The following is a 55,077-nucleotide window of genomic DNA, read 5'->3' on the forward strand; positions in this document are numbered from 1 at the left end:
TGACGCCCTTCTTGGATTTCGAGCCACGGTCTGCCGTCGCCGAGAACTGGCCCTTGGTCAGGCCATAGACGCCGTTGTTCTCGACGATATAGGTCATGTTGACGCCGCGCCGGATCGAATGCGCGAACTGGCCGAAGCCGATCGAGGCGGAATCGCCGTCGCCGGAGACGCCGAGATAGATCAAATCGCGGTTGGCGAGGTTGGCGCCGGTCAGCACGCTGGGCATGCGGCCGTGCACGGAGTTAAAGCCGTGCGAGTTGCCGAGGAAATAGTCCGGCGTCTTCGATGAGCAGCCGATGCCGGAGATTTTTGCGACCCGATGCGGCTCGATCGAGAGCTCATAGCAGGCCTCGATGATCGATGCGGTGATCGAATCGTGGCCGCAGCCGGCGCACAGCGTCGAAATCTTGCCTTCGTAATCGCGGCGGGTGTAGCCGAGCTCGTTCTGCTTCAATCCGGGATGATGGAATTTCGGCTTAGCAATGTAGGTCATGACACGGCCTTGCGGAGCGGGGTCACCTTGAGGTGATCCTGATGGTCGCCAATGGCTTTTGCGATAAAGCGGGCGGTGATCGGGGTGCCGTCGTAATGCACGATCGGCACGAGCCGGACCGGGTCGATGCCGTTCTCGTTGACGATGAGCTGGCGCAGCTGGCTGTCGCGGTTCTGCTCGACCACGTAGACGAAGTCGTGCTCGGCGAGGAAGCTGGCGACGCTGGAGTGGAACGGGAAGGCGCGGATGCGCAGGCGGTCGAGCTGATGCCCGCGCGCTTCCAACAGCCCGATGGCTTCGTCCATCGCCGGCGAGGTCGAGCCGAAATAGATCACGCCGTATTTGGTCGGCCGTTCCGCATTGGCCTGCAGTGGCCGTGGGACCAGGTCTTGCGCGGTCTCGAACTTGCGGACCAGGCGCTGCATGTTGTCGGCATAAACCGTGCCTTCCTCGGAATAGCGCGCATAACGGTCACGCGAGGTGCCGCGGGTGAAGTAGGAGCCCTTGGTCGGATGTGTGCCGGGATAGGTGCGGTAGGGGATGCCATCGCCGTCGACGTCGAGATAGCGGCCGAAATCGCGGCCTTCCTCCAGCATTTCCGCGGTCATCACCTTGCCGCGGTCGTATTGCCTTGAATCGTCCCACTTCAGCGGACGGCAGAGGCGGTGGTTCATGCCGATGTCGAGATCGAGCATCAGGAAGATCGTGGTCTGGAGCCGCTCGGCGAGGTCGAACGCGGCAGCCGCGAACTCGAACGCTTCCGCCGGATCTTCCGGGAATAGCAGCACATGCTTGGTGTCACCATGCGAAGCATAGGCACAAGCGATGATGTCGCATTGCTGGGTCCGGGTCGGCATGCCCGTGGAGGGGCCGGCGCGCTGGATGTTCATGATCACGGCCGGAATCTCGGCGAAATATGAGAGGCCGATGAACTCGGTCATCAAGGAGATGCCGGGGCCCGAGGTCGCGGTGAAGGCGCGCGCGCCGTTCCAGGAGGCGCCAATGACGATACCGATCGAAGCCAGCTCGTCCTCGCCCTGCACGATCGCGTATTTCGCCTTGCCGGTTTCAGGATCATGCCGGTACTTCTTGCAATGGGCGGTGAAGGCCTCCGCCACCGATGACGACGGCGTGATCGGATACCAGGCGCACACCGTGGCGCCACCATAGACGGCGCCGAGCGCGGCGGCGCTGTTGCCCTCTATGAAGATGCGATCGCCGACCTTGTCCGATTTCTTCACGCGCAGCCCGATCGGGCATTTCAGGTTCTGGAGTGCCCAGTCGCGGCCGAGATGCAGCGCGTGGACGTTGGAGGACAAGAGCTTCTCCTTGCCCTTGTACTGTTCGCCGATCAGCTGCTCGATCAGCTTCGGATCCATGTCGAGCAGCGCGCTGAGTGCGCCGAGATAGATGATGTTCTTGAACAGCTGGCGCTGGCGCGGATCGGTGTAGGTCGAGTTGGTGATCGCGGTGAGCGGCACGCCGATCACGGTGATGTCGTCGCGGAATTTGGTCGACGGCATCGGCTTGGTGGAATCATAGAACAGATAGCCGCCGGGCTCGATGCCCGCGACGTCCTTGTCCCAGGTCTGTGGGTTCATCGCCACCATCATGTCGACGCCGCCGCGGGCGCCGAGATGGCCGTCTTCCGTCACCCGCACCTCGTACCAGGTCGGCAGGCCCTGGATGTTGGAGGGGAAGATGTTGCGTGGGGAGACCGGAACGCCGTGGCGCAGGATCGCGCGCGCGAACATCTCGTTGGCGCTGGCCGAGCCCGAGCCGTTGACGTTGGCAAAGCGGACGACGAAGTCGTTTACGCTGCTGATCGGCTTTTTGTCGGGCATGCTGAACCTGCGTGGGTCATCTCGATGAAATATTTCTGCATGTCCCAGGCGCCGGTGGGACAACGCTCCGCGCACAGCCCGCAATGCAGGCAGACATCCTCGTCCTTCACCATCACGCGCCCGGTCTTGAGATCCGAGGAGACGTAGAGGTCCTGGTCGGGATGCGGCGCGGGGGCCTTCAGGCGCTGGCGCAGGTCGCTTTCCTCGCCGTTATCAGTGAAGGTAATGCAATCCATCGGGCAGATGTCGGCGCAGGCATCGCACTCGATGCAGAGCGAGGTCGAGAACACGGTCTGCACGTCGCAGTTCAGGCAGCGATGCGCCTCGCCGAGCGCGAGCTTGACGTCGTAGCCGAGCTCGACCTCGGCACGGATGTCCTTCAGCGCGACGACCTTGTCGCGATGCGGCACCTTGAAGCGCTTGTCGATGGAGATGTCGTTGTCATAGCTCCATTCGTGGATGCCCATCTTCTGCGAGGAGACGTGCACCTTCGGCAGCGGGCGATCTTCGATAGCCTCGCCCGAGAGCATCTTGTGGATCGACAGCGCGGCATCATGGCCGTGCGCGACCGCCCAGATGATGTTCTTCGGGCCGAACGCCGCATCGCCGCCGAAGAAGACTTTTGGATTGGTCGAGACGAAGGTCTTCGGATCGACCTTGGGCATGTGCCATTTGTCGAACTCGATGCCGCAATCCTGCTCGATCCAGGGAAAGGCGTTCTCCTGGCCGACGGCGACCAGGACGTCGTCGCATTCGAAGGTCTGGTCGGGCTCACCCGACGGAACGAGGTTGCGGCGGCCGTTGGCGTCGTATTCGGCCTTCACCTTCTGAAAGGTGATGCCGGTGAGCTTGCCATTGTCGTGGATGAAGGCGACGGGAACGAGGAAGTTGAGGATCGGGATGTCCTCGTGGAGCGCGTCCTCCTTTTCCCAGGGCGAGGCCTTCATTTCCTCGAAGCCGGAGCGCACGACGACCTTGACGTCTTCGCCGCCGAGGCGGCGCGCGGTGCGGCAGCAATCCATCGCGGTATTGCCGCCGCCGAGCACGATCACGCGCTTGCCGACCTTGTCGGTATGACCGAACGACACCGAGGCCAGCCACTCGATTCCGATATGGATGTTGGCGGCTGCCTCTTTCCGGCCGGGAATGTCGAGCTCGCGGCCGCGCGGCGCGCCGGAGCCGACGAAGATCGCGTCGTATTTCTCCGCAAGCAGCGCCTTCATGCTATCGATGCGATGGCCGCCTCTAAACTCGACGCCGAGACCCAGGATGTAGCCGGTCTCCTCGTCGATCACGGAATTGGGCAGGCGGAATTTCGGGATCTGCGTGCGCATCATGCCGCCCGCTTCGGGATCGGCATCGAACACGGTGCAGTGATAGCCGAGCGGCGCAAGATCGCGCGCCACAGTCAGCGAGGCCGGACCGCCGCCGACCAGCGCGACGCGCTTGCCATTCTTCGGCGCGGGTCGCGGCAGGCGCGCCTTGATGTCGTCCTTGAAGTCGGCGGCGACGCGCTTGAGGCGGCAGATCGCGACCGGAGTTTCCTCGACGCGTCCGCGGCGGCACGCCGGCTCGCATGGACGGTCGCAGGTGCGTCCCAGAATTCCGGGAAACACGTTCGATTTCCAATTGATCATGTAGGCGTCGCTGTAGCGGCCTTGTGCGATCAGTCGGATGTATTCGGGAACCGGGGTGTGCGCAGGACAGGCCCATTGGCAATCGACCACTTTGTGAAAGTAGTCGGGGGCCGCGATATCGGTCGGTTTCATTCCTACCCTGTCCGCGCAGGCTCAAAGACCCCGCGGCCTTTTCTTGAGCTTGGCGGACGCTTAATGCGTCTCGATCTGGTTTCTGAATGGCATCATTGGGTTAGCTTATTAGAACGGCTCCGAAGTACAACGGCAAATTTGCGCGATCACCGCCTTTCATAGGAGCCACGCGCGCACAGCATCAACGCCGCGCGCGAGGTGCGTGCGGTGCAACATATTGCAATGCGTGTGAGCGCTAGCTGCGCGCAATGTCACTCTTCGCGAGGTCCCACATCAAGCAATAGGTGCCGACGGAGATCGGAAGCGGAAAGGGTGCCGCGGCGGGGCCGGTGAAGCGCTCGGCAATCACGGCCGAGACTGCGCCGACATGGGTGCCGTCGATCAGCACGAACCAGTCGCGCGCGCCTTCATGGCGTACCGCTGGAATTTCCGCCGTTGCAGCCGACAATTCGGGCTCGCTCTCCAGGAGGTGCATGGAGATGATGCCGTCGCGCGCGTCCGGCGCCAGCTTGTCTTGCAGTGCATCACGCCATGGCGCTGCGTTGTCGGGCCTCGGCCGCAGCCGCACCACGCCGAGCGCGGCGCCGCGTCCGGTGCCGTTGCTGATGGTGATGCGCGCGACGACGCGGAGCATGTCCTTGAAACGCGCCATGCTCTGCCGCGACCAGTCGGTCGGGCTCGCAAGCCGCGCGCGGTAGGCCGGGCTGTCGAGCACGTCGAGCGTGGCGGTCGTATATAGGCAGAGATATTTGGGATTGGCGGCATGCGCGACATAGCGCCGCGCCTCGAGGAATCCGTCGATCGCGACGCGCTCTTCCAGATGCTCGCGATCGTACCAGCGGTTGAAATCGGCCTCATCGGCCGCCTCGATGTTCATCGACGTCAGCAGCATGCCTTTCCCGGCGAGCGGCATTTTTCTTATCCTGTTATCGCGCGGTCTTCGATGCGAGGTCGGCGATCGACTTCATGACCGCGTCCCTCACGCCGGCATCATAGAGCGAATGGCCGGCTTCTTCCACGATGCGAAGCTCGGAACCGGGCCACACTTTCGCGAGCGCGTGTGATGTCTCAGGCGGGCACAACAGATCGTAGCGGCCCTGCACGATAATGCCGGGAAGGCCTGCAAGCCGGCCCGCGTTCCGCAACAGCTGGCCCGCGCTCATGAAGCTGTCGTTGACGAAATAATGCGCCTCCATGAACGGCGTTGCCGGCAGCGTGCGCCACACGTTCAGCGATGCGAGGTCCAGCCGCGTCTTCGCGGGCTTGTGCTCGGACAATACGCGCTCGGTATCGTGCCAGGCCTTTGCCGCCGGGCCATGCACGGCTGGGTCGGCATCCAGGATGCGGCGCCAATAGGCCTCCACCGGCCGCGCGCGCTCTTCGAGCGGCAGCACGCCGAGAAAATCCTCGTAGAGCGCGGGATGGAACTGCGACAGGCGCGACGTGAACGCCGCTTCGACCTCCGCTCGCGTGCCGAGGAACGTCGCGCGCAGCGCGATGCCAGAGACGCGCTCGGGATGCGCCTCTGCATACGCCAGCGCCAGCGTCGCGCCCCAGGAGCCGCCGACCACGATCCAGCGGTCGAAGCCGAACTTCTCGCGGATTTTCTCGATGTCGGCGGTGAGGTGCGCCGTCGTGTTGTGCTCGCGCGATCCCTTCGGCCGGCTGCGGCCGCAGCCGCGCTGGTCATGCAATACCGCGCAGAAGCGGTCGGGATCGAACAGGCGGCGATGATCGGGCTGGCAGCCGCTGCCGGGTCCGCCATGCAGATAGACCGCGGGAATGCCGTCTGCGCGACCGACGCTCTCGACATAGAGCTCGTGACCGTCGCCGACATCGAGCATGTCGGACGTCAGCGGCGCAAAGGGATCGGCACGTTTGGCGGATGCGGCCGCGTCGGCGTCAGGTCCCATTCTCGGATTCCAGAGTGCCGCCGGCGAAGTTGCGATAGAGGAAGCGGTTGGTCTCGCCCTCGGCCTCGCGCTCGGCCTGCTTGAAGATGGTCTCGTGCAGCGGCGACAGCGCGCAGGCCGGGTCGGTGTTGGCGGCATCGCCAGTCAGCGCGAAGGCCTGGCAGCGGCAGCCGCCGAAATCGATCTCGCGGAATTCGCAACTCTTGCACGGCTCCTTCATCCAGCCAGTGCCGCGATAGCGGTTGAAGGCCTCGGAGTTCTGCCAGATCCAGGCGATCGAGTGATTGGAACGCACGGATTCGAATTCGAGCCCGGTGATGCTCTCGGCGGCGTGGCACGGCAGCACCTTGCCGGCGGGCGAGATGTTGAAGAACTGCCGGCCCCAGCCGCCCATGCATTTCTTCGGCCGTAGCGCGTAATAGTCGGGAACGACGTAGTCGATCGTAAGCCGGCCCTTGAGCCGCTCGCGCGCCTCCTCGACGGTTTCCGTGCATTCCTCGAGCTGCCCCACCGTCGGCATCAAGGCGGCGCGATTCTTCAGTGCCCAGCCGTAATATTGTACGTTGGCGACTTCGAGCCGGTCGGCATCGAGATCGACCGCCATCTGAATGATGTCGGGGAGCTGATGCAGGTTCTGCCGGTGCATGACCGCGTTCACGGTGAGCGGCAAATCGAGCTCACGCGTCCACTTCGCCACTTCCAGCTTCTTGCGGTGGCCATTCTTGTAGCCGGCGACTCGATCTGCGAGGCCTTCCTCCACGCCCTGAAAACTGATCTGCACATGGCAGAGCCCGGCATCCGCAAGATCGCTCAGCCGCTCGCGCGTCAGCAGCACGGCCGAGGTGATCAGGTTGGTGTAGAGCCCGACGTCGCTCGCGTGCTTGACCAGCTCGACCAGGTCCTTCCGCGCCGTCGGCTCGCCGCCAGAGAAGTGAACCTGGAGCACGCCGATCTCGGCGAGCTCGCTCAACACCTTCTTCCACTCATCCGTGGTCAGCTCCTTGCCCGCGCGGTCGAGCTCGACCGGATTGGAACAATAGGGGCATTGCAGCGGACAGCGATGGGTGATCTCGAGCAGCACCGCGAGCGGAATGCCAAACGTCTCCGCCGTCGAGCGCTGCTTCTCCAGCACCGCGAGGCTGTCGCTGGCGTCTGGCGGGATGATGGAATTGCCGAGCACATCGCTCATGGCGTCTTCTCCCGGGCCTCAGTGAGAAAGCCCTTGTCGGCGAGATCCTGGAGCATGACGATGACGTCGGCGAGGATCGCCTCGCGCGGCGCGGCGTATTTCGCCGCCAGCCGATCGGCGACGTCGCCGACATTGCGCTGGCCGTCGCAAAGCTGCAAGACCTCGACCGCGATCTCGTCCGGCGCCAGCACCCGTTCCGGTGCTAGGATCACCCAGACCTTTCGGGTCTCGTCATATTTGAGCTTGGCGTGCCGCGGCAGCACGGGGCGGCTTGCCTCGCTGACGCTGATGTTCCGCGGCCCGGCCATTACAGTTCCTCTTCAGCTCGCTTTGGGCACGAAGGCGCCCGGCGGAATGTGGCCCTCGACATAGGCATGATAGAGTGCATCGAGCTGCACCCACAGCACATTGGTTTTGAAGATCAGCGCATTGCAGACCTGCGCGCGCTGCTCCGGCGTCTTGGCGTGCGCCTTGACGTAGTCGAGCGCAAAGCCGGCGTCGCGCGGCGCCTGCGCCAGGCGCCGCTTGAAGTAGCTCATGATATCGGGATTGACGAAGTCGTAGTGCTCCAGCATGCCGGAGATGCGCTCTTCGTGCAGGTTGGGCGCGAACAGCTCGGTGAGCGAGGAGGCGATCGCCTCCAGCGGGCTCTTCTCGCGGCAATAATGGACATAGGCCTCGATCGCAAAGCGCGTCGCCGGCAAAATGCCTTCCGTCGATTCCACGTAAGCCGTGTCGAGCCCGAGGCCTTCGGTCAGCTTCAACCAGCGCTCGATGCCGCCCTCGCTACCGAGATCGCCGTCATGGTCCTCGATGCGGTGGCGCCATTCCAGCCGCGTGGCACGGTCGCGAAAGCGCGAGATCACGACCGCGTCCTTGATGGGGATCGTGCTCTGGTAATAGTAGCGGTTCAGCGCCCAGGCCTGCACCTGGCCCTTGTTCAGCTTGCCGCCGTGCAAGAGCTTATGGAACGGATGCAGGCTGTGATAGCGCGTCGCCCCGATATGGCGCAGCGTCGCCTCGAGCTCCTCGGCCGAGTTGAGCTTGATGTCCTTGCCGATCGAGAGCGCGGTCATTCCTGTCAGTGACGCGGCATTCACAGCACGATCTCCGTTCCGTCAGCGGGTATTTGCCAGCCCGCCTCTTCAGTGGCTTTCCGCTCGGGTGAAGCGGGCAGCAGCGCCGGGTTCGAGTTATTGATATGCAGAAATATCTTCCTGTCGATAGAGAGATCGGCAAGCCGCGCGATCGCGCCGTCGTCGCCGGACATCGCGACATGGCCCATGCTCTTGCCGGTCTTGTGGCCGAGCCCGGCCCTGATCATCTCGTCGTCGCGCCATACCGTGCCGTCGAAGAACACCAGCGCCGCGCCATCGATCTCGCCCTTGAGCGCGTCAGTCACCTCGGCGCAGGCAGCGATGAAATAGAAGCACTTGCCGGTTGCCTTGTCCGTGATCTTGAGGCCCAGCGTATCGCCGTCGCCGGTCGCCCCGCCGGGATGCGCCTTGCCTTCCAGATACCAGGCCGATTTGCCTGATACCGCAAACGGCAGCACCTCGATTCCCGAGCGCGCGCCGTCAGGGAGCCGCGGCTCGAACGGCTCGCCGATTCCGATCGATTGGCGCCGCACGTTCTTCTCGTTCAGCACGTTGAAGATGCTGTTGGCTTTCAGGATCGCCAGCACCTTCTCATGCGCATAGACCGTGAAAGGCGAGCCCTCGCGCATCGAGAGTAGGCCTGCGACCGCGTCCACTTCGCCGTTGGTGAGGATCACGCCCGCAATCGGCGTATGGCGCAGCGCGCCTGCCCGCGGGTGCAGCTGCGGCGTGGCGTTCAATTGCTGGCGGAGGTCGGGGGAGGCGTTGATCAGAAACCAGTGCTCGCCGTCGCCGCTGAAGGCGACCGACGCCTGAGTTCGCTGAAGCTCATGGCCGCTGGCACGGGCTGCTCGGCAGCCCTCGCAGCCGCAATTCCATTGCGGCACTCCGCCGCCGGCTGCGGCGCCCAGGACGACGACGCGAAGCATGATCCGTCTCCTGGAGGGAACGCTGCGAGGTGGATCTCGGGTCGACACCGAATGCCGACACACATCGTGTCTTCCGGCAACCTATTGTGACCGAAAGATCCACCTGCGCTGAACGCAATCGCCTACCGCTTATTTGCGGGTGGCGCTCACATACATGTTGATTTCCATGCCACAGGGCACTTCGACGATTTTCGGGGCTTTCCAGGCCATTTTGGCTCTCCATTTTCGCGAAATCGGACGTATCCGCCCGCGGTTAAAGTAATGCGGGCGCAAAAGTTCGCCAGTGAAATTTTCCCGAGAAGTCCATGTTGCGCCGCGAAAAATGTCGGGGAACATCACTTCTGATGACGCTGCCTTGCGCATGGCGCATTCGGTCGCGAACCCTGTCCTGATAAAGCGGTTGTGAGTGCAGTGCAGCTTTCAATCCGGTACCGGCGACCCAAACTGGAACTCGGTAATGCCCAGATATTTCTTCAACACCCGTATCGGCGACGAGTTGATCGTGGATCCCGACGGCGAGGATCTGCGCAATCCCGATCGCGCCTGGGAGGTCGCCCGCCAGATGATCCTGGAGGTGGTGAAGTCGGAGGGCGCCCAGCCGGCCCTGCTCGAGGCCGTCATCGAGGTGACCGACGATGACGGGGAAATCGTGCTGGAGTTTCCCTTCACCGAGGCGCTGCTGGACATACCCGACCAATCCGCGACGCGGCATTAGGCGCTCGCGAGCAGCCCGGTCGGCCAATCCAATCCGCACTAGCAGCCGGCCTTCATCCCTGCGAAATCCGCATGGCTTTGCCGCCTTCCCGGCGCTAAAAGACCCCGGTCATACGGAGCATGTCATGCAAGATCTCTGGCGCCTGTCGGCCGCCGACCTCGCCACTCTCGTCAAGTCCAAAAAGGTGTCCGCCAGGGAGGCAGCTCAAGCTGGTCTCGCCCGCCTGGACGCCGTCAATCCCGCGCTCAATGCGGTGATCGACCACCGCCCGGACGACGTGCTCAAGCAGGCTGACGCGGTCGATGCCGCCATTGCGCGGGGCGAGGACCCCGGTGTTCTCGCCGGTGTGCCCGTCACCATCAAGGCCAATGTCGACCAAGAGGGCTTTGCCACCACCAACGGCTTAAAGCTGCAGCGCGACGTGATCGCGCGCGAGGACAATCCGGTGGTCGCCAATTTCCGCAAATCGGGCGCCGTCCTGCTCGGCCGCACCAATTGCCCCGCCTTCTCCTATCGCTGGTTCACCACCAATCTGATCCATGGCGACACCAAGAACCCCCGCGATGCATCGCTCACTCCGGGCGGCTCCTCCGGCGGCGCCGGCTCGGCGGTTGCAGCCGGCATCGGCCACATCGCTCACGGCACCGACATCGCCGGCTCGATCCGCTATCCCGCCTATGCCTGCGGCGTGCACGGCCTGCGGCCGACGCTCGGCCGCATTCCCGCTTTCAATCCGGCGCTGCCGGAGCGCCCGATCGGGCCGCAGATCATGGCCGTGTCCGGCCCCCTGGCGCGCACCGTCAACGACTTGCGAATTTCACTCGCCGCGATGTCGGCCCGCGACATCCGTGATCCCTGGTTCGTGCCGGTGCCGCTGGAAGGCCCGGCCAGGCCGAAGCGCGCCGCGCTCTGCCTCAATCCGGGCGGCCTTGCTACCGCGCCGGAGGTGAAGGCCGCGGTGAGCGATGCCGGCAAGCGACTGGAGCGCGCGGGCTGGACCGTCGACATCATCGAGGACACGCCGCCGATGCGCGAAGCGGTCGAGTGGCAGATCAAGCTCTGGCTCGGCGATGGCTATGAGGCGCAGCTTGAGATGGCCGAGCGCGAGGGCGATCCCGGCGCGCTGGCGTGCCTGCGCGGCAACCGCAGCAGGGTCACACCGATGGACCAGGCGAATTACGCGAAGGCGCTGACCCGAAGAGCCACATTGACCCGCGAATGGATGCTGTTCTTCGAAACATATGCGGTGCTGCTGACGCCGGTCTCTGGCGAGCTGCCGTTCCCCGATCATCTCGACCGCAAGGGCGATGAATCCTTCAAGCGCGTCTGGGAAGCGCAGCTGCCGCAGATCGCGATTCCCTTCATGGGCCTGCCAGGCCTCGTGGTCTCCACCGGTCTCGTCGGCAAGGCGCCGGTCGGCGTGCACATCGTCTCCGGCCGCTACCGCGAGGATCTGTGCCTGCTCGCGGGCGAGGCGATCGAGGCCGGCGGCGTGCCGCCGTCGCCGATCGATCCCGTGGGCTAGCGATGACTGCCATCTATGACTTCAAGGCCAACTCGCTTGCCGGCGAGGAGGTGCCGATGCGCCGCTTCGAGGGGCAGGTGCTCTTGATCGTCAACACCGCGAGCAAATGCGGCTTCACGCCGCAATATCGCGGTCTGGAGGATCTCTATCGCGATCTGTCGCCGCGCGGCTTTTCGGTGCTCGGCTTTCCCTGTAACCAGTTCGGCGCGCAGGAGCCGGGACAAGCGAGCGAGATCCAGGCATTCTGTTCGACCCATTACGATGTCACCTTCCCGCTGTTCGAGAAGATCGACGTCAACGGCGCCAATGCGCACCCTCTGTATGAGTACCTGAAACGGCAGCAATCCGGACTTCTCGGCGCCTCCATCAAATGGAATTTCACCAAATTCCTGGTGGACCGTGCCGGCAAGGTGGTCGCGCGCTACGCGCCGACCGCGCGGCCCGAAGGATTGCGGAATCAAATCGAAACACTGTTGTGAGCGAGACAATCATGAGCGACGAATTTCCAGACCGCCTGTCGGTCGACCCGAACAGCCCCTATTATAACGCGGACATCCTGGCGCGCGACGTCGGCATCCGCTTCAAGGGCATCGAGAAGACCAATGTCGAGGAATACTGCATCAGCGAAGGCTGGGTCCGCGTCGCCGCCGGCAACGCCAAGGATCGCTATGGCAACCCGCTGACCATCAAGGTGCACGGGCCGGTGGAGCCGTATTTCCGGGATAAGAAGTAAGCACACTCTCTCCTCGTCATTGCGAGGAGCTCTTGCGACGAAGCAAATCCAGGCTATTCCCGTGGAGACAGTCTGGATTGCTTCGCTTCGCTCGCAATGACGACAGCAACCACCGAAAGCCAAGCCCATGTCCGTCCGCATCGTCGACGTGCGCGAGATCACAAAGCCGATCTCCTCGCCGATCCGCAATGCCTATATCGATTTTACCAAGATGACGACGAGCTTGGTTGCCGTCGTCACCGACGTCGTGCGCGAGGGAAAACGCGTCGTCGGCTACGGCTTCAACTCCAACGGCCGCTACGGGCAGGGCGGCCTGATCCGCGAGCGCTTTGCCTCGCGCATTCTCGAAGCCGATCCGAAATCGCTGCTCGATGCCGCGGGCGACAATCTCGACCCCGACAAAGTCTGGGCTGCGATGATGACCAACGAGAAGCCGGGCGGCCATGGCGAGCGCTCGGTCGCGGTCGGCACCATCGACATGGCGGTGTGGGACGCGGTGGCGAAGATCGCCGGCAAGCCGCTGTTTCGCCTGCTTGCCGAGCGTCACGGCGTGACCGCCAATCCACGCGTCTTCGTCTATGCCGCCGGCGGCTATTATTATCCCGGCAAGGATCTCTCGATGCTGCGTGGCGAGATGCGCGGCTATCTCGATCGCGGCTACAACGTCGTGAAGATGAAGATCGGCGGCGCGGCAATCGACGAGGACCGCGTCCGCATCGAGGCGGTGCTGAAGGAGATCGGCAAGGACGCGCAGCTCGCCGTGGACGCCAACGGCCGCTTCAACCTCGAGACCGGCATCGCCTACGCAAAGATGCTGCGCGATTATCCCTTGTTCTGGTACGAGGAGGTCGGCGATCCCCTCGACTACGCGCTGCAAGCCGCGCTCGCCGAGTTCTACCCGGGCCCGATGGCGACCGGCGAAAACCTGTTCAGTCATCAGGACGCCCGCAACCTGATCCGTTACGGCGGCATGCGCCCCGACCGCGACTGGCTGCAATTCGACTGCGCGCTGTCCTATGGCCTGTGCGAATACCAGCGCACGTTGGAGGTGCTGAAGACCTACGGCTGGTCCCCCAGCCGCTGCATCCCGCATGGCGGCCACCAAATGTCGCTCAACATCGCGGCCGGTTTGGGCCTTGGCGGCAACGAAAGCTACCCCGACCTGTTCCAGCCTTATGGCGGTTTCCCGGACGGCGTCCGCGTCGAGAACGGCCACATCACCATGCCCGACCTCCCCGGCATCGGCTTCGAAGGCAAGTCGGACCTCTACAAGGAAATGAAGGCGCTGGCGGAGTAAGTTGGGTTGAGGCGCGACGGCGGCGCTACACAATCCGCTGTCATGCCCCGGCTCGATCGGGCATCCAGTGCGCCGCGGCCGATGTGGCGAGAGCGAGTTGTTCAACACCGGCGCTTGGAATACTGGATCGCCCGATCAAGTCGGGCGATGACACCGTCTTTGGGCGTGCCGTCTCAAGCCTCTTACGACAAGCGCATATCCAGCAGCCTTCGTCCTTCGCCCTTCAGTAGCTTCTTCACCGCGCTCGACGCCACGACCTCGCCGTCATTGGCGTAGGCTTCGTGGTTCTTCTCGATGTCGTCGAGGCGGTAGAGATAGTTGACCATGACGCCGGCGGACTCGCGCACGCCCTTGGGCGAGAGGTCCCCTAACCAGTTGATGCGCTCGAGCCTGGCGCCATTGCCGAGATGGAAGCGGGCGACGGAATCGATCAGCTTGCCCTTCGGCGTGCGCGCCTTCAGGAAATAGTGTGCCGCGAGCGGTTCCAGAACGCTGCGGAGCAGCGTGGTCGTCTCAGGGTTCTCGAACCATTTGGGATCGTCGAGACGCTTCAACATCTCACGGTCCTCGTCCGATAGCGGCAGCTCCTTGTCCTGCTTCACCCATTGCATGAAGCCCGGCACCGGCGACAGCGTCACGAAAGTGTCGAGCTTCGGCAGCTCGCGGCGCAGCTCCTCCACCACCTGCTTGATCAGGAAGCTGCCGAAGGAAATGCCGCCCAGTCCGCGCTGGGTGTTGGAGATCGAATAGAACACCGCGGTGCGCGCGCGCTCGATCGGCAGGTGCTGGCGATCGACCGCAAGCAATGGCGCGATGGCCCCCGGAATGGTCTCGGTCAGCGCCACCTCGACGAAGATCAGGGGTTCGTCGACCATCGCGGGATGAAAGAAGGCGTAGCAGCGGCGGTCGACCGGATCGATGCGGCGGCGCAGATCGTCCCAATCGGAGATCTCATGCACGGCTTCGTAACGGATGATCTTTTCGAGGATGTTGGCCGGAGTCGACCAGTCGATCCTGCGCAGCACGAGAAACCCCCTGTTGAACCACGAAGAGAGAAGATGCGAGACGTCGCGGTCGAGCGCGGCGAGATCGGCGTGCCCGTTCATCATGCCGAGCAGGTCGGCGCGCATGCTGACGAGATCGCCGGTGCCGCCCGGCGCGCGGTTGAGGCGGCGGATCAGCTCCTGCCGCCGCGGCTCGGAAGCGAAATGCAGCGAGCTCGCGTCTTCGTCGGTGGGCTTGGCGCGCCATTTCTCGATCGCCCGGGACAGCCGTTCCCGATCCGGGCCGAAATCGCGCACCAGCGCCTCGAAGAAGGCACGGCGTCCGGCCGCATCCAATTCCCGGTAGAGGTCGAGCACCTCGCGCGCCATCGCGGTGCCCGAGGCTTCGCCGCGGCCCGAGAGCAGCGCGTCACAAAGCGCGATCAGCCCGGCGGCATCGCGTCTGGTGTCCAAGCCGTCGCTGCGGCGAAGCAGGGTGCGGCCGCGCTCGGAGATGGTGGCGAGCAGGTCGGAGAAAAAGGCGTTGGCCATCGGGGCTTTCGTGTCAGGTTTGTGCGACGCGGGAGCTTACATGGGATTTAGGCGGAAGCCGATCACAATCAAGCAGGGGAATGCGGCATCTTTAGACGGGCCGTGCGGTCGAGGAATGGCGGCATGCCGGTGGGATTTTCGTATGGGGGGTAGTGCTCACCCCAAAGCCGCGCTGTCATGCCCCGGCTTGACCGCGGCATCCAGTACGCCGCGGCTTCTCGGTTCTAGCCGCGCCGCCTCGGCGTACTGGGTCGCCCGGTCAAGCCGGGCGACGACACGGAGTGTGTTGCAAACTCCCTCGGTGTCCGTCCCGTGACTTGGCGAAACGCCGCCGAGAACGCCGGCACGCTGGCATAACCCAGCTGGGTCGCGAGCTGCTTCACCGACACGCTGGCATCGGTCGACAGCCGCCGGATCGCCGCGGCGATGCGGGCGCGCTGGCACCAGCTCTTGAAGCTGAGCTGCGTTTCCGTCGAGAACAGCCGCGACAGCGTGCGCGCGGAGGTTCCGACCTCGCGCGCCAGCGTGTCGATGTCGTGCAGGCCGGTGGGATCGTCGAGCACAATCATCGCGGCGCGGCGGCATCGCACTTCGCGCGGCAACGGCACGAAGGTCGCGGAATCCTCGGCCTGGTGCAATTCCAGCATCACGAGGCGAACCAGCAGCTCGGTTCGCGCCTCGGTGTTGCGGGCCTCGAACAGCGCCAGGATCGCCTGATGCAGCAGCGGCGACACCCGCACCACGAATTCCTTGGTCAGTCCCTCGTAACGCTGCTCGCGCTTGAGCCAGGGCAGGTCGAAATACAGCGTGCGCATCTCGATGTCGGCGAGCAGGTCGATGGCATGCTCGAGCCCGGCCGGGACCCAGACCGCGCGGTCCGGCGGCACCAGCCAGCGTCCGCCCGGCGTCGTCACCTGCATGGTGCCCTTGGCGGCATAGACCAGCTGCGCCTCGCGATGCATGTGCGGATCGAGCCGCAAGCCTTTGGGATAGTCGCGCGCGACCAGGTGCACGCCCGCGGTCGAGCGGTGGTTGCCCCGGACCTCCCGGAGGATTGGCGTTTCGACGACACTCATTGGCGGCATCCCATCATTCGCCCGACATATAACTGATTTCGGTGCAGGAGAGGATTCGTATGAACAACCCCAGCCGGGTCATCAGTTTCGTCAATGCCGGCCATTTCATCGACCATTATGCGATGCTGATCTTTGCCGCCGCCGTCATCATCATGGGGCCGGCGCTCGGCATGGCCTATTCGGAACTTCTGCCCTATGCGACGCCGGGCTTCGTCGCCTTCGGCGCAGGCTCGCTGCTCACCGGCTGGCTTGGCGACCGCTGGAGCCGTCGCCACATGATGCTGATCTTCTTCGTCGGCATCGGCGCCTCCATGATCGCGGTCGGCTTCGCGAACACCCCGGCGCAGCTCGGCGCGGCACTGCTCGCGATCGGCATTTTTGCCTCGATCTATCATCCTGTCGGCACCGCGATGATCGTGTCCTATGCCGATAGGCTCGGCCGCGAGATGGGGCTCAACGGCGTCTGGGGCAATCTCGGCGTTGCCTCCTCGGCGCTGGTCACCGGCGTGATCGGCCAATATCTCGGCTGGCGCTTCGCCTTCATCGTTCCCGGCGTCCTCACCATCTTGATCGGCATCGCCTTTGCGCTGACGGTCGTGCATGAGGACCGCAAGGGTGCCAAGCAGGCGGCGGCGCAGGCGCGCGTCGCCAAGCAGGACATGTGGCGCGTAATCCTGGCGCTGCTGATCGTGGTGATTGCGATCTCGACGACCTTCAACGCCGTCACGGTGGCGCTGCCAAAGCTGTTTGCCGAGCGGCTCTCGGACCTGACCAAGAGCCCGGCGCTGCTCGGTGTCATCGCGGCCGGCGTCTACGTGTTCGGCGCGATGACGCAGTATACGATCGGGCGGCTGCTCGACCGCTATTCGCTGAAGACGGTGGCGCTGCCGCTGTCCTTCATGCTGGCGCCGTTTTTGTACCTGGCCGCGAGCCTGTCCAATCTGCCGCTGATCGTGGTCTCGATCGGCATCGTCATGGGCGCGTTCGGGCAGGTCACGGTGAACGATGCTATGGTCGGCAAATACACCACGGAGGAGTGGCGCTCGCGCGCCTATGCGGTGCGCTATTTCGTCGGCTTCACCGCGGCCGGCGCCTCGGTCGGCCTGGTCGCCTGGCTCTACGAGCAGGGCGGCTTCGTCACCATGCTGCACGCCTTCGCCGCCCTCTGCCTGCTGGCGATCGCCGCCGCGCTGATCCTGCCGCGCGAGATCCGGACATCGCAGGCGGCGTGAGGTAGCCGACTCGCGCCGCGTGGCTCCGTCCCGTAGCCCGGATCGAGCGAAGCGCAATCCGGGGCGTTTCACCGCGCTGCTAGAACCCGGATTTCGCTGCGCTTCATCTGGGCTACGCACTGCGTCCGCGGCACGAACGGGCGTAAGGCGGGGACTCTCTCCACATCGTCATTGCGAGCGAAGCGAAGCAATCCAGAATCTTGCCGCAGAGGGACTCTGGAGTTGCTTCGTCGCAAGAGCTCCTCGCAACGACGGAAGATGAGGAGGCACCCCGCCCACGCACCCACGATGCCATTCTGCCAATGTTTTGCCCGACGGAGCAAGCCGTTTCGGTAAAGCCGATATTTCCTGAGGTTTCTCAACCTCATCTCTACTGTGCATGGGGTTGTTTTCGCACTTTTCGGTTTGACCTCGCCGCGCGCGGCGGAACCCGCTCCGCCTCCTGCGGGTTCTATCCCTGTCGCCCCGGCGCCGCGCCGGACAGATCAAGGGGGAATGACACCTGCATGCAGTGGAGCCTGCTCCGACCGGTCGGCCTTGTCCCCGCGGCGCTTGTCCTCACCACCATTGCGGCGAGTGCCGAGGGCGGTAAATCGGCCGGCCCGTCCGAATTCCTCCTGGTAACGCAGATCGTGTTGCTGATCGCAGTCGGCCGTGGTCTCGGCGAGATCATGCAGCGCATCGGCCAGCCCTCGGTGATGGGCGAACTGCTCGCCGGTATCATCCTGGGGCCGTCGCTGTTCGGCTGGATCTGGCCGGAGGCGCAAGCCGCGATTTTTCCCAAGACGCCCGAACAGAAGGCGATGATCGACGGCATCGCCCAGTTCGGCATTCTGCTGCTGCTGCTGCTGACCGGCATGGAGACCGACCTCAAGCTGGTCCGGAAGGTCGGCAGGGCGGCGATCGCGATCTCGATTGCCGGCATCCTCGTGCCCTTCGCCTGCGGCTTTGCGCTCGGCGAATTCCTCCCCGATGCGCTGCTGCCCGATCCGCAAGCGCGCCTCGTCGCCTCACTGTTCATGGGCACGGCGCTGTCGATCTCGTCTGTGAAGATCGTCGCCGTGGTCGTACGCGAGATGAATTTCATGCGCCGCAATGTCGGGCAGATCATCGTCGCGACCGCCGTCATCGACGACACCATCGGCTGGATCATCATCGCCGTTATCTTCAGCCTGGCCTCGCACGGCACGCTTGACGTCGGCTCCGTGGCGAAAGCCGTGCTGGGGACGCTCGTCTTCCTGGCCGTCAGCTTCACCATCGGCCGCCGCCTGGTGTTCCAGCTGATCCGTTGGGCCAACGACAATCTCGTCAGCGCAGCCGCGGTCATCACCGTGATCCTGCTGTTGATGAGCGTCATGGCGATGATCACGCATCTGATCGGGGTGCACACCGTGTTGGGTGCCTTCGTCGCCGGCATCCTGGTCGGGGAGTCCCCGATCCTGACCCGGCAGATCGACGAGCGCCTTCGCGGCCTGATCTCGAGCTTCTTCATGCCAGTGTTCTTCGGCCTCGCCGGGCTCAGCGCCGATCTCTCGGTCCTTCGCGACCCCAATCTGCTGATGCTCACCGGCCTGCTGGTCGTGATCGCCAGCGTCGGCAAGTTCGGCGGCGCGTTCGTCGGCGGCACCGTGGGCGGGCTGAATGCGAGGGAATCGCTGGCGCTCGCCAGCGGCATGAACGCGCGCGGCTCGACCGAGGTCATCATCGCGACCATCGGCCTCTCCATCGGCGTGCTCAGCCAGAACCTGTTCACGATGATCGTGACCATGGCGATCCTGACCACGATGGCGATGCCGCCGATGCTGCGCGCGGCGCTGGCAAAGCTGCCGATGAACGAGGAGGAGAGGGAACGGCTGGAGCGGGAAGAATTCGAGAAACGCGGCTTCATCGCCAATCTCGAACGTCCCTTGCTCGCCGTTGACGACAGCGTCAACGCCACTTTCGCCGCGCACGTCGCGGGCCTGATCGCCGGCATGCGCGGCCTGCCGATCACCGTGCTGCACATCGGCGAGCGCGCCAAGGAAAAGGACAAGGGCGAGGACGAGAGCCACGAAGCCGTGGTGAAGAAGGCCGCCGAAACCGTCTCCGCCAGTGGTGACGGCAATGCCGGCAGCGTCGATGTCGTTACCCGGGCCAGGCGCGCGGAGCTGGCCGAAACCATTGCTGACGAAGCACGCAAGGGCTTTGATCTCCTCGTCGTCGGCATCGACAAGGTCGCTGCCGCCAAGGATCGCTTCAATCGGAAGATCGAGGACATCGCCGCCGAGTTCGAGGGGCCGCTCGCGATCGTGGCAGCCAAGGGCAAGCACCTGAAGCAGCCGATACCCGACGCCCTCAACATCCTCGTTCCGGTTTCCGGCAGCGGCGTCTCCAAGCGCGGCGCCGAGGTCGCGGTGGCGCTGGCGCAGGCCGGCTCAGGCTCGCTCCGCGTGATCTATGTGGCGACGACGCGCGACAAGGGCGCGCAGCGGGGCACCTCCCGCGGATTGAGCCAGGAGACCGGCATCCTCAAGGACACCAGCGATCTCGCCGCCCGCTACGACGTCGACATCACCACGACGCTGCGCGTGAACCGGGCGCCGGAGGCGGCGATCCTGCGCGAGATCGACACCACCGACGTCGACCTCGTGGTCATGGGCGTCGACCGGATCGAGGCCAATCATCTCTCCTTCGGTGGCGTCGCCGCCGCCGTGCTGAGGCAGTCGAAGGCCTCGGTGCTGCTGGTGTCGAGCGGCGAGGCGCGCCAGGCGCCGGCGGAGCAGGCTTAGTGGCGTGACTGGAGCCGCGCGGACGGTGCCCTCCCTCTCCCGAAAGGGTCGGGGAGAGGGCTTTCTCCTCATCGGGACACTCCCCAAGAGGAGAGAGCCCTCACCCGCCGCGCTCCGCGCGCCGACCTCTCCCGCAAGCGGGAGAGGTTGCAGCGAGTCCGGAGCCTCGCCGGTGCACCCCAACGGCTCTTAAGGCTTCGCTTCCGCCGCCGCTTTCACCTTCACCATCTTCTTCGACGCCCGCCAGTTCTCGAAGCGCTGCACCACCACGAAGAAGGCCGGCACGAACAACACCGCGAGGCAGGTCGAGGCCAGCATACCCGAAAACACGGTGACGCCGATGGACTTGCGCGCGCTGGCGCCGGCGCCGGTGGCCAGCACCAGTGGCACCACGCCGAGGATGAAGGCGAACGACGTCATCAGGATCGGACGGAAGCGGGCGCGCGCGGCCTCGATCGCGGAGTCCAGGATCGGCTTGCCGTCGCGGCCGTGCAGTTCGAGCCCGACCTCGACGATCAGGATGGCGTTCTTGGCCGAGAGCGCGATCAGGAGGATCAGGCCGATCTGGCAATAGAGATTGTTGTCGATCTTGAGGGCGGAAAGGATCAGCATCGGCCCGAGCAGCGACAGCGGCACGGCGAGGATCACCGAGATCGGCGCGTACCAGCTCTCATACTGCCCGGCGAGCACGAGATAGACCAGCAGCATGGCGAGGCCGAACACCCAATAGATCTGGTTGGAGACCGCCTTCTCCTGATAGGACATCGCGGTCCATTCGTAGCCGGTGCCCGGCGGCAGCGTCTTGTCCGCGATCTCCCCCATCAGCTTCAGCGACTGGCCGGAGGAATAGCCCTGCGCCGGCAGGCCGATCACGGTCGAGGACGGATAGAGATTGTAGAGGCTGATCAGCGACGGGCCGGTGGCCGGCGTGATCTTGGCGACGGTGCCGATCGGGATCATGTCGCCGTTCGAGTTGCGGACCTGCATGTTGGCGATATCGCGCTCGGTGACACGGAATGCCGGATCGGCCTGGGTGTAGACCTGGAACACGCGGCCGAACTTGTTGAACTGGTTGACGTAGGACGACCCCAGATAGGCCGATAGCGCCGAGAACACCTGATCGGTGGTCACATGCAGCGTCTGGGTCTTGACGCGGTCGATCTCGACGTTGAATTGCGGCACCGAGGAGCGGAACGAGGACTGCACGCGCTGCAACGCGCTCTGACTCTGGCCGTTACTGACCATCGCTCCGGTGATCGCTTGCAGCTTGGCGAAATCGCTATTGCCATCGCGCAGCTCGACCTGCATCGAGAAGCCGGCGGCGTTGCCGATGCCCTGGATCGGCGGCGGCGGCAAGACGATGGTGCGCGCCTCCATGATAGTCGCGAGCTTGTCGTTGAGCCCGTACACCAGCGAGCGCAAATCCTCTCCGGGTCCCTTGCGCGCCTCCCAATCCTTCAGGATGATGTAGGCGACGCCGGCATTGGCGAGGCTGGCGCTGTTGTCGAGCGCGGAGATGCCGGCGATGGTGATGACCTGCTGGACGCCGGGCGTGTCCTTGATCAGCTCGCTGGCTCTGTCGAGCACGGCTTGGGTCCGCTCCAGCGCGGCGCCGTCGGGCAGCTGCACGGCCGCGATCAGATAGCCCTGGTCCTCGATCGGCAGGAAGCCGGTTGGCACTCGCGACAGGCCGTAGCCGCCGATCCCGATCAGGACCAGCGCCACCGCGACCGAGACGGTGGCGTGTCTGACCAGCAAGCCGATCAAGCGGGTGTAGCCGCGTTCGAGCCTGTTATAGACGGCATTGAAGCCGCGGTAGAAGAAGTTGCGCTGTTCCGGCGGCACCGCCGGCCGCAGCCAGAGCGCACACTGCGTCGGCTTCAGCGTCGCCGCGTTGATGGCGGATAGAAGGGCGGTCGCAGCGATCACCAGCGCGAATTGCGAATAGATGCGCCCGGTCAGCCCCGCGAGGAACGAGGCCGGCAGAAACACCGAGATCAGCACCAGGGTGATGCCGACGATCGGCGCGAACAGTTGATCCATCGCCTTGATCGCGGCGTCGTGGCCGTTCATGCCCTGCTCGATGTTGTGGGCGGCGCCTTCGACCACGACGATGGCGTCGTCGACGACGATGCCGATCGCGAGCACGATCGCAAACAGCGTCGACATGTTGATGGTGAAGCCGAGCGCCGCCATCGCAGCGAATGCGCCGATGATGGTCACCGGCACGGTGGTCGCCGGAACCAGCATCGCGCGCCAATCCTGCAAGAACACCAGGATCACGACCAGCACGAGCAAGCCGGCCTCGATCAGCGTCATATAGACCTCGTGCACCGAGGCCTCCACGAACTTGGTGGTGTCGAACGGCGTGTCGTACTTGATGCCTTCCGGGAAGCGCTTGGCGAGCTCCGCCATCTTCTTCTCGACCGCCTGCTCGACCTGGAGCGCGTTGGCGCCGGGCGACTGGAATACGCCGATGCCGACTGCCGGCTGCTTGTTGAGCGAGAAGATCTGGCTATAGGTCTGCGCGCCCAATTCGACCCAGCCGACGTCGCGGACGCGCGTGACGTCGCCGCTGCTGCCCGTCTTGACGATGATGTTCTCGAACTGGCTGGTATCGTCCAGCCGTCCGTTGACGTTGAGCGTGTATTGGAACGCCTGGCCCGGCGGCGTCGGCGGCGAGCCGACCTGGCCGGCGGAGACCTGCTGGCTCTGCTGCTGGATCGCCTGGATGACGTCCTGCGGTACGAGGCCACGGACCTGCAGCTTGTTCGGATCGAGCCAGACCCGCATCGAATATTGGCCTGCGCCGAACACTGTGACGTTGCCGACGCCGGGCAGGCGCGAGAGCTCGTCGCGAATGTTGATGGTGGCGTAGTTGCTCAAATACAGGCTGTCGTACGTCGCGTCGGGCGAGGTCAGGGTCACGAACAGCAGGATCGAGGTCGACCGCTTCTGCACGGTGACGCCCTGGTTCTGCACCGCCTGCGGCAGTTGCGACAGCGCGCTGGAGACGCGGTTCTGCACCAGCACCTGCGCGAAATTGAGGTCAGTGCCGATCTTGAATGTGACAGTCAGCGTATAAGTGCCGTCGGAGCCGCTGTAGGACTGCATGTACAGCATGTCCTCGACGCCGTTGACCTGCTGCTCGATCGGCAGCGCTACGGTGTCGATCACGGTCTTGGCGCTGGCGCCGGGATAGCGGGTGGTGACCTGCACCGTCGGCGGCACCACGTCGGGATATTGCGCGATCGCGAGGTTGAACAGCGCGACGCCGCCGATCAGGATCATCAGAAGCGCGATGACGTTCGAGAGGACCGGCCGCTCGATGAAGAACTTTGAGATCATGGCTGGCGGCCCCTCACTTGCAGAACTTACTTGGCAGATATTACTTGGCAGACGCCTGCGGCTGCTCGATCTTCGTTGTTTGCGGGTCGATCTTCTGACCCGGAATCACCCGCAGCAGCCCTGCGATGACCACGCGGTCCTCCGGCTTCAGGCCGCTCTCGATCACGCGCAGGCCATTGTCGACGGGACCGATCTGCACCTTGCGCTGCTCGACGACGTTGTCGCTGTTGACCACCAGCAGATAGCGGCCACCCTGGTCGCTCCCGAGCGCGGTGTCGGGAACGAGCAGCGCGGTCTTCTCCTGATCGAAGGGCACGCGAACGCGGACGAAATAGCCGGGCAGCAGCACCCGCTTGTCATTGGGGACGAGGCCGCGCACCGCCAGCGTGCCCGTCGATTGGTTGAGGGTCGGCGAGACGTAGTCGAGATGGCCTTCATGCGGATAGCCGGTCTCGGTCTGGAGGCCGAGCTGGATCGGAAACTGCTTGAGGTCGGCCGGCGTCAGTCCCCGGCGAGCCGCCTCGGCGCGGATGCGCAGTACGTCCTGCTCGTTGACGGTGAAGTTCACGTAGATCGGGTCCATCGCGACGATGGTCGCGAGCTGGGTCGGGGAGGACACGCCGACGAGCTCGCCGATCGAGACCATGTGGGCGCTGACGACGCCGTCGAACGGCGCGGTCACCTTGGTGTAGCCGTAATTGACCTCGGCAATTCGGGTGTTGGCCTGCGCCTGCTGGAGACTGGCCTGCGCGTTGTCGCGGTTGGACGTTGAGGTGTCGAGTGTCGCCTGCGAGACCGCTTGGCGCTGCACCAGCTCGGCCTGCCGCCTGTAGTCGACTTCCGCCTGCCGGAGCGAGGCCTGCGCGCCGGCTTCGGCCGCCTGCGCCTGCTCGAGCTTGAGCTTGTAGGTCTCCGGCTCGATGGTGAAGAGCTGGGTGCCCTGCTTGACGAAGGTGCCGTCTTGATAGTCGATCGATTGCAGAAAACCTTGCACGCGCGCGACGAGATCGACGCTCTTGATCGGCGCGGTGTTGCCGGTCGCCTCGATATAGCGCGTTATGGCGCGCTGCACGGGCGTTGCCACGTCCACCTTGGGCGGCGGTGGGGCCACGAACGTGTTCTTGTCCTCGCAGCCGGCGAGCAGCACAACGGCGCTTGCCGTTGCCAAGGCCCGCGCGACCTGTCTCCACCCTTCGTTACGTCGTGCGGGAGATGCGGGATTCGCGCGCGTCATTCGGTGGCCCCCGATTGCTGCCTGTCGGTGCGGCAGGCTACCAACAAATGCCCTGCCGTGGAACACCATAGCCATGGCAGTCAAAGGCCTTGCGCTGCAAACGGTGGCATGCCCTTTGACAGGTTTGTCATGACAAACGGTGACGGCCGTCGCCGTGCCGTTTGGCCAGAGCCAGGCCTTGGCGTTCGTCACCAATTCATGACGGAGGCCACGACGAACGGCACAGTGCGCAAGGCCTATGACAACAATGGCTTGAAGGATGCGCCGATCCGGACGGAATAGTCTCAGCTTTGGTTTGCAGACGATCCGGCTAGATCGCGGTCGCAGCCGCAGCCGTCCCGCGCGCATGCCACGCTGAAAGCACCGCACTTTCCTCATCGGAGCTGAGACCGACCACCGGCCCGTTGCTGGCGCGCAGCCAATGAAGCGTATCGCGCGCCGTGACGGCGAGCGGCCGTGCGGTCAACCCGGCCGCGCGCGCCGGCGAGGTGTCGCGCGTCATGAAGCCGGCGAAGTCGGGCAGGGGCAACCACAGCGGCAGCGAGCGCGGACCGGCCCAGCGCCGCACGTCATGCGCTTCCAGAAAGGCGCGATCGACCCAGGTGAAGGTGCAGGACGCGTCCAGCGCTGAGGCGCATTCGGCCAGGAATTCGCCGCGCGTGCGCACCGGTCCGATCCCGTCATAGATGCCGATGAGACGAACCTCTGCCGCGTGTACGATCCATTGCGCGAGGTCGCGCACGTCGATGAACTGAATAGCGTCCTCCGGCGATCCAGGCGCCAGCACCTCGCCGCCGCGCGCGAGCCGTGCCGGCCAATAGGCGAACCGTCCGGTCGGGTCCTCCGGCCCGGCGATGAGGCCGGCCCGGCAGATGAAGGCATCGTTGCCGACCGCTTGTTCGCAGGCGACCTTGGCCGCGCCATAGATGGCGTCGGTGGTGTGCTCGATCTCCGCCGCAATGGGCTCGCGCAGCGGCGCCTTGTCGGCGCGTTGTCCCGGTACGCGATTGTCCGCATAGACGCTGATCGTCGAAACGAAGGTCCAATGCACGCCCGGCCGCTTCAGCGCTGCGACGCCGCGGCGGACCTGGCCGGGATGACGCGAGACCTCGACGAGTGCATCGAACGTCTCGCCGGTCAGTGGCGCAAGACCCTCCGCGACGTCGCGATCGATCCGGATGAGGCGCGCGCCGGGAGCGATTGGGCCGGCAAGACCGCGGGCCGCGCAGCTCACGTCATGGCCGGCAGCGCAAGCATGGTTCGCAATCGCCCGGCCCAGAAACTGGCTGCCGCCGAGAATGAGAATGCGCATGGATCGGTCCGAACGCCGATGAGATCGAGATACTACAACGTTGGGTAGCGGTTGCAACCGAACCCTCAGCGCGCCCTGATCTCGGCATATTTCGCCATGGCCCGCTCGAACTTCCGATTGAACAGCCACATCGCAGCGAGAATCTCGCGGAAGCTGGCCGAGCTTCGCGATCGATCGGCCTGCCCGAACGCGAAGATGCTGTTGTTGCGCAGGTGCTTCATGACCGTTGGACTGGACACCCGGTAATTCAGGAGATCCCCCGACTTGAGCGCGGATCTGGTCGGGGTGGGCACGATCTGGATCAGCTCGAACAGCTTCATCTGGTCGATCGGGTCGGGCAGCGTCTTCACGATTCCCGGAATCTCCTGGAACAGATCGGCATGCGCGTTCATCAGGCCGTTGCGCACATTGGTCCAGTGATTGAAGCGGTGATCGATGCCGCGGGCGCGCGCCTCCTCCTTGTCGTCCCGCGCGCTCAGTTCGGGATCGATCGCTGCGATCGCGCCCTTGAGGGCTTCCCATTTCCTGCGGCCGTTGCGGTCCTCGGAGGGGCCGGTCTGGAAGCTGCCCATGTAGGTGTTCGAGCGCGCATTGCGGACATTCTGCTTGCCGTTGGTCTCGGCGAAGAACAGGCCGAGGCTGATGCGCCCCGCGACTTGCGCGTGTTCAGGTGCAAGCCCCTTGGCGCGCGCGATCGCGAAGGCGAGATCGGCGACGTCCTTGAACGGCGTCGGCGAGTTTTGCGCTCCGGCGGGCGGTGCCTCCATGATGTCGAACAGCCTCGAATATTCGTCGATCAGCGGCTCGAGATCTGCATCGAAATAGGCCGGAGGAATTTCGAGCTTGTTGGGCTTTCCGATTCTGGACGGAATGGCGTCGGTGAGATCCTTGTAGGTGCTGATGACGGCGATGCGCGCCAGGTACAGCGCCTGGCCCGGCAGGTTCGGCAGCGGCTGCTTCGCCTCGATCTGGCGCCGCCGCTCGGCCAGGATGGATTTGAAATCGGCCAACGCCCGCTCGTAGGCGGCGAGCGCCTCGGATTGCCGGGACGTGAGCACGCCCTGCTGTCCGCTGGCGGGTGCCGTGACAAGGAAGGCGAGCGCCGCAAGCGCTCCGGCGGCAAGACGTCTGAACTCCATGGCCGGTTCCTGTCGATTCGTTGGCCAGGAAGATCGTAAGCATCGGACGCGCGAGCTGGCGAGCTGCAAATCTCGCTCGGCCCCGATTCTTCCTCTCACGCCGCGCGATAGTCCGGCGCCGTCGCCAGGAACTTGGTATAGGCATCCGCATCCGGCGGCGAGAGGCGCCCCTTGAGCCCGCCGCGCTTCTGGTTCTTCGCGCCGATGTCGGCCATCAGCTCGTCGAAATGACGGTAGTGATAGGGCGCGACGCACAGGCCGCCATAGACGCCCGCGGCCGGCCGTTCGACACGCTTGAAGTGCAGCATCATCTCGATGTTGTCGCGCATCTGCGCTGCCGTCGGTTGTTTGGCGAGCTGCCCGTCCGCATAGCGCACCAGCCAGTTGGCGGCGAGATCGGCGCAGAGTACGGAACAGAACGACGAGTTGAAGCCAACGAAGCCGAGCTCGGGCAGGTCGGGGTTTGCGATCAAACGATAGAGCCGGTACTGCCCGTCGGCATCGACCAGTTTCTGCTGATAGGCCGCGGGCAGGAACGGCACGCCGAGCTTGTAGCCGATCGCGAGCACGGTGATATCGGCTGCAACGCGCTCGCCGCCGCTCATCACGATGCTGTCGCCGTCAAAATGATCGAACGTGCCGAACACCGCCTTGATGCGGCCGTCGGTGACCATCGGATAGAAGCCCGGCGTTGCGATCGGCACCGAGCAGTTGACGCCGTCGCCTTTGCGGCGGCCAGGGCCGGAGACACCGGCGCCGATCACGGAGACATGCTTGGGGCTGACCATGGGATTACTCGCAACCAATGTGTTTCGCGCGCAAGCGGCAACGATTGGCCGCAAGGCGCGGCCGCCGGAGCTGCAAGCTGATGAAAGTGGATGGGACGCGGACGCCTAGTCGTTGGCCTCGGGCGGCAGGAAATCCACCTCGTGCAGCGCCGAGATACGCACCACTTCGGCAGGGTCGGTCAGATTGTGCAACTGGTTGAAGAGCGCCTCCAGCTTCTGCATCGGCGAGACCCAGAACAACGCGCGGCAGGGCTTGTCGGACTTGTTGAAATAGCCGTGCGGGATGCCGCGGGGCATGCGCACGAGATCGCCGGCGTGGGCCTTGACCCATTGGCCGTCGAGCTTGAGGTCGAGCGTGCCTTCCTGCACCAGGATGAATTCGTCCTGGGTTGGATGGATGTGCACCGGCACGAACTGGCCGGGATCGCTGTTGGTTTCGAATGCGAAGGTGGAGTCGGTGACGGCTTTGGGGAAATAGACCTGACCAAGGATGTTCCAGCTCTTGCCGCCATAGCCCGTGCCGTTTGCGGTAATGCCCTTTTCGAGTGCAGTCATGCTCGCCTCCTGATGGATTCCGGCCGGGATGGAGCTTCGGCCACTCGTAGCGGCCTGTCTATCCGCCAAACGAAACTGCACGCGCCTATTGCCGTGCAGCACGACGGTTTTTCGGAATGCCCTTTTCGCCTCTGCGTAACTACTATAGGCTTAAAGCAATCCGTGACGCGAAGCGCGGATTACCAGCCGTCTCGCCGGCGATATCGCGAAGTGTCGCCCGGCCATTTCGTTCAGGTCTGGGGCGAGGAATGGTCCGTCTGAGTCTTCACGAATTCACGTGCACGAAATCCCGCAGCAGCGGATAGATCTCATTGTTCCAGCGCTTGCCCGAGAACACGCCGTAATGGCCGACGCCGGCCTGCATGTGGTGGACACGGCGGTAGGCGCGTACGCCGGTGCAGAGCTCCTGCGCGGCGAGCGTCTGGCCGATCGAGCAGATGTCGTCCTTCTCGCCCTCGACCGTCATCAGCCCCATGCGGCTGATGGCCTTGGTATTCACCGGGCGTCCCCGATGCATCAGTTTGCCCTGCGGCAAGAGGTGCTCCTGGAACACGTCGCGCACGGTCTCGATGTAGAATTCCGCAGGAAGGTCCATCACGGCGAAGTATTCATCATAGAAGGTCTTGATGCTGGCGGCCTTCTGCTTCTCGCCCTTGGCGATGTGATTGGCGAGGTCCAGATGCTGCTTGATGTGGCGCTCCAGATTCATCGCGACGAAGGCGGTGAGCTGTACGAATCCGGGATAGACTTTGCGCAAGGCGCCGCGGCACTGCACCGGCACGTAATTGATCAGGTTGCGCTCGAACCACTCGATCGGCTTGCTCTTGGCGAATTCGTTGACCCTGGTCGGCTGGATGCGGGTGTCGATCGGTCCGGCCATCAGCGTCAGCGTCGCCGGCCGCGAGGGGTGGTTGTCCTCGCACATGATCGCGGCGGCTGCGAGCGCCGAGACCGATGGCTGACAGATCGCCACCATGTGGGGGCGCGGGCCAAGCTGGCCGAGGAATTCGATGAGATGCTCGGTATAGTCGTCGAGCCCGAAGCGGCCTTTGCTGCGCGGAATGTTGCGCGGATTGTGCCAGTCCGTGATGTAGACGTCGTGGTCCTGGAGCAGCGTCTTCACAGTGCCGCGCAGCAATGTCGCGAAGTGGCCCGACATCGGCGCCACCAGCAGCATGCGCGGCTGCTCGCCCACGCCGTCCTTGCGAAAGTGCAGCAGCGAGCCGAACGGCGTCGCGCAGGCGATCTCCTCGGTGACGGGAATTTCCCGATTGCCAACCATCACGCTGTCGATGCCGTAGGCCGGCCGATCATAGGTGAGGGTGGAGCGCGAGATCAGCTCGAGCGCCGCCGAGAGCCGGCCGATCACCTGATCCGACGCGCCCTGCGGCACCAGGTTGAGGAATTTGAGCGCGGACGAGGCTCCCGCCCGCCATGGCGCGGTCAGGTCCATATGGTTCTGGAAGGCCTGATAATACATCGACATCATACTGAAACGCCCACCTGACCCCTTGCCATTATGCAATATCGAAGCCAAGCGGGAGCTGGACCGCCCGAAAAACTGGCACATCGCTTGCTCTTCATTTTCAAGGAAGCACGGCTCATGGGCACGCCCGCGGGCCGGGCGGGTGTCGAGATCAGGCGTAGGGAAGGGCCAAATGGCGAAGGCGACACTGACCATCAGCAGCAAGAACTACTCGTCCTGGTCGCTGCGTGGCTGGCTGCTGGCGAAATTTTCCGGGCTCGATTTCGAGGAGATCGTCACCGCGCCGGATGATCCATCCGCGCGCGCGGAAATCCTGCTGCTGTCGTCATCGATCCTGGTGCCGTGCTTGCGGCACGAGGGCGCCGTGGTCTGGGATACGCTGGCGATCGCCGAATATCTCAACGAGGTGATGCCGGACGCCGGGCTGTTGCCGGCCGACCGCATTCAGCGCGCACATTGCCGCTCGATCTCAGGCGAAATCCATTCCGGCTTCGCCACGCTGCGGGCCTCGCTGCCGGTCAATTTGAAAGGACACTTTCCCGGCTTCAAGATCTGGTCGCGCGCGCAGGCCGACGTCGACCGCGTCTGCTTCATCTGGCGCGACTGCCTGGAGACATCGGGCGGCCCCTTCCTGTTCGGCGAGCGGCGCACCATGGCGGATGCGATGTACGCCCCCGTGGTGACGCGCTTCATGACGTATGACGTCAAGCTCGCGACGCCGCTGAAGGCCTATGCCGACACCATCATGGCCATGCCGGAGATGCAGGAATGGATCGCGGCGGCGCGGGCAGAGCCGGCCGAGATCGAGGAGCTCGAGGTCGAATATTAGGCAGGTCTCGCGCTGTCTTGCCTGTTCCGGCGGCTGGGGACCGTCGCCCGGCAGGCACGCGGCTTGCCCCACCATGTCCCTGACGCGGTTAACTTTTGCCGCCGATAGCCGGCCCAAATCCAATCTTGCCCTGCGCAGATCTTGTGCGCGCGAACCGGCCGGCTCGCGACATCTAGCCGTGAACAGGTGCGTACGGGGCGCTACGGCCGATTCGGACGTGATTCGTTCGGGCCGCGTTCCGAAGGTTAAGGCGAAGCGCGGCCCCGTCGCATTTTGAAACACGGATCGCCGTCAGGCGGCCCCGCGCTGCTTCATGCGGGGCAGGCGCCAGCCGATGACGGTTGCTTCGACCGCGATGCCGGCCTCGTGGTTCTGCCAGCGTCCCTCCACATAGCGGCAGGCGAACGGCAGCTGATACGTTCCGCTGTGATCCTCGCACAGCACTTCGAGTGGCAGGCCAGCTGGTGGTTCTCCGGCGCCGTCGAATTCCGCCAGACGTCTATCGCGCGTTGCCATTCCAAAAATCTCCCCTAAACAAAGCCGCGGAAAGAACGCCCACTTCTTTCCGCGTGCCGATCATCGTTCCCCGTACGAGGGAACGGGCGCAAGCTCAACGCGAGAATGCGGTACGAGTGTGGTAGCCTCACGCGACTGCGCGCAAACGGCGCACATTGCCGTGATCGATTTGACGAGGAACCTTCATGCTGCTTCGAAGCGCCGGCGTTTGTTTCGCAATGCTGCTGCTCGCCACACTGGCGCCGCTGCCGCTGCACGCGCAGGACGTGCCCGGCATCGAGATCTGCACGGTCGAGAAGACCATGGAACGGCGCACGAGCTGCCTCCAGAGCAATGTCGACTTCCTCCAGAAGACCATCACCAAGCTCAGCCTCGATCATCAGCAGAGGCTGGATGCGGCCAATCGCCAGATCGACGCGTTGAAGACGAACCTCGCCGGCTTGCAGAAGACGCTCGCCGATCTCCAGGCTGCGCAAGCCAAGACCGCCGACGATCTGAAGAAGAAGCAGGATGCGCCGGCGGCGAAGGACGCCGCGAAATAGGCGCGGCGATCAGATGACGCGATAACGCTCCATCACGCCGCGATCCGGCTCGTAGCCAAGTCCAGGGCCGCTCGGCACTGCGACATGACCGGTCGCATCGACAACGGCGCGGCCGCCCCAGAGGCAGGCCTCGCGTTTCAGATAGAACATCTCGACGAGCCCGTCCTCGCGCGTCGCCAGCAGATGCAGCGTCGCGAGCAGGCCCGGACCGAAATAGGGGGAGTGCGGGACGATCTTGACGCCGAGCTGATCGGCCAGCGCCGCCACCTTCACAAATTCCGTGATGCCGCCGACCTTGATCACCGAGGGCTGGGCGTGGCTCACCGCGCCCGCATTCATCATCTGGCGGAATTGATATTCCGTGCAGGCATTCTCGCCGGCGGCGATATTCAGCCCGCCCTTGCTGCGAACGTCGGCGAGCGCAGCAAAATCCTCCGGCGGCCATACCGGCTCCTCCAGAAACATGGGTCTTGCGTCTGCACATGATTTCGCGAACGCAATCGCCTGCTCGCTCGTCAGCGGGCAGTTCATGTCGACCATCAGCGGAATGCTGGGCCCGATCGCCTCGCGTGCGGCGAACACGGCGGGTAGCGTGGTCTCGTGCAGCTTGATGGCGCCATAGCCGAGCGCCAGCGCCTTCCTGCATTCGCTAGCGATGGCCTCGGGCGATCCGATCCGTAAGAGGCTCGCATAGGCCGGGATGGCCGTGCGTCTGGTTTCGCCGAGCAGGCGGTGGACCGGCACGCCCTCGATCTTCGCGGCAAGGTCCCACAGCGCGATATCGAGCCCGGAGATCGCGAACATGGTGATGCCGTAGCGGCCGAACAGATGCAGATTGCGCTGGATATGCTCCATGACCCCAGGGATGCCGGCCGCATCAGGCACCTTCAGCCCGCGCGCCTGCTGTGAAATCATCTCCTCGACGGCGCTGCGCGTGGTGCGGGGGCAGACATAGGCGAAGGCATCGCCCCAGCCGGTCAGCCCGGCATCGGTCGTGACCTCGACCAGCACCATGTCGAGGGCTGTGATTGCGGAAGCGCCCTGGCGGAAGCTGGCGACACCGGCGTCATAGGGGATGCGGATATGGTGCGCCCGCACATCGGTGATTTCCATGACGCGGTTCCTCCGTGCTTTCTCGTGAGCGGTTTCAGGCAGTGTAGCCACGAACGCGAGGGCGTTGCCAGTGGCCATTCCCGGACTATCCTCATGCGAGGACAGCAACGCCGATCAAGCGAAGCGGGCATGACCGGCGCATCATCGCCGCGTTTCGAACGAGGGCCTGAATCGCCATGAATCCAGCCCAGCGCGCGCTCTGGTATGTCGAGAGCCATCTGGCCGAGCCGATGACGCTCGACGAGATCGCGGAGATATCCGGCGTGTCGCGGTTCCACGTCGTGCGTGCGTTTGCTGCAGCCACCGGGCTTCCGGTGATGCGTTACGTGCGCGCGCGACGGCTGACGGAAGCTGCGCGCAGTCTTGCCAACGGTGCGCCGGACATCCTCTCACTGGCGCTGGAGGCGGATTACGGCTCGCATGAAGCATTCACCCGCGCGTTCCGCGACCAGTTCGGCACCACGCCCGAAGCGGTGAGGGCGGCAACATGCGTCAGCCACCTCAAGCTCCAGGAGCCGATCCTCATGGACTCCACCATGCTCGACCATCTCAAAGCCCCGCGTTTCGAGACCGCAAAGGCCTTCCTGGTCGCGGGTCCTGCCGAACGCATCTCCTGCGACAATGGCGCCATCATCCCCGGCCTGTGGCACCGTTTTCACCAGGAGGTCGCCGACATTCCCGCCCGCGTTGGTAATGTCGCCTACGGCGTTTGCTGCAATGGCGATGATGCCGGCAATTTCGACTACATCGCCGGCGTCGAGGTCGCCGATTTCTCGGACCTGCCGCGTCGCTTCGGCCGCATCCGCATCCCCGAGCAGCGCTACGCGGTCTTCACCCACACCGACCACGTCGCCTCGATCCGGCGCACGGTCAACACGATCTGGAATCAGTGGCTGCCGGCATCCGGCCTCAAAGCCGCAGACGCGCCGTCCTTCGAGCGCTACGATGAGGCGTTCGATCCTGCAACCGGAAATGGCGGCTTCGAGATCTGGGTGCCGGTGAAGGCGTAGGGCTTCCGCAACGCTGGCATACCATCCCGCTTGCTTGGCAAGCGCCGGTGACTTTGTCATAACCGCCGGCAAATCTTGCGTGTGGGGCCCGTGCCGGACATCCCGTGCAAGTCATAACAAGCAGCCGGGAGGGTCCCAACATGTCCAACGTCCGCGTTCTCGCCACCGACCTCGAATTTCCAGAAGGGCCGGTCGTGATGCCGGATGGTTCGGTCGTCCTGGTAGAGATCCGCGGCCAGCGCCTGACCCGCGTTCATGCCGATGGCCGCAAGGAGATCGTCGCGAAGGTGCCGGGCGGCCCAAATGGTGCTGCGCTGGGTCCCGACGGCAAGATCTACATCTGCAACAATGGCGGCTTCTCCTGGATCCCGACCCGCAACATGATCATGCCGGGCCCGCAGCCCGACGACTATCTCGGCGGCTCGATCCAGCGCGTCGATCTGCAATCCGGCAAGGTCGAGACCGTCATGACCAAATGCGGCGAGCACGATCTGCGCGGGCCCAATGATCTGGTGTTCGACAAGCAGGGCGGCCTGTGGTTCTCCGATCTCGGCAAGCGCCGCGCGCGCGAAATGGATGTCGGCGGCATGTATTACCTCAAGCCCGGCATGAAGGAGATCGTGGAAGCCGTGCACGGCGTGTTGCCGGCCAACGGCATCGGCCTATCGCCGGACGAGAACACCGTCTACATCGCGGAGACGCCGACGGCTCGGCTCTGGGCCTATGAGCTCTCGGCGCCGGGCACGCTCAAGCCGCGCGAGGTGATCTATCGCGGCGAACGGGGCAAGCCGATCTGCGGCCTGGGCGGCTACCAGATGTTCGACTCGCTCGCGGTGGAAGCCAATGGCAATGTCTGCGTCGCCACCCTCGTCTCCGGCTGCATCTCGGTGATCGCGCCCGACGGCACCCTGGTGGAGCAGGTGCCGACCGGCGACCGCGTCACCACCAACATCGCCTTCGGCGGCCCCGAGCTGAAGACCGCCTACATCACGCTATCGGGCAAGGGCGAACTGATCGCCATGGACTGGCCGCGCGGCGGTTTGCCGTTGAATTTTTTGAACAAGTGAATGTATCTGTGCCGATACATCCGTCGTCATTCCGGGATGCGTGCGCCAGCACGCAGGCCCGGAATCCATCGGGCCTCAGAGTTTGTGGTTGAATGGATTCCGGGCTCGCGACTTCGTCGGGCCCCGGAATGACGGCGGTCATTGTGGAGTGAGAAATGCCCTGGCCCGATCCCATCACCCTGCGTGGACAGCACGCCCGTCTCGAGCCGCTGTCGCATCAGCATCTCGAGGGGCTGGTCGAGGCCGTCAAGGACGGCGAGCTGTCGAAGCTCTGGTACACCGCGATCCCGCTGCCCGAGAACATGGGCAAGGAGATCGACCGCCGCTTGGGGCTGCAGGCCGCGGGCTCGATGCTGCCGTTCACCGTGTTCGACGCCGCCGGCAGGATCGTCGGCATGACGACCTACATGAACATCGACGCCGCCAACCGCCGCGTCGAGATCGGCTCGACCTGGTATGGCAAGAGCGCGCAGCGCGGCCCGCTCAACACGCAATGCAAGCTCCTGCTGCTGCGGCACGCCTTCGAAACCCTGAACTGCATCGCGGTCGAGTTCCGCACGCATTTCTTCAACCACCAGAGCCGCCGCGCCATCGAGCGCCTGGGGGCCAAGCAGGACGGCATCCTGCGCAGCCATCAGGTCGCGCCGAACGGCAGCTTGCGCGACACCGTGGTCTACAGCATCACCGCGGCCGAATGGCCGACCGTACAGGCGCATCTCGAATTTCAACTCAACGACAAGCCGCGCTAGTTATGATGTACACTGGTCTTGCGGTGCGCTCGATCACCTCTCCCCGCCGGAGAAGTGATCGCGAGCGCCGCTGCACTTTACCCAATTTCACGACACCCTAGGGCGGCTGAGGCACCATGGACAGATTTGATTATGTAATCGTCGGCGCGGGTTCCGCCGGTTGCGTGCTCACCAGCCGGCTCAGCGAAGACCCCAACACCAGCGTCTGCGTGCTGGAGGCAGGTCCTTCCGACTGGCATCCCTACATCCATTTGCCGGCGGGCTTCATCAAGACCTTCCACATGAAGAGCATCAACTGGGCCTACCAGCAGGAGCCGGGGCCCTGGACCGGCGGGCGCAGCATCTACGCGCCGCGCGGCAAGACGCTCGGCGGCTCGTCCTCGATCAACGGCCACATCTACAATCGCGGCCAGCGCATGGATTTCGACACCTGGGCGCAAATGGGCAATCGCGGCTGGGGCTATGCCGACGTGCTGCCGTACTTCCGCCGCCTGGAGAAACGCGTCGGCGAGGGTGAGGACACCTATCGCGGCCGCGAGGGCGGTCTCACCGTCACCACCATGGATTGGCGCGATCCGCTCTGCGAAGCCTTCATGGAAGGCGCAGTGTCGCTCGGGATCCCCCGCAATCCCGATTACAACGGCAAGACCCAGGAGGGCGTCTCCTACTGCCAGCGCACCATCAACAAGGGTTTGCGCGTTTCCGCCGCGACCGCATTCCTCAAGCCCGCGATGAAGCGGCCCAACGTGCATGTGCACACCCATGCGCACGCCACCGAAATTATCTTCGAAGGCAAGCGCGCCGTCGGCGTGCGGTATATGAAGGGTGGCCGCGGCGGCACGCCGGTCGAGGTGCGCGCCAACAAGGAAGTGATCCTCTCGGGCGGCGCCTATAATTCGCCGCAGCTGCTGCAGCTCTCCGGCATCGGCTCGCCCGATCTGTTGCAGGCCCACGGCATCAAAGTGCGCCACGCGCTCCCCGTCGGCGAGGGCCTCCAGGACCATTACGCCCCGCGCACGGTCGCGCGCGTCAAGGACATCAAGACCATCAACGAGCTTCGCCGCGGCTGGCGGCTCTGGGTCGAAGCAGCGAAATGGGCGACGGCACGCCGCGGCCTGCTCTCGCTGTCGCCGACCATGGTCTATTGCTTCTGGCATTCCGGAGAGACCGCAGAGAGCTCCGATCTCCAGCTTACCTTCACGCCGGCCTCCTACAAGGAAGGCGTGCAGGGCCAGCTCGAGGACGAGCCCGGCATGACGGTCGCCTCTTGGCAGCAGCGCCCGGAAAGCCGCGGCTATGTGCGCATCCGCTCCAGTGATCCGTTCGCGCCGCCGATCATCCAGACCAATTATCTTGACGCCGAGCTCGACCGCCGCGTCATCGTCGCCGGCATGAAGCTCGCGCGCAGACTTCTCAAGTCCGCGCCGCTGTCGCCTTATTACGCCTACGAAGATTTCCCCGGCCCCAACGTCAACACCGACGAGGAATTTTTGCACGCCGCCACCCAGCGCGGCACCACCACTTTCCACCCCGGCTGCACTTGCCGCATGGGTCCGGCGGATTCCACCTGGGCGGTGGTCGATGACCAGCTCCGCGTCCACGGTCTCGAAGGCCTGCGCGTCATCGATGCCTCGGTCATGCCGCGCATGATCTCGGCGAACCTCAACGCCTCCACCATGATGATCGCCGACCGTGCCTCGGACCTGATCCGCGGCAAGCAGCCGATGGAAGCCGCGCGGATACCGGAGGCGGCGGTCGCCTAGGAAGGTCCCGTGCCCCGACGCAGCGCGGCGCTCTCTAGGCGATGCGAAGCATCGTCCGGGAGCGGTGCGTTGCAGAGCCGGGGGCCCATCTCACCACCGATCTCAACGCGGCTCCGGGGTCCCGCTCTGCGCAGCAGCGTCGCACGCTGCAGCGCGTCCGGGACACGTGTTCGTTGCAACTCGCTACGTCGGGCAAAACACCCTGCGGCGCTGTCAATCCCTCCCCGCAAAAATATTCGACTTTACCGAAATTCGGAATTGCGGCATAAGTCGAGACAGCCCGGCCCGATGATGAGGGGCGTCTCGCCTGTCGTTCGAAACGCGGGCCGGGTTGCGGTGGACGCGGCAGCGTCGGCACGCGAGGTCAAGGGCAGGGCGGATTGCTCTCCGTGAGCCCGAGGCCGCGTGCGGACGAGCGGCGCTGTCAGGTTCGTCTCGCCAGCATTCTTCCGGCAACGTCGACAACGCCGGAGGATCATGCGGCGAAAAGCGGGCCGTGCGTACGGCAAAACCGTGTGGTCCTGGCCGTCGTTGCTACGGTCAAGCCCTGGCGAATGCGGCATGCGCGTCAACCGGCGCGGTGTCGGCGACTTTCGCTGGGGTGAGGGAGGCCAGAAGGAATTCGGCTCCCGGGAGAGCGCGGCATAAGCCGTCCAACCACTGCGCAGGGAAGGCCGTGTGTTCGGCTTCACCTGTATGCCGCTGTGCAGTTTTTCTGCGTGTGCCTTCGCACAGCGGACCGTGGGTGCCAGCCGGCATCCGGCCTTCCCTGCGCCCTCTCGGCTTTGAGGGTGGAGCGACGAAGCGAAGCTTGGGCGAACGCGCCGCGAGGCGGCGGACGTGTGTCTGCAACGCAAATGCGAATTGGAGAACGACGCCGATGCCGCTTGCTCCGTCATTGCGAGCGCAGCGAAGCAAATCCAGACTGCCTCAACGGAAAGATTCTGGATTGCTTCGCTGCGCTCGCAAGGACGATGGGGAGGCAGTGGTGCGTCATACTGTACGCGCGTGCCCCGGACGCAGCGCAGCGCTTCTTCAGCGATGCGCTGCTGAGCCAGGGCCCATGTCTGCGTATTGCACCGTGTCCCCTCTGGGTCCCGGCTCTGCGCAGCAACGCACCGGACGATGCTTCGCATCGCCGGGAGCGTTGCGGCGCGTCCGGGACACGAGAACCTCTACACTTCCCGCCGGCTCAGGAACGCCAGCCGCTCGAACAGGTGCACGTCCTGCTCGTTCTTGAGCAGCGCGCCGTGCAGCGGCGGGATCAGTTTGCGCGGGTCGCGCTCGCGCAGCTGCTCGGCGCTCATGTCCTCGTTGAGCAAGAGCTTGAGCCAGTCGAGCAGTTCGGACGTCGATGGCTTCTTCTTCAAGCCGGGCACCTCGCGCACCTCGAAGAAGATGCGCAGCGCCTCTTCGACCAGGCGTTTCTTGATGCCGGGGAAATGGACGTCGACGATGCGGCCCATCGTGTCGGCGTCGGGGAATTTGATGTAGTGGAAGAAGCAGCGGCGCAGGAAGGCGTCCGGCAGCTCCTTCTCGTTGTTGGAGGTGATCATCATGATCGGGCGCTGCTTGGCCTTGATTGTCTCGCCGGTCTCGTAGACATGGAATTCCATGCGGTCGAGCTCGAGCAGCAGGTCGTTGGGGAATTCGATATCGGCCTTGTCGATCTCGTCGATCAGCAGCACCGGGCGCTGCTCGCTGGTGAAGGCCTCCCACAGCTTGCCGCGCTTGATGTAGTTCCTGATGTCGGAGACGCGCGCGTCGCCGAGCTGGCTGTCGCGCAGGCGCGACACCGCGTCGTACTCATAGAGGCCCTGCTGCGCCTTGGTGGTGGATTTGATGTGCCAGGTCAGCAGCGGCGCATTCAGCGCCTTCGCAACTTCCTCCGCCAGCACCGTCTTGCCCGTGCCGGGCTCGCCCTTGATGAGCAGCGGGCGCTCCAGCACGATCGAGGCATTGACGGCGACCTTGAGGTCGTCGGTCGCAACATAGTCCTTAGTGCCGGTAAATTTCATTGGGTGTCCTTAGGTAGTTGTCAGCGGGGGGCGCCGGCCCCGGCCGCGACAAAGGAACGGCCGCACATAGCGGCCGTTCCTGGTTCGGTCAGGCTTTCAGACCCGTTTTATCAGCGAAAGGATGACGAGCACAATCACTGCCCCGATCGTCGCGTCCACGATGGCGCCGACCGTGCCGGTGGCGAGCGCAATATGCAGCTGCGGCAGCACCCAGCTCGCGACCAGCGCGCCGATGATGCCCACGACCATGTTGCCGATCAACCCCAATCCCGCCCCGTGGACAATCTTGCCCGCCAGCCAGCCTGCGATCGCGCCGATGATGAGCGCGGCGACAATTCCCATTGCAAACGTCCCCAAGACGGCCCCGTATGGCCGGCAATTCTAGAGCAAAAAGCCACCCGGTCCAGCGTGCCGCGGCGTTCTCCGCCCCTTGACGTTCGGCACCCGACGGGCAATCTGTCACCCATGTTCCTGCAATTCTTCACCTCTCTGCGCGACGCGCAGGTCCCTGTGACGCTGCGCGAATACCTCACGTTGATTGAGGCGCTCGACGCTGACCTCGCGGACTACACGATCGAGAACTTCTACTATCTGTCGCGCGCCTCGCTGGTGAAGGACGAGCGCAATCTCGACAAGTTCGACCGCGTTTTCGGCACGGTGTTCAAGGGGCTGGAAAACCTGCTCGACGCCATGGAGAGGGCGGAGATCCCCGAGGAATGGCTGAAGAAGCTGGCCGAAAAGTATCTCACCGAGGAAGAGAAGAAGCAGATCGAGGCCATGGGCTGGGACAAGCTCATGGAGACGCTGAAGAAGCGCCTCGAGGAGCAGAAGGGCCGGCACCAGGGCGGCAGCAAATGGATCGGTACCGCCGGCACTTCGCCGTTCGGCGCCCACGGCTACAATCCCGAAGGCGTGCGCATCGGCCAGGAGAAGAACCGCAACAACCGCGCCGTGAAGGTGTGGGACAGGCGCGAGTTCAAGGATCTCGACGGCAACGTCGAGCTCGGCATTCGCAACATCAAGGTGGCGCTGCGCCGCCTGCGCAAATTCGCGCGCACCGGCGCGCCGGACGAGCTCGATCTCGACACCACGATCCGCGAGACCGCCAATCACGGCTATCTCGACGTCCACATGCGGCCCGAGCGGCGCAATGCGGTGAAGCTTTTAGTGTTCTTCGACATCGGCGGCTCGATGGATGCGCATATCGAGCAGGTCGAGGAGCTGTTCTCGGCGGCGAAGAGCGAGTTCAAGCACATGGAATATTTCTACTTCCACAACTGCCTCTACGAAGGCGTGTGGAAGCAGAACAAGCGCCGCTTCACCGACCGCACCCCGACCTGGGACGTGCTGCACAAATATCCGCACGACTACAAGGTCGTGTTCGTCGGCGACGCCTCGATGTCGCCTTACGAGATCATGGTGCCGGGCGGCTCGGTCGAGCACGTCAACGAGGAGCCCGGCTCGGTCTGGCTCGACCGCATCATCCGCACCTATCCGCATGCGGTGTGGCTCAACCCGGTGCAGCAGAAGCATTGGGACTATTCGGAATCGACCACCATCATCAAACGCATCTTTGCCAATCGCATGTATCCGATCACGATCGAGGGGCTGGAAGGTGCGATGAAGGAATTGACGCACTGATGCGATCCACCGTCATTCCGGACGGCCGCAGCGCGGCCGATCCGGAATCTCGAGATGGCGTGTGAGGATCGAGATTGCGGGTTCGATGCTGCGCATCGCCCCGGAATGACGGAAGAGAAGAAGGGAACAAACATGCCCCAGACCATCACCCGCGGCATCAAGGCGCTGATCGACGAGGCCAATGCCGAGATCGAAACGCTCTCCGCCAAGGAGGCCATCGAGATCTCCAAGAACGGCGATGTCGTCATCGTCGACATCCGCGATCCTCGCGAGATCGAGCGCGACGGCCGCATTCCCGGCGCGTACGCCTGCACCCGCGGCATGCTTGAATTCTGGATTGATCCGCAGAGCCCCTACGCAAAACCGATCTTCCAGGAGGACAAGAAGTTCGTCTTCCATTGCGCCGGCGGCTTGCGCTCCGCGCTCGCCGCCAAGACGGCGCAGGACATGGGCCTCAAGCCCGTCGCCCACATCGCCGGCGGTTACGCCGCCTGGCGCGATGCCGGTGGGCCGACCGAGCAATGGGTGTCGAAGAAGAAGGGGTGAGGGCCTCGCTTTCTCCACTCGTCATTCCCGCGCAGGCGGGAAATCCAGTACGCCGCGGCCTGTCGGTTGAATCACGGCCGTCTCGGAGTACTGGATCCCCCGGTCCCGGCTCTGCCAAGGCTATGCCGAGGCCCAGGAGTGCTCGGCCCGCCGAAGCCTTGGCGAAGGCGGCAAGCCAGGCGATGACAGCGGAGACGCTGCATCGTCCTCGCTCGCGCGACGCGCGCCCGGAATGACCACAAGGAAGGACCTCGCATGACCGCCACTGACCCCCTCGTCTCCACCGAATGGCTCGCCGCCCACATCGACGATGCCAACGTCAAGGTCCTCGACGCCAGCTTCAAGCTGCCCGGCGTGCTGCCGCTGCCGAAGGACGACTATCTCGCCGCGCATCTGCCGGGCGCCGTGTTCTTCGACGTCGATGCGGTGTCGGATCATTCGAACCCGTTGCCGCACATGTTTCCGAGCGCCGAGCAGTTCGGCCGCGACGTCGGCAATCTCGGCATCTCCAATGCCGATACGGTGGTGATCTACGATGCCGGCGGCTGGGTCGCGGCGCCGCGCGCGTGGTGGATGTTCCTGTCTTACGGCCACAGCAATGTGCGCATCCTCAACGGCGGCCTGAAGAAGTGGCGCGCTGAGGACCGCCCGGTCGAGAGCGGCGAGGTGAAGCCGAAGCCGGCGACGTTCAAGGCGAATTATGATGCAAAGCGCGTGCGCAGCATGCAGCAGCTCATCGCCAATGTCGAAAGCCGGGCCGAGCAGGTGATCGACGCGCGCGCCGCCGACCGCTTCGAGGGCCGCGCGCCGGAGCCGCGGCCGGGCATCCGCTCCGGCCACATTCCCGGCGCCCGCAACGTGCCCTACAATCTGTTGTTCGATGCGGAGACCGGCACCATGAAGCCGCTTGACGAGCTCCGCGCCGCCTTCACCGGCGCCGGCGTCAAGTTGGACGCACCGATCGTGACGAGCTGCGGCTCGGGCGTCTCGGCCGGCGTGCTGACACTCGCGCTCTATCGCTTGGGGATCACCGACACAGCGCTCTATGACGGCTCGTGGTCGGAATGGGGCCAGGCCGGCGGCCCGCCGATCGCGACCGGGCCGGCGTGACCTTACTGGCGGGTGCGTGTGGCGGTTGTTCCTAGCGTCTGCCGCTGTCCGAACGGATCGAGCTGTTGCTGCAACTGCGGAGGCGGCGGGCGCCGCACCACGCGGTGCCGCTTCTTGGCCTTCGCCTTGCGCTTGGTCGCCTTGCTGTCGGAGGCGCTGCCGCCCGTCTTTGTGCTCTCGGCCTTGGGCTTCGGCGGGGCATCCTTCACCGCCGTCGTCGCCGGGGCGTCTAGCGCGGCCATCTTGGTCGCGGCGACATCGAGCGCCGAGGAGGTCAGGGCAACACTGGAATCAAAGGCAACACTGGAATCAGCCGGTGGCTCGCTGACTGTTACGGCAGCGGCCGGCTGCGTCTCGGGGACCGATGCCATGGTGTCGGCAGGGGTGAGCGTGTCGGCGGTAACCGGCGCTGCGGCGTCCGGTGTGGTCTCCGCCTTGAGGGCTTCGGCGGTCGGAGCCTGGGCCTGAGGCGCGGCTTCAGTGACCTCCGGCTGAACGTCGGTCTCGCTCGTTGCTGCGGCCAGCGGCTCGGGCTGACTCAGCGGCAGCGCGATCGTCGGCACCTGGTCGCGCAGCGACGGTGCGGGATCGGCGGTGATCTCAGGCTCCGCCTGTAAGACCGCGAGCACGGGCTGAGCCGGCTCTGGCGCCTGCGCAAACACCTTCTCCTGCGGGCCGTTTCGCCAGGAGGGGCTGCTGACATACTGCTCATGGCTCGCCCGCAGCAGCGCGGCGGCCCCTAGGCCGAACACCAGGATGGAGGTTGACAGCAGGATCGCGGCAAACAGGAAGCGAAAGCCGGGAAGCATCGAGCGGTTGCGAATTTCCGCCCCGGCGGCCAAATGGCCAGGGCCCAAGAGCCATCTGAACGCGGTGACGGTACTGAGTGCCGCATTCGCCACGCGGGGATCGGAGCTCAAAAAGGTGACGAATCAGGCTGATTCGACCATATCGCAACGCTCGGCATCGCTTCGTTAAATTCGAGGCCGAACACCGCGGCAATTGACGGCGCGATACGATTTCCGCCCCCGTGATGCAACGGGGCAACGGTAGTCTTGCGGATCACAAATCGGCAAATCCGGCGCAAATGAGCCTGATACGTCTTGAATGTGCCGCTATCTTCCGTCATTTGGCCGTTAACGGTCCGATCGGGCTTGGGGACTATACAAGAGCGATGATGATCAAACACTTTCTGACGATATGCGCTGCCGCGACAGTCGCTGCGGCGGGAACCTCGCTCGCTCAAGCTCAGAGCTATCCGGTCCAGCAGGCGCCGGGCTATGGCGCTCCGGCTGAATATCGCCCGGGCGATCGCACGCCGAACTTCGACGCCCTGGACGAAGACGACGACGCGATGCCGCAGGCCTCGCTGCCGCCGCCCGGACCGGCGGACGATCCGCGCTACGGCCGTCCGGCCGGCGCGCCTCCGGTCTATTCGGCCGCCCCGCAGGGCCCGGTGATGTCGCCGGATGATCCGCGTTACGGCCGCCCGGCCGGCGGTCCGCCGGTCTATTCGGCGGCGCCGCCCCAGGGCCCCGTGATGTCGCCCGACGATCCCCGCTACGGCCGGCCCGCCGGTCCGCCGCCGGTGATCTATGCCAATCGTCCGGGTCAGGGCCAGGCACCGGCCAATGACGGCCTGCGTCCGCCGGAGGCCGTTGGTGGTCCCGCCGCGACCGGTACGGTCCAGGCCGGCCAGCCGCCCGTCGGCGCCGATGGCCGGCCGATGACGATCGCGTCGCTACCGCCCGAGGAGCAGCCGGATGCTGCTCCCGCGCAGCTGCCTCAGAACCTGCGCCGCCAGGAAGTCGCGTTCCAGACCAAGGAGCCGGCCGGCACGCTCGTGGTCGATACGCCACACACCTACCTCTATTACGTGCTCGGCAACGGCCGCGCGATCCGCTACGGCGTCCGCGTCGGCCGCGACGGCTTCACCTGGACCGGCGTGCAGAAGATCACCCGCAAGGCCGAATGGCCGGATTGGCATCCGCCGACCGAAATGATCGAGCGACAGCCCTATCTGCCGCGCTTCATGGCCGGCGGCCCCGGCAATCCGCTCGGCGCCCGCGCGATGTATCTCGGCTCCACCGTCTACCGCATCCACGGCACCAACCAGCCCTCGACGATCGGCAAGTTCGTCTCCTCTGGCTGCATTGGCATGCTGAACGAGGATGTCTCCGACCTGTTCGACCGCGTCAAGGTCGGTACCCGTGTGGTGGTGCTGCCGGGCGGCCCGCCGCCGGGAACCGCGACCGCATCCGCTGCGCCGACGCCGGGTGCTGCCGGTCCGGCTCCGATGTCCGCCCAGGCCGGTCCCGTCCCTGGCACGCAGCCGACGGTGGTGCCGCCGCTGCCCGCGCCGGTCACTGTGCGCTAAGGCGATCGCTCAAACATCGATCGAGAAACGGCGCGTGCGCTTCGGCCACGCGCCGTAATCATTTGACGCATCCTTTCCGCCACGTCCGCACGTTCGCTCGCTTGAATCCGGGCCGGGGTCAACTACGTCCCGGCTGGTTGCCACGAATGCGAGAAACACAAGATGCGAATCTTTGTTGCGGGCGCCACCGGTGCCGTAGGTCGCAAGCTCGTCCCCCTCCTTGTCGCCACCGGTTATTCGGTCATCGCCTCAACCCGGAGCGCCGCGAAGGCCGGCCGTCTCAAGGAGCTTGGTGCCGAATCCGTCGTTGCTGATGGTCTCGATGCGGAGAGCATGCGCGCGGCCGTAAAGGCGGCACGGCCGGACGTGGTCATCCATGAGATGACCGATCTCGCCTCAGCGACCGATCTGCGGCATTTCGATCGCGTGTTCGCGAGAACCAACGAATTGCGCACCCGCGGAACCGACATTCTGCTCGCGGCCGCGCGCGAGGCCGGCGCCAAGCGCTTCATTGCCCAGAGCTTCTGCGGTTGGACCTTCAGCCGCGACGGGGGAGCGATCAAGACGGAAGCGGATCAGCTTGACCCCCATCCGCCGCAGGAACTTCGCCGCACCCTGGAAGCGATCCAGTATCTGGAGCGCGCGGTGCTGGCATCGACTAGGCCCGAAGGGATCGTGCTGCGTTATGGATTCTTCTATGGCCCGGACACCGGCACGCTGTCGCCGCAGATGAGAGAGCAGCTTCGTCGCCGGCGCGTGCCGGTGATCGGCGATGGCGGTGGCTATTGGTCATTCATTCACACTGAAGATGCCGCCTCTGCGACGGTCGCCGCCATCGAGCGCGGACGCGCAGGCGAGATCTACAACATCGTCGACGACCGTCCGGCCCTGGTCAGGGACTGGCTGCCGGCGCTCGCCGAATTGCTCGGTGCCAAGCCGCCGCTTCACGTGCCCGCATGGCTCGGGCGGCTGCTTGCGGGCGAGCATATGACGGCGATGATGACCGAGGTGCGCGGCGCCTCCAACGCCAAGGCCAAGCGCGAACTGGCTTGGCTGCCGGCACACCCGTCCTGGCGTGATGGCTTTGCCGACGCCGCAAGCTCTTCCGCCGGCCAGCGCTCGGCGGCCTGAGATCATGCTCAACAACGCTGGCAGCGAGACGATGATTATCCCGATTTCATGGCGTTTCAGGCCAGCTTGCGCGGCAGCTCGCCGCCCCTGGTGAAGGCGTCGATCGCCTCGACCATCTGGCCGTAATGGATGCGCAGGCCGTCCGCAGTGGCGTAGCCGAGATGCGGCGTCAGCACGAGGTTGTCGAGCTTGCGGAAGGGATGATCGACCGGCAGCGGCTCGACCGAGAACACGTCCAAGCCGGCGCCTGCGATCTTCCTCTGCTGCAAGGCCTCGAGCAGCGCCTGCTCGTCCACGATCGGCCCGCGCGCGGTGTTGACGAGGAAGGCGGTCGGCTTCATCCGCGCGAGATCCGCAGCTCCAACCAGCCCGCGTGAGCGCTCGCTCAGCACCACATGGATCGTGACGATGTCCGCTTTCGCGAACAGCTCATCCTTGCTGGCGTAGCCGACGCCGGCCTCCTTGCACTTCTCCGGCGTCAGGTTCGGGCTCCAGGCGATCACGTCCATGCCGAACGCCTTGGCGATCCCCGCCATCTTGCTGCCGAGCTTGCCGAGCCCGACGATGCCGAGCGTCAGTCCCTCGATCTCGATGCCGGCAAAGGTCTGCCAGGGCTCGCCGGCATGCATGCGCGCATTCTCGCGGCCGATGCCGCGGGTCAGTTCCAGGATCAGGCCCATGGCGAGCGGGGCGGTCGGATCGCGCGAATATTGCGTGCCGCCGATGGCGATGCCGCGCGCTTTCGCGGCCTCCATATCGATGGCGGCGTTGCGCATGCCGGAGGTCAAGAGCAGCTTCAGCTTCGTCAGCTTGTCGAACAGGCTCTTCGGAAATGCCGTGCGCTCGCGCATGGCGCAGATGATCTCGAAGTCGGCCAGCGCGCTCGCCGCGGCCTGCTCGGACGCAAATGGGCGGCTGAGCACGGTGACGTCGACGCGGTCGGAGAGCTTTGGCCAGTCGGCGACGTCGAGGGCGAGGTTGAAATAATCGTCGAGAATTGCACAGCGCAGGCGCGTCATCAGCATTCATCCATGGCGAGAGGTGACGGCGCGAGCGGAGGCGCCCTCCTCGGAGCCGGGCCATGGTTGCGCGCAATCATGCCTGCGCGCAAGCAGCTCACGTCTTCAAAAATCCGATAGGCACGGGCTCAGAGGTCGCGGGGCTTCAGGCGGAACGGCGCGTCCATGCCGTGCTTGGCGCGCCAGGCCGGGCCGGGGCCGCGCATGTAGTGCAATTCGGGCCGGTACGGGTTGAAGGCGGTGGCGAAGAAGCGCTTCCAGAAGCTCTGGATCTCCGAAACGAATCCGGAGACCTGCCCGGCGTCTGCCGGACCAGGGAGAGAGTTGGTCTCGATCATGGCCATGACGCTGTCTCGCTGTGCTCCCCGTTCATTCTGAGCGGGTGGCGCTGTTTCCGCGCGATACCGAGCTTTGGCCTGATTTATTAAAAGATGGTTTCAATTGTCCGGATCGGTGGCCGGATGGTGTCCGTTCCGTATTCAACCGTGGTGAACGGACGGAAAACATTGCCCTTTGGGGACGGGATCGCTACATCGGCGGCAGCAAATTTCCTCAAATCGAAGGTTTCACGGGACCGATGGCGCGCCAGTTCATCTATTTCATGCAGGGCCTGACCAAGAGCTACCCGACCCGGAAGGTGCTCGACAACGTTCATCTGAGCTTCTACCCGGACGCCAAGATCGGCGTGCTCGGTGTCAACGGCTCGGGCAAGTCGACCCTGCTCAAGATCATGGCCGGCCTCGACAAGGAATACACCGGTGAGGCCTGGGTCGCCGAAGGCGCCCGCGTCGGCTATCTCGAGCAGGAGCCGCAGCTCGATCCCAAGCTTTCCGTGCGCGAGAACGTCATGCAGGGCGTCGCCAAGCAGAAGGCGATTCTCGACCGCTACAACGAACTCGCGGTCAATTATTCGGACGAGACCGCGGACGAGATGACCAAGCTCCAGGACGAGATCGAGGCTCAGGGCCTCTGGGATCTCGACAGCAAGGTCGACCAGGCCATGGACGCGCTGCGCTGTCCGCCCGACGATGCCGATGTGACGAAACTCTCCGGCGGTGAGCGCCGCCGCGTCGCGCTATGCAAGCTGCTGCTCGACCAGCCCGAGCTGTTGCTGCTGGACGAACCGACCAACCATCTCGATGCCGAGTCGGTGTCATGGCTCGAAGGGCATTTGCGCAATTATCCTGGCGCGATCCTGATCGTCACCCACGACCGCTATTTCCTCGACAACGTGACCGGTTGGATCCTCGAGCTGGACCGCGGCCGCGGCATTCCCTATGAGGGCAATTACTCGTCCTGGCTGGTGCAGAAGCAGAAGCGCCTCGAGCAGGAAGGCCGCGAGGACGCCGCGCATCAGAAGACGCTCGCCCGCGAGCAGGAATGGGTCGCCTCCTCGCCGAAGGCGCGCCAGGCCAAGTCCAAGGCGCGCTACCAGCGCTATGAGGAGCTGCTCAAGAAGGCGAGCGAGAAGCAGACCCAGACCGCACAGATCATCATCCCGGTTGCCGAGCGGCTCGGCGCCAACGTGGTCGATTTCGAGGGGCTCAGCAAAGGCTTCGGCGATCGTCTTCTGATCGACGACCTCACGTTCAAGCTGCCGCCAGGTGGCATCGTTGGCGTCATCGGTCCCAACGGCGCCGGCAAAACCACTTTGTTCAGGATGATCACGGGCCAGGAGAAGCCGGACTCCGGCACGATCACGGTCGGCGAGACCGTGCATCTTGGCTATGTCGATCAGTCGCGCGATGCGCTCGACGGCAAGAAGACGGTGTGGGAGGAGATCTCCGGCGGCAACGAATTGATCCTGCTCGGCAAGAAGGAAGTGAACTCGCGCGGCTATTGCTCGGCGTTCAACTTCAAGGGGGCCGACCAGCAGAAGAAGGTCGGCGCACTCTCCGGCGGTGAGCGCAACCGCGTGCACCTCGCCAAGATGCTCAAGTCCGGCGCCAACGTGCTGCTGCTCGACGAACCGACCAACGACCTCGACGTCGATACGCTACGCGCGCTCGAAGAGGCGCTGGAGGATTTCGCCGGCTGCGCTGTCATCATCAGCCACGATCGCTGGTTCCTCGACCGCATCGCGACGCACATTCTCGCGTTCGAGGGCGACAGCCATGTCGAATGGTTCGAGGGCAACTTCCAGGATTACGAGAAGGACAAGATGCGCCGACTCGGCCAGGACAGCATCATTCCGCACCGCGTGAAGTATAAGAAGCTGACGCGGTGATTCCGGCATGATGTGGCGGGCGCTCATCGCTGCGGTGATCACTGTCACCTGTGGCCTGTCGCCCGCCCGCGCCGCCGACGCAGCCTTCACACAGTTCATCGCCTCGCTGTGGCCTGAGGCGCAGGCCGCGGGCGTCTCGCGCGCGACCTTCGAGGAACAGACGCGCGGGCTCGAGCCCGACTACAAGCTGCCCGATCTGATCCTGCCGGGTCGGCCCGCCACCGGTGCGCCGTCGCAGGCCGAGTTCGTGCAAGTGCCCGCCGACTACGTCAAGGAAGCCTCGGTCGCGCGGCTTGCAGGCGAGGGGCAGCGGCTGCTGCAAAAATATCGCACCGCGCTGAACGAGATCGAGAAGAAATCCGGTGTACCTGCGACCGTCATGCTCGCGATCTGGGGCCGCGAGACCGATTACGGCCGCTACACGCTGCCTTACGATCTCGTCCGCGTGCTGGCGACGCAGGCCTATGTCGGACGCCGCAAGGATCAGTACCGCAACGAGTTCATCCTTGCGCTGAAGATCCTCGGTGAGGGCGTGGTGACGCGCAACGACATGCGCTCGTCCTGGGCCGGTGCGACCGGCCTCACTCAGTTCCTGCCGTCCGAATATTACAAGCACGGCGTCGATTTCGACGGCGACGGCCGCATCGACATCTGGCATTCGGTGCCGGATGCGCTGGCGTCCGCTGCGCAGCAGCTCGTCAACAAGGGCTGGCAAAGTGGCGTGCGCTGGGCCTACGAGGTGCAGGCGCCGGCCAAGGTCGATTGCACCACCGGCGTGCCCGAGGTGACGAAGCCGATCGGCCAGTGGCTGCGCGAAGGCTTTGTGCCGGTGCGCGGGCAGAAACTCAGCGCGGCCGAGCAGGCGCAGCCGGCCTCGTTGCTCCAGCCCGAAGGGATCTACGGCCCGTCGTTCCTGACCACGAAGAACTACTTCGTCATCAAGGAGTACAATTTCTCCGATCTCTACGTGTTGTTCGTCGGCCATCTCAGTGACCGCATGACCAGCCCGCTGCCGTTCGCAACACCCTGGTCGGCTTCGAAGCAGTTGCGCACCAAGGACGTCGAGACCATGCAGCGCGGTCTCACGCGCATCGGGCTCTACAAGGACAAGATCGATGGCAAGGCGGGCATGCAGACCCGCGCCGCCCTCGGCGCCTATCAGAAGTCGGCGGGCCTCAAGGTCGATTGCTGGCCGAACGAAGAGGTGCTGCGCTCGATCCAGGCTGCGCGATAGCGCAGCAAAAGAAAAAGCCCGGCCGAGATGCTCGGCCGGGCTTCGTTCGCGGCGCATCTGAGCGCCACGCGAAGGGATCAGTAGCAGACGCGGACCGGGCGCACGACCCAGCCGTAGCCGTCCCAATATCGCTCACGACGCCAGTAGCAGGGCGCGGGCGGCGGGGGCTCAGCCACGTAAACGGGCCCGCCATAGGCGGGACGGCTCGACGCGATGGCGCCGCCGACGATCGCGCCGCCGATCAGGCCGGCCGCGATTCCGGCGCCGACGCCGTCACCGGCTTTGGCAGGCGGGGTGGCGGTGACCAGCGAACCGGCGACCGTCGCAACCGTGAGGGCGGCAACTAAAGTCTTCTTCATGCTCAGGGCTCTCCTGGGAGATGGGCTCCCCCTAGTTAGAGGCGCCCGGGTTTCAAAGGTTCACGCACACTCTGATGGAATTGACTGTCGGGCTAGGAAGCGCGCAAATGGTCAATCCACGGTAAACGCACACGGAGCTGTGACGAGAAAAAGCGGTCTTTTTCAGGCTCCAAGATGAACGGCGCCTCCGTAGTGAACCGGTTCAGGGCGACTCAGCCGCAGACCCTGACGCGGCGGGCGCGCCAAGCATAGCCGTCCCAGAAGCGCTGCTTCTGCCAGACACACCCGCCGCCGTAATAGTCGTCGGCGACATAGCCGGGGCCCGGAGCGTAGTAGCGGGGCGGATAGTAGCCGGGCTCGTAATAACCGGGGCCCGGTCCGTAATAATACGGAGACGCCAGCGCGCCACCGACAATGGCGCCGCCGATGATCCCGGCCGCCACGCCCGCAGCGACGCCGCGTTGCGCATGGGCGGGTGCTCCGGCCGTCAGGACCAGAGTGACGATGGCAGCGACTGCCAGGAGCGACTTCTTCATTGGCTTGACCTTTCGCATAATCATGCGGAACTCTTTGGGGCAGAGTTCCATACTTCGCTTGAATGATCAATGAACGGCGCCCTTGCCGGGTACGACCAATTCGTATGGACCGCAGCTCCGGGGCGATGATGAGCAACGCGTTGGCAAATGCATTGATTGCGGCCGGGATCGTCTTCGCGATCGGCTACGGCTGGATCACATATCTGCAGAACCGCGGACGCCGGTCCCGCGCAGCAGCCGCTAGCGACGGAGGCCGTAGCAGCGGCGACGGCTATTCGGGAACGAGCGACGGCTTCTCGCTGGGAAGCTGGTTTTCCGGTGACAGTACGGCGAACTCGACTGACGGCGGCAGCTGTTCCAGCAGCGATGGCAGCAGCGGCGGGGATTGCGGGGGCGGCGGCGATGGCGGGGGAGGCGGTGGCGGCGACTAGGTCCGCTGCAATCTTGATCCAGCGCAACGCCCTAATTTAGAGCCGTTCTAGGCCGTTTACGAGCCAGTTTGGAATAGCTTCAAATTCCGCTTTTTCCTTTTGCATCCGGCCGGCCCGTTAAATATCGATAATGACGCATCACCGAAGGGCCTGCCGCTTCCATGATCGTTTGTTCTTGTAACGTGCTCAGCGATGACGACATCCGCGCCGCCGTCGCCGAGTCCGACGACGCCGTGCGCCATGCCAAGCAGGTTTATGGGTGCCTCGGCTGTAACGCCGAATGCGGCCGCTGTGCCCGGACCATCAAAACCATCATCGACGAAGCGCTTGGCCCTTGTGCCCAATCCTGCTGTGCCGGCTGTCCGCACAGCCACACTGTGGCCGCCAACGACGAGACGGTCGAACCCGCTCAGTTCGCGCTCGCAGCCTGCTGAAACTTTCCATATGGTCTGCTGAGCCTTTCTCCGGCTACGTGCCCACGAGCCGGTTGCCCTCGCCCGCAAACTCATTTAGAAGCATTCTAAATTCGGTTTAGGGCCGATTTGGACTGCAAGAGCTGGAGTGAACCATGCAGGGCGACGCAAAGGTCATCGAATATCTCAATAAGGCACTGCGTCACGAACTGACTGCGATCAACCAGTATTGGCTGCATTACCGTTTCCTCGACAATTGGGGCCTGCTGGACATGGCCAAGGTCTGGCGCAAGGAGTCGATCGAGGAGATGGAGCATGCCGACAAGCTCACCGCGCGCATTCTGTTCTTCGACGGCTTTCCGAACATGCAGGTGCTCGATCCCTTGCGCATCGGCCAGAACGTCAAGGAGATCATCGAATGCGACCTCGCCGCCGAGATGAGCGCCCGGGCGCTCTACCAGGAAGCGGCGACCTACTGCCATGGCGTCAAGGACTACGTCACGCGTGACCTGTTCGAGAAGCTGATGAGCGACGAGGAGCACCACATCGATTTCCTCGAAACCCAGCTCGACCTGATCGGCCGTATTGGCATCGAACTCTACACGCAAAAGCACGTCGGCGGGCTCGAAGGCGAGGGGCATTAATCTGGCGCGTTCGCGCTGCATTCCCCACTGTCGTCCCGGCCTTCGCCGGGACGACACCGGTTGCGCCAGCTACAGCTGCGTCTTGTAGAGCTCCTCCACGGTCTCCTGACTCTGCGGCTCACCGAGGCTGGTCTGCTCGTGGATGATTTCGACGATGCTCGGCATCACCGAGCGCTGCACCTTCTCCGGTGACCAAAGCTTCGAGCGCATCAGCGCCTTGCCGCAATGGAAATAGACCTCGCTGACGGCGACGTTCAGCACGGCGCGCGGCGGCTTGCCGAATTCCACCATCGAGGCGAGCAGATCCGGATCGGCCGACAACGTGCCACGTCCGCCGACGCGCAGCGTCTCGTCGATCCCTGGTACGAAGAACAACAGGTGCACGAAGCCCGAGCCTTCGACGACGTTGCGAAAACTGTCGATCCGGTTGTTGCCGGAGCGGTCGGGCATCAACAGCTGGTTGGGACCGGCAACGCGGACGAAGCCGATGCCGCCGCCGCGGGGCGAAGCGTCGACGCTGCCGTCCGCTCCCGATGTCGCGAGCACGCAGAACGGCGACATCTCGATGAATTTTTTCGCATGCGCATCGATCGCGGGCCGCGCTTTCGCAATGACGCGCGGCGATGGCTTGGCATAGATGGTTGCGAGGTCTTCGGCGCAAAGATCGGTCAACGGCATGCCTCCGCTTCTGGTTTGCCTCAAGCTACCCGATCAGGCGCCTCCAGCCAACGAAATCCATCGCGCTAAACCGCATCTGCCGGCGAAAGGCGCGCGATTGCCCTGCGCGTCGGTTCGTATCGTTGGCGCGATTAAGTCCGAGCTGTCAGCGCAATGCATGTTCAAATCATATGCGGCGTCGAGGCGCCGCCTATGATGCCTGGCGAGATGAGGGCGCGTGTGGCGCTCCTACATCGTCCGCTGCGGCGCCGTCTGCAGAAATTGCCGGATCTGCTCGCTGTAGAATTTCGCATTGCCGGTAGTGCCGTGGCCGCGCGTTTCAGTGCTCGCTGGGATCAGGAAGAGTCGGCCGTTCTTGACCCGCTTCATCGCAGCGTCCGTAATGCCAGTCTCGGGCGGGTTGCGCTCGTCGTCGGCGGAATTGATCAGAAGCAGCGGGGCTTCGATTTGCTCCAGCTTCTCCCCGGCATTGTAGTCATGCGAGGACTCCCACTGATAAACGAAGTCGTTGGCATCCGCAGTGATCGGCGTCGCGAGCCGATCGTCGACGATCTTGTCTGCTTTCGCTGCTGTCGGCGCCTGCTGCTGATAGGCCAGCGTGCCACCGATGCTGGCGATGCCATAGGCGGTGATGGCGTATTTCATCATGCGCGGCTGGCTGGTGTAATTGCCGCCATTGTAATCGGGATCGTTGCGGATGGTGTCGAGCATGATCCGCCGCAGCATCCAGTTGCGGGAGGCCATCTCGGTCGGCTGCGAGGCCATCGGGATCAGCGCGTCCATCGCGCTCGGGTATTTTTCGCCCCACAGCCAAGTGTGCATGCCGCCCATCGAATTGCCGATGACGAGCCGCAGATGCTTGATGCCGAGGCCCTCCGTCACCAGGCGATGCTGCGCCTCGACCATGTCGTCGTAATTGTACTTCGGAAATCTCGTCTTCATGCCGTCGGACGGCTTTGATGATTTGCCATGGCCGATGCTGTCGGGAATGATGATGTAGTATTTGGAGGCGTCGAGCGGTTGCCCTGGGCCGAACAGCTCGCCGGCAAAGGCGGGCGACAGCATGCTCGCGCCCGAGCCGCCTGTTCCGTGCAGCACCAGCACGGGCTGGCCGCTCGGTTCGCCCACGGTGGTGTAGTGCAGCTTC

52 protein-coding genes and 2 pseudogenes (2 of these 54 running past the window's edge) are annotated in these 55,077 nt (G+C 64.4%); 24 read left to right on the forward strand and 30 right to left on the reverse strand.

Annotated features, from left to right (window positions below; translation table 11 throughout):
- The 10 genes from IVA87_RS13785 to pqqA form a co-directional block, all read right to left on the reverse strand.
- Positions 1 to 493, reverse strand: partial view of a 2-oxoacid:ferredoxin oxidoreductase subunit beta gene (locus IVA87_RS13785; RefSeq protein ID WP_247295971.1) — the start only. 563 nt of this gene lie to the left of the window's left edge; only the first 493 of its 1,056 coding nucleotides appear in the window; the start codon lies at positions 491 to 493; the stop codon falls past the left edge of the window.
- Positions 490 to 2,337, reverse strand: coding sequence for a 2-oxoacid:acceptor oxidoreductase subunit alpha (locus tag IVA87_RS13790; protein WP_247295973.1), 1,848 nt, complete (start codon positions 2,335 to 2,337; stop codon positions 490 to 492). The genes IVA87_RS13785 and IVA87_RS13790 overlap by 4 nt, the downstream gene beginning before the upstream one ends.
- Positions 2,307 to 4,106, reverse strand: a complete 1,800-nt coding sequence (locus IVA87_RS13795) for an FAD-dependent oxidoreductase (protein WP_247295975.1) — start codon at positions 4,104 to 4,106, stop codon at positions 2,307 to 2,309. The genes IVA87_RS13790 and IVA87_RS13795 overlap by 31 nt, the downstream gene beginning before the upstream one ends.
- Before the next feature lie 235 nt (positions 4,107 to 4,341).
- Positions 4,342 to 5,019 (reverse strand): DUF4286 family protein, encoded by a 678-nt coding sequence (locus IVA87_RS13800; protein ID WP_247295977.1) that lies wholly within the window; start codon positions 5,017 to 5,019, stop codon positions 4,342 to 4,344.
- A gap of 13 nt (positions 5,020 to 5,032) precedes the next feature.
- Positions 5,033 to 6,019, reverse strand: a complete 987-nt coding sequence (pip, locus tag IVA87_RS13805) for a prolyl aminopeptidase (RefSeq protein ID WP_247295979.1) — start codon at positions 6,017 to 6,019, stop codon at positions 5,033 to 5,035.
- Positions 6,009 to 7,208: a pyrroloquinoline quinone biosynthesis protein PqqE gene (pqqE, locus tag IVA87_RS13810; protein ID WP_247295981.1), complete on the reverse strand. Its 1,200-nt coding sequence runs from the start codon at positions 7,206 to 7,208 to the stop codon at positions 6,009 to 6,011. Before pqqE ends, pip begins: the two co-directional genes overlap by 11 nt.
- Positions 7,205 to 7,516, reverse strand: coding sequence for a pyrroloquinoline quinone biosynthesis peptide chaperone PqqD (pqqD, locus tag IVA87_RS13815; RefSeq protein WP_247295983.1), 312 nt, complete (start codon positions 7,514 to 7,516; stop codon positions 7,205 to 7,207). Before pqqD ends, pqqE begins: the two co-directional genes overlap by 4 nt.
- A 12-nt stretch (positions 7,517 to 7,528) precedes the next feature.
- Positions 7,529 to 8,308, reverse strand: coding sequence for a pyrroloquinoline-quinone synthase PqqC (pqqC, locus tag IVA87_RS13820; protein ID WP_247333894.1), 780 nt, complete (start codon positions 8,306 to 8,308; stop codon positions 7,529 to 7,531).
- The gene (gene pqqB / locus IVA87_RS13825) at positions 8,305 to 9,234 is read right to left on the reverse strand and encodes a pyrroloquinoline quinone biosynthesis protein PqqB (RefSeq protein WP_247295987.1); all 930 of its coding nucleotides are present in this window, start codon (positions 9,232 to 9,234) and stop codon (positions 8,305 to 8,307) included. The genes pqqC and pqqB overlap by 4 nt, the downstream gene beginning before the upstream one ends.
- Before the next feature lie 129 nt (positions 9,235 to 9,363).
- Positions 9,364 to 9,444 (reverse strand): pyrroloquinoline quinone precursor peptide PqqA, encoded by an 81-nt coding sequence (pqqA, locus tag IVA87_RS13830; RefSeq protein ID WP_007595659.1) that lies wholly within the window; start codon positions 9,442 to 9,444, stop codon positions 9,364 to 9,366.
- 247 nt (positions 9,445 to 9,691) lie between these two features.
- On the opposite strand from pqqA, the gene IVA87_RS13835 reads away from it, so the two are divergent.
- The 5 genes from IVA87_RS13835 (at position 9,692) to tarD (ending at position 13,504) form a co-directional block, all read left to right on the forward strand.
- The gene (locus IVA87_RS13835; protein ID WP_028177529.1) at positions 9,692 to 9,949 is read left to right on the forward strand and encodes a hypothetical protein; all 258 of its coding nucleotides are present in this window, start codon (positions 9,692 to 9,694) and stop codon (positions 9,947 to 9,949) included.
- Between the two features lie 124 nt (positions 9,950 to 10,073).
- On the forward strand, positions 10,074 to 11,474 hold the full coding sequence (locus tag IVA87_RS13840; RefSeq protein ID WP_247295988.1) for an amidase family protein: 1,401 nt from the start codon (positions 10,074 to 10,076) through the stop codon (positions 11,472 to 11,474).
- A gap of 2 nt (positions 11,475 to 11,476) precedes the next feature.
- A complete protein-coding gene (locus tag IVA87_RS13845; RefSeq protein WP_247295990.1) occupies positions 11,477 to 11,953 on the forward strand; it encodes a glutathione peroxidase in 477 nt (158 codons plus the stop codon).
- Between the two features lie 11 nt (positions 11,954 to 11,964).
- Positions 11,965 to 12,207: a DUF3297 family protein gene (locus IVA87_RS13850; RefSeq protein ID WP_212431912.1), complete on the forward strand. Its 243-nt coding sequence runs from the start codon at positions 11,965 to 11,967 to the stop codon at positions 12,205 to 12,207.
- A 127-nt stretch (positions 12,208 to 12,334) separates the two neighbouring features.
- Entirely contained in the window at positions 12,335 to 13,504 is a 1,170-nt protein-coding gene (gene tarD, locus IVA87_RS13855; protein WP_247295992.1) for a mandelate racemase/muconate lactonizing enzyme family protein, read from the forward strand.
- 182 nt (positions 13,505 to 13,686) lie between these two features.
- Here the strand turns inward: tarD and IVA87_RS13860 are convergent, their stop codons facing one another.
- Complete coding sequence (locus tag IVA87_RS13860; RefSeq protein ID WP_247295994.1) at positions 13,687 to 15,039, reverse strand: malonyl-CoA decarboxylase; 1,353 nt, start codon at positions 15,037 to 15,039, stop codon at positions 13,687 to 13,689.
- A gap of 224 nt (positions 15,040 to 15,263) precedes the next feature.
- Entirely contained in the window at positions 15,264 to 16,115 is an 852-nt protein-coding gene (locus IVA87_RS13865; protein ID WP_247295996.1) for a helix-turn-helix transcriptional regulator, read from the reverse strand.
- Between the two features lie 59 nt (positions 16,116 to 16,174).
- On the opposite strand from IVA87_RS13865, the gene IVA87_RS13870 reads away from it, so the two are divergent.
- Positions 16,175 to 17,347: an MFS transporter gene (locus tag IVA87_RS13870; RefSeq protein WP_247295997.1), complete on the forward strand. Its 1,173-nt coding sequence runs from the start codon at positions 16,175 to 16,177 to the stop codon at positions 17,345 to 17,347.
- A 506-nt stretch (positions 17,348 to 17,853) separates the two neighbouring features.
- Positions 17,854 to 20,115, forward strand: coding sequence for a cation:proton antiporter (locus IVA87_RS13875; RefSeq protein ID WP_247295999.1), 2,262 nt, complete (start codon positions 17,854 to 17,856; stop codon positions 20,113 to 20,115).
- 189 nt (positions 20,116 to 20,304) lie between these two features.
- Here the strand turns inward: IVA87_RS13875 and IVA87_RS13880 are convergent, their stop codons facing one another.
- Both IVA87_RS13880 and IVA87_RS13885 read right to left on the reverse strand, forming a co-directional pair.
- Positions 20,305 to 23,463, reverse strand: coding sequence for a multidrug efflux RND transporter permease subunit (locus IVA87_RS13880; RefSeq protein WP_247296001.1), 3,159 nt, complete (start codon positions 23,461 to 23,463; stop codon positions 20,305 to 20,307).
- A gap of 40 nt (positions 23,464 to 23,503) precedes the next feature.
- Positions 23,504 to 24,697: an efflux RND transporter periplasmic adaptor subunit gene (locus IVA87_RS13885; protein WP_247333895.1), complete on the reverse strand. Its 1,194-nt coding sequence runs from the start codon at positions 24,695 to 24,697 to the stop codon at positions 23,504 to 23,506.
- A gap of 133 nt (positions 24,698 to 24,830) precedes the next feature.
- Here IVA87_RS13885 and IVA87_RS13890 point away from each other — a divergent pair.
- Positions 24,831 to 24,979, forward strand: a pseudogene (locus IVA87_RS13890) (amino acid ABC transporter substrate-binding protein); the annotation flags it as partial.
- 28 nt (positions 24,980 to 25,007) lie between these two features.
- On the opposite strand, the gene IVA87_RS13895 reads toward IVA87_RS13890, so the two are convergent.
- From IVA87_RS13895 to phaZ, 5 genes and pseudogenes are all read right to left on the reverse strand, one after another.
- Entirely contained in the window at positions 25,008 to 26,009 is a 1,002-nt protein-coding gene (locus IVA87_RS13895; RefSeq protein WP_247333896.1) for an NAD-dependent epimerase/dehydratase family protein, read from the reverse strand.
- A 65-nt stretch (positions 26,010 to 26,074) separates the two neighbouring features.
- Positions 26,075 to 27,148, reverse strand: coding sequence for a hypothetical protein (locus tag IVA87_RS13900; protein ID WP_247333897.1), 1,074 nt, complete (start codon positions 27,146 to 27,148; stop codon positions 26,075 to 26,077).
- Positions 27,149 to 27,243: 95 nt separating this feature from the next.
- A pseudogene (locus IVA87_RS13905) lies at positions 27,244 to 27,870 on the reverse strand (monooxygenase); the annotation flags it as partial.
- 171 nt (positions 27,871 to 28,041) lie between these two features.
- Positions 28,042 to 28,491: a cupin domain-containing protein gene (locus tag IVA87_RS13910; RefSeq protein WP_024339447.1), complete on the reverse strand. Its 450-nt coding sequence runs from the start codon at positions 28,489 to 28,491 to the stop codon at positions 28,042 to 28,044.
- A 265-nt stretch (positions 28,492 to 28,756) separates the two neighbouring features.
- Positions 28,757 to 29,980, reverse strand: a complete 1,224-nt coding sequence (phaZ, locus tag IVA87_RS13915) for a polyhydroxyalkanoate depolymerase (RefSeq protein WP_247296011.1) — start codon at positions 29,978 to 29,980, stop codon at positions 28,757 to 28,759.
- A gap of 169 nt (positions 29,981 to 30,149) precedes the next feature.
- On the opposite strand from phaZ, the gene IVA87_RS13920 reads away from it, so the two are divergent.
- Positions 30,150 to 30,806, forward strand: a complete 657-nt coding sequence (locus IVA87_RS13920; RefSeq protein ID WP_247296013.1) for a glutathione S-transferase family protein — start codon at positions 30,150 to 30,152, stop codon at positions 30,804 to 30,806.
- A gap of 291 nt (positions 30,807 to 31,097) precedes the next feature.
- Here the strand turns inward: IVA87_RS13920 and IVA87_RS13925 are convergent, their stop codons facing one another.
- Positions 31,098 to 31,322, reverse strand: a complete 225-nt coding sequence (locus tag IVA87_RS13925) for a hypothetical protein (protein ID WP_247278387.1) — start codon at positions 31,320 to 31,322, stop codon at positions 31,098 to 31,100.
- A gap of 185 nt (positions 31,323 to 31,507) precedes the next feature.
- On the opposite strand from IVA87_RS13925, the gene IVA87_RS13930 reads away from it, so the two are divergent.
- Positions 31,508 to 31,864, forward strand: coding sequence for a hypothetical protein (locus IVA87_RS13930; RefSeq protein WP_247296016.1), 357 nt, complete (start codon positions 31,508 to 31,510; stop codon positions 31,862 to 31,864).
- Positions 31,865 to 31,873: 9 nt separating this feature from the next.
- Here the strand turns inward: IVA87_RS13930 and IVA87_RS13935 are convergent, their stop codons facing one another.
- Complete coding sequence (locus IVA87_RS13935; RefSeq protein WP_247296018.1) at positions 31,874 to 32,977, reverse strand: mandelate racemase/muconate lactonizing enzyme family protein; 1,104 nt, start codon at positions 32,975 to 32,977, stop codon at positions 31,874 to 31,876.
- Positions 32,978 to 33,153: 176 nt separating this feature from the next.
- On the opposite strand from IVA87_RS13935, the gene IVA87_RS13940 reads away from it, so the two are divergent.
- The 4 genes from IVA87_RS13940 (at position 33,154) to IVA87_RS13955 (ending at position 37,566) form a co-directional block, all read left to right on the forward strand.
- A complete protein-coding gene (locus IVA87_RS13940) occupies positions 33,154 to 33,987 on the forward strand; it encodes an AraC family transcriptional regulator (RefSeq protein ID WP_247296019.1) in 834 nt (277 codons plus the stop codon).
- A 140-nt stretch (positions 33,988 to 34,127) separates the two neighbouring features.
- Positions 34,128 to 35,054 (forward strand): SMP-30/gluconolactonase/LRE family protein, encoded by a 927-nt coding sequence (locus IVA87_RS13945; protein WP_247296021.1) that lies wholly within the window; start codon positions 34,128 to 34,130, stop codon positions 35,052 to 35,054.
- A 155-nt stretch (positions 35,055 to 35,209) separates the two neighbouring features.
- Entirely contained in the window at positions 35,210 to 35,803 is a 594-nt protein-coding gene (locus IVA87_RS13950) for a GNAT family protein (RefSeq protein ID WP_247296023.1), read from the forward strand.
- Positions 35,804 to 35,919: 116 nt separating this feature from the next.
- Positions 35,920 to 37,566, forward strand: coding sequence for a GMC family oxidoreductase N-terminal domain-containing protein (locus IVA87_RS13955; RefSeq protein WP_247296025.1), 1,647 nt, complete (start codon positions 35,920 to 35,922; stop codon positions 37,564 to 37,566).
- A 1,175-nt stretch (positions 37,567 to 38,741) separates the two neighbouring features.
- Here the strand turns inward: IVA87_RS13955 and IVA87_RS13960 are convergent.
- Together IVA87_RS13960 and IVA87_RS13965 are read right to left on the reverse strand one after the other, a co-directional pair.
- Positions 38,742 to 39,584 (reverse strand): MoxR family ATPase, encoded by an 843-nt coding sequence (locus IVA87_RS13960; protein WP_247333898.1) that lies wholly within the window; start codon positions 39,582 to 39,584, stop codon positions 38,742 to 38,744.
- Between the two features lie 96 nt (positions 39,585 to 39,680).
- The gene (locus IVA87_RS13965; RefSeq protein ID WP_247296028.1) at positions 39,681 to 39,926 is read right to left on the reverse strand and encodes a GlsB/YeaQ/YmgE family stress response membrane protein; all 246 of its coding nucleotides are present in this window, start codon (positions 39,924 to 39,926) and stop codon (positions 39,681 to 39,683) included.
- 123 nt (positions 39,927 to 40,049) lie between these two features.
- On the opposite strand from IVA87_RS13965, the gene IVA87_RS13970 reads away from it, so the two are divergent.
- The 3 genes from IVA87_RS13970 to sseA all read left to right on the forward strand — a co-directional run bounded on the left by IVA87_RS13970 (position 40,050) and on the right by sseA (position 42,881).
- On the forward strand, positions 40,050 to 41,225 hold the full coding sequence (locus tag IVA87_RS13970) for a VWA domain-containing protein (protein WP_247296030.1): 1,176 nt from the start codon (positions 40,050 to 40,052) through the stop codon (positions 41,223 to 41,225).
- A gap of 132 nt (positions 41,226 to 41,357) precedes the next feature.
- Positions 41,358 to 41,771: a rhodanese-like domain-containing protein gene (locus IVA87_RS13975; RefSeq protein WP_247296032.1), complete on the forward strand. Its 414-nt coding sequence runs from the start codon at positions 41,358 to 41,360 to the stop codon at positions 41,769 to 41,771.
- Positions 41,772 to 42,026: 255 nt separating this feature from the next.
- Positions 42,027 to 42,881: a 3-mercaptopyruvate sulfurtransferase gene (gene sseA, locus IVA87_RS13980; protein WP_247296034.1), complete on the forward strand. Its 855-nt coding sequence runs from the start codon at positions 42,027 to 42,029 to the stop codon at positions 42,879 to 42,881.
- A 2-nt stretch (positions 42,882 to 42,883) separates the two neighbouring features.
- On the opposite strand, the gene IVA87_RS13985 is transcribed toward sseA, so the two are convergent.
- Positions 42,884 to 43,690, reverse strand: a complete 807-nt coding sequence (locus IVA87_RS13985; RefSeq protein WP_247333899.1) for a hypothetical protein — start codon at positions 43,688 to 43,690, stop codon at positions 42,884 to 42,886.
- A gap of 368 nt (positions 43,691 to 44,058) precedes the next feature.
- On the opposite strand from IVA87_RS13985, the gene IVA87_RS13990 reads away from it, so the two are divergent.
- On the forward strand, positions 44,059 to 45,258 hold the full coding sequence (locus IVA87_RS13990) for a L,D-transpeptidase (RefSeq protein WP_247333911.1): 1,200 nt from the start codon (positions 44,059 to 44,061) through the stop codon (positions 45,256 to 45,258).
- 162 nt (positions 45,259 to 45,420) lie between these two features.
- Positions 45,421 to 46,389: an NAD-dependent epimerase/dehydratase family protein gene (locus IVA87_RS13995; protein ID WP_247296039.1), complete on the forward strand. Its 969-nt coding sequence runs from the start codon at positions 45,421 to 45,423 to the stop codon at positions 46,387 to 46,389.
- Positions 46,390 to 46,445: 56 nt separating this feature from the next.
- On the opposite strand, the gene IVA87_RS14000 is transcribed toward IVA87_RS13995, so the two are convergent.
- Together IVA87_RS14000 and IVA87_RS14005 are read right to left on the reverse strand one after the other, a co-directional pair.
- A complete protein-coding gene (locus IVA87_RS14000) occupies positions 46,446 to 47,408 on the reverse strand; it encodes a D-2-hydroxyacid dehydrogenase family protein (RefSeq protein ID WP_247333900.1) in 963 nt (320 codons plus the stop codon).
- 128 nt (positions 47,409 to 47,536) lie between these two features.
- On the reverse strand, positions 47,537 to 47,752 hold the full coding sequence (locus IVA87_RS14005) for a hypothetical protein (RefSeq protein WP_247278401.1): 216 nt from the start codon (positions 47,750 to 47,752) through the stop codon (positions 47,537 to 47,539).
- 233 nt (positions 47,753 to 47,985) lie between these two features.
- Here IVA87_RS14005 and ettA point away from each other — a divergent pair, with 233 nt between their 5' ends.
- Together ettA and IVA87_RS14015 are read left to right on the forward strand one after the other, a co-directional pair.
- Positions 47,986 to 49,635 carry an energy-dependent translational throttle protein EttA gene (gene ettA, locus IVA87_RS14010; protein WP_247333901.1) on the forward strand — a complete coding sequence of 550 codons (1,650 nt, stop codon included), beginning with the start codon at positions 47,986 to 47,988 and terminating at the stop codon, positions 49,633 to 49,635.
- A 7-nt stretch (positions 49,636 to 49,642) separates the two neighbouring features.
- Positions 49,643 to 50,869, forward strand: a complete 1,227-nt coding sequence (locus IVA87_RS14015; protein WP_247333903.1) for a lytic murein transglycosylase — start codon at positions 49,643 to 49,645, stop codon at positions 50,867 to 50,869.
- Between the two features lie 77 nt (positions 50,870 to 50,946).
- Here the strand turns inward: IVA87_RS14015 and IVA87_RS14020 are convergent, their stop codons facing one another.
- A complete protein-coding gene (locus IVA87_RS14020; RefSeq protein ID WP_247296048.1) occupies positions 50,947 to 51,228 on the reverse strand; it encodes a hypothetical protein in 282 nt (93 codons plus the stop codon).
- A gap of 212 nt (positions 51,229 to 51,440) precedes the next feature.
- Positions 51,441 to 51,764, reverse strand: a complete 324-nt coding sequence (locus IVA87_RS14025; RefSeq protein ID WP_247296126.1) for a hypothetical protein — start codon at positions 51,762 to 51,764, stop codon at positions 51,441 to 51,443.
- Positions 51,765 to 51,889: 125 nt separating this feature from the next.
- Between IVA87_RS14025 and IVA87_RS14030 the strand changes: the two genes are divergently transcribed.
- The 3 genes from IVA87_RS14030 (at position 51,890) to bfr (ending at position 53,252) form a co-directional block, all read left to right on the forward strand.
- Positions 51,890 to 52,195 (forward strand): hypothetical protein, encoded by a 306-nt coding sequence (locus IVA87_RS14030; RefSeq protein ID WP_247333912.1) that lies wholly within the window; start codon positions 51,890 to 51,892, stop codon positions 52,193 to 52,195.
- A 161-nt stretch (positions 52,196 to 52,356) separates the two neighbouring features.
- The gene (locus tag IVA87_RS14035) at positions 52,357 to 52,629 is read left to right on the forward strand and encodes a (2Fe-2S)-binding protein (protein ID WP_247278405.1); all 273 of its coding nucleotides are present in this window, start codon (positions 52,357 to 52,359) and stop codon (positions 52,627 to 52,629) included.
- Between the two features lie 134 nt (positions 52,630 to 52,763).
- Complete coding sequence (bfr, locus tag IVA87_RS14040; protein ID WP_247278406.1) at positions 52,764 to 53,252, forward strand: bacterioferritin; 489 nt, start codon at positions 52,764 to 52,766, stop codon at positions 53,250 to 53,252.
- Positions 53,253 to 53,321: 69 nt separating this feature from the next.
- On the opposite strand, the gene IVA87_RS14045 is transcribed toward bfr, so the two are convergent.
- Both IVA87_RS14045 and IVA87_RS14050 read right to left on the reverse strand, forming a co-directional pair.
- Positions 53,322 to 53,924 carry an MSMEG_1061 family FMN-dependent PPOX-type flavoprotein gene (locus IVA87_RS14045; RefSeq protein WP_247296132.1) on the reverse strand — a complete coding sequence of 201 codons (603 nt, stop codon included), beginning with the start codon at positions 53,922 to 53,924 and terminating at the stop codon, positions 53,322 to 53,324.
- A gap of 234 nt (positions 53,925 to 54,158) precedes the next feature.
- A protein-coding gene (locus tag IVA87_RS14050) for an alpha/beta fold hydrolase (protein ID WP_247296051.1) crosses the window boundary here: on the reverse strand, positions 54,159 to 55,077 show its 3' portion. It continues 143 nt past the right edge of the window; the window shows 919 of its 1,062 coding nt (coding positions 144-1,062); its start codon lies off the right edge, out of view; its stop codon occupies positions 54,159 to 54,161.

Source organism: Bradyrhizobium sp. 147 (assembly GCF_023073935.1).
Taxonomy (GTDB): domain Bacteria; phylum Pseudomonadota; class Alphaproteobacteria; order Rhizobiales; family Xanthobacteraceae; genus Bradyrhizobium.

Bases quoted from the DNA above. Each gene is read 5' to 3' on its own strand.
- IVA87_RS14025 (WP_247296126.1), bottom strand. From the start codon at position 51,764: ATGAAGAAGTCGCTCCTGGCAGTCGCTGCCATCGTCACTCTGGTCCTG.
- IVA87_RS13860 (WP_247295994.1), bottom strand. From the start codon at position 15,039: ATGGCCAACGCCTTTTTCTCCGACCTGCTCGCCACCATCTCCGAGCGC.
- IVA87_RS14030 (WP_247333912.1), top strand. From the start codon at position 51,890: ATGATGAGCAACGCGTTGGCAAATGCATTGATTGCGGCCGGGATCGTC.
- IVA87_RS13985 (WP_247333899.1), bottom strand. From the start codon at position 43,690: ATGCTTCCCGGCTTTCGCTTCCTGTTTGCCGCGATCCTGCTGTCAACC.
- IVA87_RS13925 (WP_247278387.1), bottom strand. From the start codon at position 31,322: ATGGCAACGCGCGATAGACGTCTGGCGGAATTCGACGGCGCCGGAGAA.
- ettA (WP_247333901.1), top strand. From the start codon at position 47,986: ATGGCGCGCCAGTTCATCTATTTCATGCAGGGCCTGACCAAGAGCTAC.
- IVA87_RS13970 (WP_247296030.1), top strand. From the start codon at position 40,050: ATGTTCCTGCAATTCTTCACCTCTCTGCGCGACGCGCAGGTCCCTGTG.
- IVA87_RS13935 (WP_247296018.1), bottom strand. From the start codon at position 32,977: ATGGAAATCACCGATGTGCGGGCGCACCATATCCGCATCCCCTATGAC.
- IVA87_RS13845 (WP_247295990.1), top strand. From the start codon at position 11,477: ATGACTGCCATCTATGACTTCAAGGCCAACTCGCTTGCCGGCGAGGAG.
- tarD (WP_247295992.1), top strand. From the start codon at position 12,335: ATGTCCGTCCGCATCGTCGACGTGCGCGAGATCACAAAGCCGATCTCC.
- IVA87_RS14005 (WP_247278401.1), bottom strand. From the start codon at position 47,752: ATGGCCATGATCGAGACCAACTCTCTCCCTGGTCCGGCAGACGCCGGG.
- IVA87_RS13975 (WP_247296032.1), top strand. From the start codon at position 41,358: ATGCCCCAGACCATCACCCGCGGCATCAAGGCGCTGATCGACGAGGCC.
- IVA87_RS13945 (WP_247296021.1), top strand. From the start codon at position 34,128: ATGTCCAACGTCCGCGTTCTCGCCACCGACCTCGAATTTCCAGAAGGG.
- IVA87_RS13885 (WP_247333895.1), bottom strand. From the start codon at position 24,697: ATGACGCGCGCGAATCCCGCATCTCCCGCACGACGTAACGAAGGGTGG.
- IVA87_RS13955 (WP_247296025.1), top strand. From the start codon at position 35,920: ATGGACAGATTTGATTATGTAATCGTCGGCGCGGGTTCCGCCGGTTGC.
- IVA87_RS13930 (WP_247296016.1), top strand. From the start codon at position 31,508: ATGCTGCTTCGAAGCGCCGGCGTTTGTTTCGCAATGCTGCTGCTCGCC.
- pip (WP_247295979.1), bottom strand. From the start codon at position 6,019: ATGGGACCTGACGCCGACGCGGCCGCATCCGCCAAACGTGCCGATCCC.
- IVA87_RS13835 (WP_028177529.1), top strand. From the start codon at position 9,692: ATGCCCAGATATTTCTTCAACACCCGTATCGGCGACGAGTTGATCGTG.
- IVA87_RS13865 (WP_247295996.1), bottom strand. From the start codon at position 16,115: ATGAGTGTCGTCGAAACGCCAATCCTCCGGGAGGTCCGGGGCAACCAC.
- IVA87_RS13950 (WP_247296023.1), top strand. From the start codon at position 35,210: ATGCCCTGGCCCGATCCCATCACCCTGCGTGGACAGCACGCCCGTCTC.
- pqqB (WP_247295987.1), bottom strand. From the start codon at position 9,234: ATGCTTCGCGTCGTCGTCCTGGGCGCCGCAGCCGGCGGCGGAGTGCCG.
- IVA87_RS13940 (WP_247296019.1), top strand. From the start codon at position 33,154: ATGAATCCAGCCCAGCGCGCGCTCTGGTATGTCGAGAGCCATCTGGCC.
- IVA87_RS13900 (WP_247333897.1), bottom strand. From the start codon at position 27,148: ATGGAGTTCAGACGTCTTGCCGCCGGAGCGCTTGCGGCGCTCGCCTTC.
- IVA87_RS13800 (WP_247295977.1), bottom strand. From the start codon at position 5,019: ATGCCGCTCGCCGGGAAAGGCATGCTGCTGACGTCGATGAACATCGAG.
- IVA87_RS13795 (WP_247295975.1), bottom strand. From the start codon at position 4,106: ATGAAACCGACCGATATCGCGGCCCCCGACTACTTTCACAAAGTGGTC.
- IVA87_RS13870 (WP_247295997.1), top strand. From the start codon at position 16,175: ATGAACAACCCCAGCCGGGTCATCAGTTTCGTCAATGCCGGCCATTTC.
- IVA87_RS13790 (WP_247295973.1), bottom strand. From the start codon at position 2,337: ATGCCCGACAAAAAGCCGATCAGCAGCGTAAACGACTTCGTCGTCCGC.
- pqqA (WP_007595659.1), bottom strand. From the start codon at position 9,444: ATGGCCTGGAAAGCCCCGAAAATCGTCGAAGTGCCCTGTGGCATGGAA.
- IVA87_RS13990 (WP_247333911.1), top strand. From the start codon at position 44,059: ATGATCAAACACTTTCTGACGATATGCGCTGCCGCGACAGTCGCTGCG.
- IVA87_RS14020 (WP_247296048.1), bottom strand. From the start codon at position 51,228: ATGAAGAAGACTTTAGTTGCCGCCCTCACGGTTGCGACGGTCGCCGGT.
- IVA87_RS14035 (WP_247278405.1), top strand. From the start codon at position 52,357: ATGATCGTTTGTTCTTGTAACGTGCTCAGCGATGACGACATCCGCGCC.
- IVA87_RS13840 (WP_247295988.1), top strand. From the start codon at position 10,074: ATGCAAGATCTCTGGCGCCTGTCGGCCGCCGACCTCGCCACTCTCGTC.
- IVA87_RS13995 (WP_247296039.1), top strand. From the start codon at position 45,421: ATGCGAATCTTTGTTGCGGGCGCCACCGGTGCCGTAGGTCGCAAGCTC.
- phaZ (WP_247296011.1), bottom strand. From the start codon at position 29,980: ATGATGTCGATGTATTATCAGGCCTTCCAGAACCATATGGACCTGACC.
- IVA87_RS14000 (WP_247333900.1), bottom strand. From the start codon at position 47,408: ATGACGCGCCTGCGCTGTGCAATTCTCGACGATTATTTCAACCTCGCC.
- IVA87_RS14015 (WP_247333903.1), top strand. From the start codon at position 49,643: ATGATGTGGCGGGCGCTCATCGCTGCGGTGATCACTGTCACCTGTGGC.
- IVA87_RS13960 (WP_247333898.1), bottom strand. From the start codon at position 39,584: ATGAAATTTACCGGCACTAAGGACTATGTTGCGACCGACGACCTCAAG.
- IVA87_RS13965 (WP_247296028.1), bottom strand. From the start codon at position 39,926: ATGGGAATTGTCGCCGCGCTCATCATCGGCGCGATCGCAGGCTGGCTG.
- IVA87_RS13920 (WP_247296013.1), top strand. From the start codon at position 30,150: ATGGCGAAGGCGACACTGACCATCAGCAGCAAGAACTACTCGTCCTGG.
- IVA87_RS13910 (WP_024339447.1), bottom strand. From the start codon at position 28,491: ATGACTGCACTCGAAAAGGGCATTACCGCAAACGGCACGGGCTATGGC.
- IVA87_RS13880 (WP_247296001.1), bottom strand. From the start codon at position 23,463: ATGATCTCAAAGTTCTTCATCGAGCGGCCGGTCCTCTCGAACGTCATC.
- IVA87_RS13895 (WP_247333896.1), bottom strand. From the start codon at position 26,009: ATGCGCATTCTCATTCTCGGCGGCAGCCAGTTTCTGGGCCGGGCGATT.
- sseA (WP_247296034.1), top strand. From the start codon at position 42,027: ATGACCGCCACTGACCCCCTCGTCTCCACCGAATGGCTCGCCGCCCAC.
- IVA87_RS13875 (WP_247295999.1), top strand. From the start codon at position 17,854: ATGCAGTGGAGCCTGCTCCGACCGGTCGGCCTTGTCCCCGCGGCGCTT.
- pqqE (WP_247295981.1), bottom strand. From the start codon at position 7,208: ATGAGCGATGTGCTCGGCAATTCCATCATCCCGCCAGACGCCAGCGAC.
- IVA87_RS13850 (WP_212431912.1), top strand. From the start codon at position 11,965: ATGAGCGACGAATTTCCAGACCGCCTGTCGGTCGACCCGAACAGCCCC.
- pqqD (WP_247295983.1), bottom strand. From the start codon at position 7,516: ATGGCCGGGCCGCGGAACATCAGCGTCAGCGAGGCAAGCCGCCCCGTG.
- bfr (WP_247278406.1), top strand. From the start codon at position 52,764: ATGCAGGGCGACGCAAAGGTCATCGAATATCTCAATAAGGCACTGCGT.